At 64.6% G+C, this 57,671-nt stretch carries 49 protein-coding genes (1 of these 49 running past the window's edge); 21 read left to right on the forward strand and 28 right to left on the reverse strand.

Annotated elements, in window-relative coordinates; all coding sequences use genetic code 11:
* The 4 genes from BV95_RS10815 to BV95_RS10830 form a co-directional block, all read left to right on the forward strand.
* Positions 1-987 (forward strand): cisplatin damage response ATP-dependent DNA ligase (locus BV95_RS10815; protein WP_037451302.1); only part of this gene is annotated, 987 nt, incomplete at its 5' end.
* Between the two features lie 160 nt (positions 988-1,147).
* The gene (locus BV95_RS10820) at positions 1,148-2,353 is read left to right on the forward strand and encodes a saccharopine dehydrogenase family protein (RefSeq protein ID WP_037451305.1); all 1,206 of its coding nucleotides are present in this window, start codon (positions 1,148-1,150) and stop codon (positions 2,351-2,353) included.
* A 131-nt stretch (positions 2,354-2,484) separates the two neighbouring features.
* A complete protein-coding gene (locus tag BV95_RS10825; protein WP_037451307.1) occupies positions 2,485-3,657 on the forward strand; it encodes a carboxynorspermidine decarboxylase in 1,173 nt (390 codons plus the stop codon).
* A 148-nt stretch (positions 3,658-3,805) separates the two neighbouring features.
* Positions 3,806-4,999, forward strand: coding sequence for a type III PLP-dependent enzyme (locus tag BV95_RS10830; protein ID WP_037451309.1), 1,194 nt, complete (start codon positions 3,806-3,808; stop codon positions 4,997-4,999).
* Between the two features lie 67 nt (positions 5,000-5,066).
* Here BV95_RS10830 and BV95_RS10835 read toward each other — a convergent pair whose 3' ends face one another.
* The 7 genes from BV95_RS10835 to BV95_RS10865 are packed head-to-tail and all read right to left on the reverse strand — an operon-like array spanning position 5,067 to position 12,929.
* Complete coding sequence (locus tag BV95_RS10835; RefSeq protein ID WP_037451311.1) at positions 5,067-6,275, reverse strand: class I SAM-dependent RNA methyltransferase; 1,209 nt, start codon at positions 6,273-6,275, stop codon at positions 5,067-5,069.
* A complete protein-coding gene (locus BV95_RS10840; RefSeq protein ID WP_081873349.1) occupies positions 6,272-7,666 on the reverse strand; it encodes an NAD(P)H-hydrate dehydratase in 1,395 nt (464 codons plus the stop codon). Before BV95_RS10840 ends, BV95_RS10835 begins: the two co-directional genes overlap by 4 nt.
* Positions 7,666-8,013, reverse strand: a complete 348-nt coding sequence (locus BV95_RS10845) for a hypothetical protein (RefSeq protein WP_081873350.1) — start codon at positions 8,011-8,013, stop codon at positions 7,666-7,668. Before BV95_RS10845 ends, BV95_RS10840 begins: the two co-directional genes overlap by 1 nt.
* Positions 8,014-8,041: 28 nt before the next feature.
* Positions 8,042-8,758, reverse strand: coding sequence for an N-formylglutamate amidohydrolase (locus BV95_RS10850; RefSeq protein ID WP_037451451.1), 717 nt, complete (start codon positions 8,756-8,758; stop codon positions 8,042-8,044).
* The gene (locus tag BV95_RS10855) at positions 8,755-9,654 is read right to left on the reverse strand and encodes a 4-(cytidine 5'-diphospho)-2-C-methyl-D-erythritol kinase (RefSeq protein WP_037451316.1); all 900 of its coding nucleotides are present in this window, start codon (positions 9,652-9,654) and stop codon (positions 8,755-8,757) included. The genes BV95_RS10850 and BV95_RS10855 overlap by 4 nt, the downstream gene beginning before the upstream one ends.
* Positions 9,641-11,251, reverse strand: coding sequence for a tetratricopeptide repeat protein (locus BV95_RS10860; protein ID WP_174544424.1), 1,611 nt, complete (start codon positions 11,249-11,251; stop codon positions 9,641-9,643). Before BV95_RS10860 ends, BV95_RS10855 begins: the two co-directional genes overlap by 14 nt.
* Positions 11,252-11,276: 25 nt before the next feature.
* Complete coding sequence (locus tag BV95_RS10865; protein ID WP_037451319.1) at positions 11,277-12,929, reverse strand: electron transfer flavoprotein-ubiquinone oxidoreductase; 1,653 nt, start codon at positions 12,927-12,929, stop codon at positions 11,277-11,279.
* A 128-nt stretch (positions 12,930-13,057) separates the two neighbouring features.
* Between BV95_RS10865 and BV95_RS10870 the strand changes: the two genes are divergently transcribed.
* From BV95_RS10870 to BV95_RS10885, 4 genes are all read left to right on the forward strand, one after another.
* Positions 13,058-13,780: a uracil-DNA glycosylase family protein gene (locus tag BV95_RS10870; RefSeq protein ID WP_051749717.1), complete on the forward strand. Its 723-nt coding sequence runs from the start codon at positions 13,058-13,060 to the stop codon at positions 13,778-13,780.
* The gene (locus tag BV95_RS10875; RefSeq protein ID WP_037451325.1) at positions 13,777-15,576 is read left to right on the forward strand and encodes a lytic transglycosylase domain-containing protein; all 1,800 of its coding nucleotides are present in this window, start codon (positions 13,777-13,779) and stop codon (positions 15,574-15,576) included. Before BV95_RS10870 ends, BV95_RS10875 begins: the two co-directional genes overlap by 4 nt.
* Complete coding sequence (moaB, locus tag BV95_RS10880) at positions 15,576-16,103, forward strand: molybdenum cofactor biosynthesis protein B (protein ID WP_037451327.1); 528 nt, start codon at positions 15,576-15,578, stop codon at positions 16,101-16,103. The genes BV95_RS10875 and moaB overlap by 1 nt, the downstream gene beginning before the upstream one ends.
* 61 nt (positions 16,104-16,164) lie before the next feature.
* A complete protein-coding gene (locus tag BV95_RS10885; protein WP_037451329.1) occupies positions 16,165-17,232 on the forward strand; it encodes a PA0069 family radical SAM protein in 1,068 nt (355 codons plus the stop codon).
* A gap of 33 nt (positions 17,233-17,265) precedes the next feature.
* Here the strand turns inward: BV95_RS10885 and dnaE are convergent, their stop codons facing one another.
* Positions 17,266-20,802 carry a DNA polymerase III subunit alpha gene (gene dnaE, locus BV95_RS10890; protein WP_037451332.1) on the reverse strand — a complete coding sequence of 1,179 codons (3,537 nt, stop codon included), beginning with the start codon at positions 20,800-20,802 and terminating at the stop codon, positions 17,266-17,268.
* A gap of 129 nt (positions 20,803-20,931) precedes the next feature.
* Here dnaE and BV95_RS10895 point away from each other — a divergent pair, with 129 nt between their 5' ends.
* Entirely contained in the window at positions 20,932-22,740 is a 1,809-nt protein-coding gene (locus tag BV95_RS10895; protein WP_037451335.1) for a sensor domain-containing diguanylate cyclase, read from the forward strand.
* On the opposite strand, the gene BV95_RS10900 is transcribed toward BV95_RS10895, so the two are convergent.
* Both BV95_RS10900 and BV95_RS10905 read right to left on the reverse strand, forming a co-directional pair.
* Positions 22,726-23,415, reverse strand: coding sequence for an ABC transporter ATP-binding protein (locus BV95_RS10900; protein WP_037451337.1), 690 nt, complete (start codon positions 23,413-23,415; stop codon positions 22,726-22,728). The genes BV95_RS10895 and BV95_RS10900 overlap by 15 nt on opposite strands.
* Positions 23,408-24,658 (reverse strand): lipoprotein-releasing ABC transporter permease subunit, encoded by a 1,251-nt coding sequence (locus tag BV95_RS10905; protein ID WP_037451339.1) that lies wholly within the window; start codon positions 24,656-24,658, stop codon positions 23,408-23,410. The genes BV95_RS10900 and BV95_RS10905 overlap by 8 nt, the downstream gene beginning before the upstream one ends.
* A gap of 468 nt (positions 24,659-25,126) precedes the next feature.
* On the opposite strand from BV95_RS10905, the gene BV95_RS10910 reads away from it, so the two are divergent.
* On the forward strand, positions 25,127-25,591 hold the full coding sequence (locus tag BV95_RS10910; protein ID WP_037451342.1) for an Hsp20 family protein: 465 nt from the start codon (positions 25,127-25,129) through the stop codon (positions 25,589-25,591).
* Positions 25,592-25,643: 52 nt separating this feature from the next.
* Here the strand turns inward: BV95_RS10910 and BV95_RS10915 are convergent, their stop codons facing one another.
* From BV95_RS10915 to ccmC, 8 genes are all read right to left on the reverse strand, one after another.
* On the reverse strand, positions 25,644-27,572 hold the full coding sequence (locus tag BV95_RS10915) for a potassium transporter Kup (protein ID WP_037451345.1): 1,929 nt from the start codon (positions 27,570-27,572) through the stop codon (positions 25,644-25,646).
* Between the two features lie 142 nt (positions 27,573-27,714).
* On the reverse strand, positions 27,715-28,350 hold the full coding sequence (locus BV95_RS10920; protein ID WP_037451347.1) for a tetratricopeptide repeat protein: 636 nt from the start codon (positions 28,348-28,350) through the stop codon (positions 27,715-27,717).
* Complete coding sequence (locus tag BV95_RS10925) at positions 28,347-28,772, reverse strand: cytochrome c-type biogenesis protein (protein WP_037451352.1); 426 nt, start codon at positions 28,770-28,772, stop codon at positions 28,347-28,349. Before BV95_RS10925 ends, BV95_RS10920 begins: the two co-directional genes overlap by 4 nt.
* Positions 28,769-29,296: a DsbE family thiol:disulfide interchange protein gene (locus BV95_RS10930; RefSeq protein WP_174544423.1), complete on the reverse strand. Its 528-nt coding sequence runs from the start codon at positions 29,294-29,296 to the stop codon at positions 28,769-28,771. The genes BV95_RS10925 and BV95_RS10930 overlap by 4 nt, the downstream gene beginning before the upstream one ends.
* Complete coding sequence (locus tag BV95_RS10935; RefSeq protein WP_037451357.1) at positions 29,293-31,233, reverse strand: heme lyase CcmF/NrfE family subunit; 1,941 nt, start codon at positions 31,231-31,233, stop codon at positions 29,293-29,295. Before BV95_RS10935 ends, BV95_RS10930 begins: the two co-directional genes overlap by 4 nt.
* Before the next feature lie 13 nt (positions 31,234-31,246).
* On the reverse strand, positions 31,247-31,693 hold the full coding sequence (ccmE, locus tag BV95_RS10940; RefSeq protein ID WP_037451362.1) for a cytochrome c maturation protein CcmE: 447 nt from the start codon (positions 31,691-31,693) through the stop codon (positions 31,247-31,249).
* Positions 31,690-31,815, reverse strand: a complete 126-nt coding sequence (locus tag BV95_RS24745; RefSeq protein WP_013846764.1) for a hypothetical protein — start codon at positions 31,813-31,815, stop codon at positions 31,690-31,692. Before BV95_RS24745 ends, ccmE begins: the two co-directional genes overlap by 4 nt.
* Before the next feature lie 4 nt (positions 31,816-31,819).
* On the reverse strand, positions 31,820-32,545 hold the full coding sequence (gene ccmC / locus BV95_RS10945; protein WP_037451363.1) for a heme ABC transporter permease CcmC: 726 nt from the start codon (positions 32,543-32,545) through the stop codon (positions 31,820-31,822).
* A gap of 200 nt (positions 32,546-32,745) precedes the next feature.
* On the opposite strand from ccmC, the gene purF reads away from it, so the two are divergent.
* Both purF and BV95_RS10955 read left to right on the forward strand, forming a co-directional pair.
* On the forward strand, positions 32,746-34,206 hold the full coding sequence (gene purF / locus BV95_RS10950; protein ID WP_234703152.1) for an amidophosphoribosyltransferase: 1,461 nt from the start codon (positions 32,746-32,748) through the stop codon (positions 34,204-34,206).
* A gap of 84 nt (positions 34,207-34,290) precedes the next feature.
* Complete coding sequence (locus BV95_RS10955; RefSeq protein WP_037451367.1) at positions 34,291-35,001, forward strand: SDR family NAD(P)-dependent oxidoreductase; 711 nt, start codon at positions 34,291-34,293, stop codon at positions 34,999-35,001.
* Positions 35,002-35,186: 185 nt separating this feature from the next.
* Here BV95_RS10955 and BV95_RS10960 read toward each other — a convergent pair whose 3' ends face one another.
* Positions 35,187-36,452: an SAM-dependent methyltransferase gene (locus BV95_RS10960; protein ID WP_037451370.1), complete on the reverse strand. Its 1,266-nt coding sequence runs from the start codon at positions 36,450-36,452 to the stop codon at positions 35,187-35,189.
* Positions 36,453-36,487: 35 nt separating this feature from the next.
* Complete coding sequence (locus BV95_RS10965) at positions 36,488-37,864, reverse strand: cryptochrome/photolyase family protein (RefSeq protein ID WP_037451373.1); 1,377 nt, start codon at positions 37,862-37,864, stop codon at positions 36,488-36,490.
* 182 nt (positions 37,865-38,046) lie between these two features.
* Here BV95_RS10965 and BV95_RS10970 point away from each other — a divergent pair, with 182 nt between their 5' ends.
* The 9 genes from BV95_RS10970 to BV95_RS11010 all read left to right on the forward strand — a co-directional run bounded on the left by BV95_RS10970 (position 38,047) and on the right by BV95_RS11010 (position 48,048).
* Positions 38,047-38,532, forward strand: coding sequence for an RNA pyrophosphohydrolase (locus tag BV95_RS10970; RefSeq protein WP_037451456.1), 486 nt, complete (start codon positions 38,047-38,049; stop codon positions 38,530-38,532).
* A gap of 37 nt (positions 38,533-38,569) precedes the next feature.
* Complete coding sequence (locus BV95_RS10975; protein ID WP_037451376.1) at positions 38,570-39,469, forward strand: DUF481 domain-containing protein; 900 nt, start codon at positions 38,570-38,572, stop codon at positions 39,467-39,469.
* A 44-nt stretch (positions 39,470-39,513) separates the two neighbouring features.
* Positions 39,514-40,737: a hydrolase gene (locus BV95_RS10980; protein WP_037451378.1), complete on the forward strand. Its 1,224-nt coding sequence runs from the start codon at positions 39,514-39,516 to the stop codon at positions 40,735-40,737.
* Positions 40,734-41,753 (forward strand): arginine N-succinyltransferase, encoded by a 1,020-nt coding sequence (locus tag BV95_RS10985; RefSeq protein WP_037451381.1) that lies wholly within the window; start codon positions 40,734-40,736, stop codon positions 41,751-41,753. The genes BV95_RS10980 and BV95_RS10985 overlap by 4 nt, the downstream gene beginning before the upstream one ends.
* Complete coding sequence (locus tag BV95_RS10990; protein ID WP_037451383.1) at positions 41,750-43,009, forward strand: N-succinylarginine dihydrolase; 1,260 nt, start codon at positions 41,750-41,752, stop codon at positions 43,007-43,009. Before BV95_RS10985 ends, BV95_RS10990 begins: the two co-directional genes overlap by 4 nt.
* 25 nt (positions 43,010-43,034) lie before the next feature.
* A complete protein-coding gene (locus BV95_RS10995) occupies positions 43,035-43,259 on the forward strand; it encodes a hypothetical protein (protein WP_037451386.1) in 225 nt (74 codons plus the stop codon).
* A gap of 47 nt (positions 43,260-43,306) precedes the next feature.
* Entirely contained in the window at positions 43,307-44,758 is a 1,452-nt protein-coding gene (locus BV95_RS11000) for a cobyric acid synthase (RefSeq protein WP_037451459.1), read from the forward strand.
* Between the two features lie 187 nt (positions 44,759-44,945).
* Complete coding sequence (locus BV95_RS11005; protein WP_081873352.1) at positions 44,946-46,658, forward strand: type I secretion system permease/ATPase; 1,713 nt, start codon at positions 44,946-44,948, stop codon at positions 46,656-46,658.
* A 7-nt stretch (positions 46,659-46,665) separates the two neighbouring features.
* The gene (locus BV95_RS11010; protein ID WP_037451388.1) at positions 46,666-48,048 is read left to right on the forward strand and encodes an HlyD family type I secretion periplasmic adaptor subunit; all 1,383 of its coding nucleotides are present in this window, start codon (positions 46,666-46,668) and stop codon (positions 48,046-48,048) included.
* 10 nt (positions 48,049-48,058) lie between these two features.
* Here the strand turns inward: BV95_RS11010 and pelF are convergent, their stop codons facing one another.
* The 8 genes in view from pelF to BV95_RS11050 are tightly spaced (at most 15 nt apart) and all read right to left on the reverse strand, a layout consistent with a single transcriptional unit that may run on beyond the window.
* Positions 48,059-49,549, reverse strand: a complete 1,491-nt coding sequence (gene pelF, locus BV95_RS11015; protein WP_234703154.1) for a GT4 family glycosyltransferase PelF — start codon at positions 49,547-49,549, stop codon at positions 48,059-48,061.
* On the reverse strand, positions 49,549-50,412 hold the full coding sequence (locus BV95_RS11020; RefSeq protein WP_037451393.1) for a hypothetical protein: 864 nt from the start codon (positions 50,410-50,412) through the stop codon (positions 49,549-49,551). The genes pelF and BV95_RS11020 overlap by 1 nt, the downstream gene beginning before the upstream one ends.
* Positions 50,409-51,356: a hypothetical protein gene (locus BV95_RS11025; protein WP_037451396.1), complete on the reverse strand. Its 948-nt coding sequence runs from the start codon at positions 51,354-51,356 to the stop codon at positions 50,409-50,411. Before BV95_RS11025 ends, BV95_RS11020 begins: the two co-directional genes overlap by 4 nt.
* Positions 51,356-52,876: a hypothetical protein gene (locus BV95_RS11030; RefSeq protein ID WP_037451400.1), complete on the reverse strand. Its 1,521-nt coding sequence runs from the start codon at positions 52,874-52,876 to the stop codon at positions 51,356-51,358. Before BV95_RS11030 ends, BV95_RS11025 begins: the two co-directional genes overlap by 1 nt.
* Positions 52,873-54,603, reverse strand: a complete 1,731-nt coding sequence (locus BV95_RS11035) for a tetratricopeptide repeat protein (protein WP_037451403.1) — start codon at positions 54,601-54,603, stop codon at positions 52,873-52,875. The genes BV95_RS11030 and BV95_RS11035 overlap by 4 nt, the downstream gene beginning before the upstream one ends.
* A complete protein-coding gene (locus tag BV95_RS11040; RefSeq protein ID WP_174544425.1) occupies positions 54,600-55,463 on the reverse strand; it encodes a glycoside hydrolase family 191 protein in 864 nt (287 codons plus the stop codon). The genes BV95_RS11035 and BV95_RS11040 overlap by 4 nt, the downstream gene beginning before the upstream one ends.
* Positions 55,460-56,869: an exopolysaccharide Pel transporter PelG gene (pelG, locus tag BV95_RS11045; RefSeq protein WP_037451408.1), complete on the reverse strand. Its 1,410-nt coding sequence runs from the start codon at positions 56,867-56,869 to the stop codon at positions 55,460-55,462. Before pelG ends, BV95_RS11040 begins: the two co-directional genes overlap by 4 nt.
* Positions 56,870-56,884: 15 nt before the next feature.
* Positions 56,885-57,671, reverse strand: partial view of a cadherin domain-containing protein gene (locus tag BV95_RS11050; RefSeq protein WP_037451411.1) — the final stretch only. The gene runs 3,509 nt beyond the window's last position; 787 of the gene's 4,296 nt are visible here — the last part of the coding sequence; the start codon falls outside the window, past its right edge; its stop codon occupies positions 56,885-56,887.

Below are 57,671 nucleotides of genomic sequence, written 5' to 3' on the forward strand. Positions count from 1 at the left end.
GGCACCCCCTTCTTCCGCCCCTTCATGCTCGCCCACCCGCTGGAGGCGGAAAGCGTCGATCTCACCGACTATGCCGCCGAATGGAAATGGGACGGCATCCGCGTCCAGATCGTCGGCACGCCCAGCGAAACCCGCCTTTACAGCCGCGCCGGAGACGACATCACCGGCAGCTTCCCCGACATAGCGCAGGCCCTGCGCCACCATGCCGTCCTCGACGGCGAACTGCTGGTGAAGGGCGAATTTCAGGGGGGCGAAGCCGCCAGCTTCAACGCGCTCCAGCAACGGCTGGGCCGCAAGGCGGTGACAGCGAAGATGATGGAAGACTATCCCGCCTTCGTCCGCCTCTACGACATATTGCTGGACGCCGACGAAGACCTCCGCCCGCTGGCATGGGAGGAACGCCGCGCCCGGCTGGAAACCATCGTCCCGCACCTCGACCCGCACCGCTTCGACCTGTCCGCCCTGATCGAAGCGCCCGATTTCGAAACGCTGGCCGACATCCGCGCAGGTGCCCGCGACGCCGCGATAGAAGGGGTGATGCTCAAACGCCGCGACAGCCCCTATGTCGCGGGGCGAAGGGCCGCGCTCTGGTATAAATGGAAACGCGACCCGCTGACCGCCGACTGCGTGATGATGTACGCGCAGCGCGGCCATGGCAAACGCTCATCCTTCTATTCGGACTACACCTTCGGCTGCTGGACGGAGGAGGGCGAACTGCTGCCCGTGGGAAAGGCCTATAGCGGCTTCACCGATGAGGAACTGAAATGGCTGGACCGCTTCGTGCGGACCAATACGGTGAACCGCTTCGGCCCGGTGCGGGAAGTCGAAAAGTCGCTGGTGCTGGAGGTCGCCTTCGACAGCATCCACGACAGCAAACGCCACAAATCCGGCCTTGCCATGCGCTTCCCCCGCATATCCCGCATCCGCCGCGACAAACCCGCGCAGGAGGCGGACACGGTAGCGGGATTGCGCCGACTGATAAGCTGAAAAACCAAAATCCTCCCTACGCAAAGCGTGGGGAGGAATAGGAGAGGTCCGCTTTCCACCCAAATCCCACGCTTCCAACCTCTGACTTTGCGCTGTCACGCACAGTCCCTATATGGGCGCTTTCGCGTCATCGGCGCGGCACAGCTATGGAGCAGTTGAATTGAGCAAGGTTCTGGTCATTGGCGCGGGCGGCGTGGGTTCTGTCGCGGTTCACAAGATGGCCCAAAACCCTGATATTTTCAGCCATATCACCCTCGCCAGCCGCCGCATCGTCTCCTGCGAGAAGGTGGCCGAATCAGTGAAGGCCCGCACCGGCGTCACCATCGACGTGGCGCAGGTGGATGCCGACAATGTCGCCGAAACCGTCGCCCTCATCGAACGGGTGCAGCCCAAACTGGTCGTCAACCTCGCCCTGCCCTATCAGGATCTGGCGATCATGGACGCCTGCCTGGCCACCAGGACCGACTATCTCGACACCGCCAATTACGAACCCCGCGACACGGCGAAGTTCGAATATAGCTGGCAATGGGCGTATCAGGAGCGGTTCAAGGAAGCAGGCATCATGGCCCTGCTGGGTTCGGGCTTCGACCCCGGCGTCACCAGCGTGTTCGCCAGCTATATCAAGAAGCATCTGCTGGACCGGATCGACACGCTCGACATTCTGGACTGCAACGGCGGCGACCATGGCCAGCATTTCGCCACCAACTTCAACCCGGAAATCAACATCCGCGAAGTCACCGCCCCCTCGCGCCACTGGGAAGGCGGCAAATGGGTCGAAGGCCCGGCGCTCAAGCACAAGCAGCCGTTCGACTTCGACCAGGTGGGCGAAAAGAACATGTACCTCATGTATCATGAGGAACTGGAGTCGCTCGCGAAATTCTATCCGGAAATCAAGCGCATCCGCTTCTGGATGACCTTCGGCGACGCCTATCTGAAGCATCTGGAGGTGCTCCAGAATGTCGGCATGACCCGCATCGATCCGGTCATCTATAACGGCCAGGAAATCATCCCGCTCCAGTTCCTGAAGGCCGTCCTGCCCGAACCGTCCAGCCTGGGTTCGACTACCAAGGGCAAGACCAACATCGGCGACATCGCGACCGGCCAGAAGGACGGACAGCAGAAGACGATCTATGTCTATAATATCTGCGACCATGAGGACGCCTATGCCGAAACCGGCAACCAGGCGGTCAGCTACACGACCGGCGTCCCGGCGATGATCGGTGCTGCCATGATGCTGACCGGTGCCTGGAAGGGGGAAGGCGTGTTCAACATCGAACAGTTCGATCCCGATCCGTTCATGGACATGCTGAACAAGCATGGCCTGCCATGGCAGGTCAAGGAACTGGACGCGCCGCTAGATTTCTGAACCGCAGCTCACGCCAACACCACCCCCGTTCGGGCTGAGCGAAGTCGAAGCCCTTGCCTGAGCGCCAGCGAAGGCATCTCACTTGCGTTCGATGAAGGGCTTCGACTTCGCTCAGCCCGAACGGAGGATTTATGGAAACCAAAGCCGGCGACCCTGCCGCCTTCGCGCATTTCGACCTCAACCGCGTCCCCTCGCCCGCCTTCGTCGTGGACGAGGCGGCGGTGCGCCGCAACCTGTCGGTCCTGCGCGACATAGGCGACCGCGCGGGCATCAAGGTGCTGGGCGCGCTCAAGGCCTTCTCCATGTGGTCCCTTGGCCCCGTCATCGCGGAATATCTCGACGGCGTCTGCGCCTCCGGCATCTACGAAGCGCGCCTTGCCCATGAGGAATATCGCGGCGAAATCGCCACCTATTGCGCCGCCTACAAGCCTGAAGATCTGGCCGAAATCCTCAAGATTTCCGACCATGTGATCTTCAACAGCCCCGGCCAGATCGCCCGCCTGCGCCCGGTCATCGAAAATGCTCGCAAGAACGGTGTGAACTTCGACATCGGCCTGCGCATAAATCCCCTCCATGCGGAGGGCGAAGTCCCCAAATACGACCCCTCCCAACCGCACAGCCGCCTGGGTTTCCCCATCGACCAGCTACGCCCAGAACATCTCGACGGCGTCGACGGCCTGCACGTCCACAATCTCTGCGAGCAGGATTTCCTGCCGCTGGAACGCACCTGGGCCGCAATCGAAGCCCGCGTCATGCCCCATGTCGGCGGCCTCAAATGGCTCAATTTCGGCGGCGGCCACCATGTCACCCGCGCCGATTACCAGACCGACCTGCTGATCGCCTTCCTCCAGCGGATCAAGGCGCAGACCGGCCTGGAACTCTATATCGAACCCGGCGAAGCCATGGCGCTCGACGCCGGAATCCTAATCGGCGAGATACTGGATGTCATCGACAACGGCATGCCTGTCGCGATCACCGACATATCCGCCACCTGCCACATGCCCGACGTGATCGAGGCACCCTATCGCCCCGCCATGCTGCATGAGGAAATGGAAGGCCAGCCCACTCGACTCGGTGGCCCCTCATGCCTGGCGGGCGACATCATCGGCGACTATCGAGTCCCCGGCGGCGCGACTCCGGGACGGCGGATCGCCTTCCTCGACCAGGCCCACTACTCGATGGTAAAGACCAATACATTCAACGGCGTGCCCCTGCCGTCCATCTGGCTGTGGCATTCGGAAACCGACGAACTCAAGCAAATCCGCCAGTTTTCATATGAGGATTTCAAGTCCCGCCTTTCCTGACGCACATTTCATAGCGGCAAGCGCAACAAAATTTACGGACGCGCTTTACAGGGGGGACCCCTCAGCATATATCGCCCTTCCGCTGCCCCATGGGACTTCCACCGCAAGGCAGCTTCTTTGCCAACGACTACACTGGAGGTCCCTTGAGTTGCACAAGCATCATAGCGCGCTGGGGGTAGCAACCGCCCTCACACCGGCAGCACCGGTAACGCTTGTTCGTCCCCAGGCCGCGGCCCGGGCCGCCCGCTTCTTTTCGGAGAAGTTTCCGGGGCGCTCGCTCTATGCGGTCAAGGCGAATCCGTCTCCTGATCTGATCCGCACGCTGTTCGCATCGGGCATCACGCATTTCGACGTGGCGTCTATCGCGGAAGTGCGCCTTGTCGCAGAGACGCTGGGGGATCAGGCGAAGCTCTGCTTCATGCACCCGGTCAAGGCCGAGGAAGCCGTCGCGGAAGCCTATCACGTCCACGGCGTGCGCACTTTCTCGCTTGATTCGATGGACGAGCTGGCCAAGATCATGCGCGCCACCAATGACGCGACGGACCTGGAACTGTGCGTCCGTCTGCGGGTGTCGTCGGAACATTCGGAACTCAGCCTCGCCTCCAAATTCGGCGCCGAACTGGGCGAAACCTGCGAACTGCTGATGGCCACCCGCCAGGCGGCCGACGCGCTGGGCATCTGCTTCCATGTCGGCAGCCAGGCCATGTCGCCGCAGGCCTATAGCGACGCCATCGAACGCGTCCGCGCCGCGATCGTCGATGCGGCCGTCACGGTCGACATCATCGATGTCGGCGGCGGCTTTCCGTCCGTCTATCCCGGCATGGAACCGCCCGCGCTGGAGGCTTATTTCGACGCGATCCATCGCGGCTTCGAAAGCCTGCCAGTCAGCTATTCGTCGGAACTGTGGTGCGAACCCGGTCGTGCGCTGTCGGCGGAATATAGCTCCGTCATCGTGCGCGTGGAGCGTCGTCGCGGCACGGAACTCTACATCAACGACGGCGCCTATGGTGCGCTGTTCGACGCGGCGCATATCGGCTGGCGCTTCCCCGTGGCCCTGCTGCGGGAGGAAGAGAGCGAGGCGGAACTGACCGGCTTCTCTTTCTACGGCCCGACCTGCGACGACATGGACCATATGGTCGGCCCCTTCATGCTGCCAGAGGACGTACAGGCGGGCGATTATATCGAAATCGGCATGCTGGGCGCCTATGGCGCGGCGATGCGCACCGGGTTCAACGGCTTCACATCGGAAGCGATCATCGAGGTGGAGGACGAGCCGATGGCCAGCCTCTATGTCGACACCGCGCCGGTCCGCCGTCGCGCAACTGTCATCAAACTGGGGTAAAGGCGAAGGCCTTCCCTTGGGAGAGGGTGCATGATCCCTCGCCGCATCCCCCGCGGCGAGGGATTTTTTATCCGCGCCGGAAAATCCCGACCAACTCCACATGGGTCGACCAACGAAACTGCCCCACCGGCCGCACACTCTCCAGCCGATAGCCTCCATCGGTCAGATGCGCGGCGTCCCGCGCAAAACTGGCGGGATTGCAGGAAATATAGGCGATGACCGGCACATGCGACGCCGCCAGTTGCAAAACCTGTTCCCTGGCGCCCGCACGGGGCGGATCGATGACGATACCGCCGAAACGATCGATCTCCGCAGGCGTCAGCGGCCGCCTGAACAGATCCCGATGATCCGCAACCATCCGCCGCCCCGCGCGGTTCGCCGCCGATTTCAGCGAAAGAACAAGGTCGCGCGCCGCTTCCGCCGCATAGACCGGCTGCTTCGATCCCAGAACCAGCGCAAAAGTGCCAAGCCCGCAGAACAGATCGGCAATAGCGCCCTCCGCGGGCATGGCCTGTCGCGTCTCGCGGACCAGCGCTGCTTCGCCGTCCGAAGTCGCCTGAAGAAAGGCGAAGGGCGGAAAAGCGACCGGCACGCCGCCGAAGCTGACGGTGACGGGTTCCGGCTCCCAGCGGGTCTGCGGCCCGTCGCCTTCATCGATGGTCAGCCGGGCCAATCCCTGCTCCCGCGCAAAGGCCAGCAAGGCTTCATCGGCGGCAAGTCCCTCGATCCGCACCCCTTCCAACAGCAGGTCCACGCCCTGATCGGTCAGCGACATCCGGACATGCGCGGCGCGCTTGTCGGGCAGGATGACGCCGCACAACGACCTGAGCGGCGTCAGCAGAGCAAACAGCGCCGGGTCGAGTATCTCGCACATCGTCAGGTCGACCAGCATATGACTGCCCGATTCCGCGAAACCGATGACGATCTTCCGCCCCTGCCTGCTGGCCCTCAAGGAAGCGCGGCGACGCGCCTTGGGCGGCGAGATATGCGGCGGCAGGACCATGCCCGGTTCCACCCCCTGCCCCGCCAAGGCCCCAGCGACACGCGCCGTCACGAAATCCGCATAGCTGGCATCATCGATATGCTGAAGTTCGCATCCGCCGCAGGTCGGAAAATGGACGCATGGCGGATCGACATGGTGCGGTCCCCGCACTATGTCGCCGTCCGCCCCGATCCGGTCCCCCGGCGCGGCGAGCGGTACATGGCGGCCATTGGCGGTCACGCCATCGCCCTTGGCGGCGATGCGGACGATGATATCGGTATCGAATTCGGTCACAGGCGGGAGGCGATAGCCGCTGGCAGCTCCGCAAGCAAATCGTCCGCGATAAAAGCCGCGCCAGCCCGCCGCGCAGCCTCTCCATGCAGCCATAGCGCTTCGCAAGCCGCCTGAAACCCATCGCCGGTGACCGCCAGCCGCCCGGCGACCAACCCCGCCAGGACATCGCCCGTCCCCGCCGTGGAAAGCCAGGAGGAACTGGCCGGAGATAGGACCGCTCGCCCGTCAGGCGCGGCAACGATGCTGTCGCTTCCCTTGTAGATCAGGATCGAGCGGGTCCGCTTCGCCGCCGCCAGCGCCCGGTCGATCTTGCTCCCCGGCAAATCCCCGAACAGGCGGGTGAATTCGCCCTCATGAGGCGTCAGGACCGCGCCCGGAGGAATGGCGTCCGCCCCCTCCCCGGCCAGCAAGGACAATGCATCGGCATCCAGGACGAGCGGGTGCCCGGCGCCCATCGCCGCCTTCAATCGATCCGAAGCGCGCCCCTCGCGCCCCAGCCCCGGTCCGACGAGAACCGCCCTGATCCGGGAATCCTTCAACGATACCGCGACATCGGCGGCATCGGCGGCATGTTGCGCGATGATGGCCCCCGGCCCCTGATGAACCGCGTCCTGAACGATATGCCGGACCATGCCCGCCCCGGCGCGCGCCGCCGCCTGGCTGGCGAGCAGGCCCGCTCCCGCCATTTCCCCGCCGACGATGGCGACCAGCCCCCGGCTATATTTGTGCGCGAAGGGGCCGGGGGGATGCAATTGCGGCGCCGACAGCCGATGAATTGTCGCGCCGGAAACATCGATGCCGATATCGGCGCAGACCAGCCTCCGCCAGCGGCCTGCGGCCGGTTGCAGCATATGGGCAGGCTTGAAGGCGCCCAGGGCGATGCAGACCCCCATTGTCGGCACGTCGGAAAGCAATTCGCCCGTATCCGTCCGCACTCCGCTCGGCAAATCCACAGCATAGCTGAAACTGGCCCGTTCCGTGAATTGCCGCAATCGTCCGGCCAGTTCCGCGTCCAGCCCCCGCGTCAATCCCGTACCGAACAACGCATCGACGATCTGCGTCGCATGCGCGGCGTCCGCCAGCGTCTCCACCGGCCCGCCCCAGGCGGCACGCGCCTTCAGGCTGGAGTCCGTGCGGCTATCGCCCGGAGCCGCCACCCGAACCGGCACGCCCCGCTCCCGCAGCAGCCGCGCCATCACAAAACCGTCCCCGCCATTATTGCCGGGCCCGCACAGGACCAGCAGATCGCGCTTCCCGCCCGATCGCCAGACGATCTCCGCAGCGGCTGCGCCCGCCCGTTCCATCAGGGCATATTCGGGGACGCCTCCGGCAATAACCGCCTGTTCCGCATCCCGCATCTGCGCCGCCGTCAGGATTGCGTGGTCCCGCATCATTTCCCACCCTCGGCGAAGCGCACAGGCACGCGGTATCGATCCTGTCCGATGCTCAATTCGATCGCATCCTTGCCCGCAATGCGGATATCGGCGCGCTCCGCCCCATCGGCCGGGACGACGCCGCGTCCGTCATGCACGATCCGGAAGCGGCGAAAGCCTCCGTCGGCATGGCGGACAGTCAGAAGGTCGCGTGCCCGTTCGACGGGACAATCGTCGCGCCATGCGGCACCGACGCCAATCGCGCAGGATATGGTTTCCTGCCCGGCTAGATTCGATGAACGCCCACATGCGGCCAAGGCCAGGCATAACAGCAGGCTCCCCTTCAAGGCGCGGTTGGGACGCATGATGCCCATCATCCGATACCGCCGCCCGTCAGGCAAGCCGGTTGCGGCATTCCAGGGCGATGGGCGCCAGTATGGCGGCAAATCGCCTCTGCCCATCGGCATCGCCCACCAGATCCTGCCGCATCTCTATGCCAAGATAAGGGATGCCATTGCCCTCCGCATGGCGGTTCATCGTGGCGTTCAGCACCTTGCCCGAATAGGGCAACTGGTCCCCCACCCTAAGCCCCGCAGCCTCCAGCAGGGGAATGGCGATGCGGGCGGCCCTGTCGTCCTCATTATAGAGGACGCCGATCTCCCAGGGGCGCTGCTGACCGGGATCGCTGGCCAGCCGGGGCGTGAAACTGTGGACGGACAGGATGAACGGAGAGGACATGCCGTCCAGAAGTCTGGCGACATGATGATGATAGGGGTGATGGAAGCGGAGCATCCGCTCGTTCAGGTCGGCATGGCGGTTGCCCGGAATGGCATGGCCGTCGCTCATCACCGGCAGCAGGCCCGGCGCGTCGTCCTCCCGGTTGAGATCGATCACCAGGCGGGAAACGCCGCCCATCACGGCCTTGCAACCCAATTGCCGGACCAGCAGGTCGCTGACCTCCGCCACGCCGATGTCGACGGCGATATGATCTTTTAGCAAGGCGACGTCGATTCCTAGATCGACATCGTCCGGAACATGGGCGGAGGCATGGTCCGCGATGATCAATATGTCGAGATCGCCACCATCGACCTGCCTGAACGCCTCGCTCATTCCGTCCTGATCCTTGTTTCCGCGATCCACCATCCGCCATGACCGGCGCGCAGCCTTTCCGCCGCCTGGGCGCTGTGGCGATCCGTCTCGAACAATGCGAAGCAGGTCGCGCCCGATCCCGACATGCGGGCGAGGCGCACACCCTCGCATGCCCGCAACGCCGCCAGCACATCCGCGATGACCGGCGCCGCCGCCATGGCCGGAGCCTCCAGATCATTGCGTCCGGCCGTAATCACCTGCTCCAGTTCGCTCGCCGCCAGTGGGCCGCGATCCCCCCCATCCCAGCCGCCGAAAACCCTGGCAGTGGACAGGGCGACACCCGGATTGACGAGCAGGATAGGCGTGCCGGACAGCCCAGCGATCGCCCGCTGCTCAAGCACTTCGCCCCGCCCCCGCACCATCCGCGAAACGCTGCTGACGCAGGCTGGAACGTCGGAGCCGAGGGACAGGGCAATCCGTTCAAGCGTCTCGTCGGACAAAGGCGCATGCCAGAGCCGGGCGAGCAACCGAAGCGTGGCGGCGGCGTCGGCGGAACCGCCGCCAATGCCCGATGCGACGGGCAGCATCTTGCTCAGCCTCAGGTCAGCGCCATGGCCTTCCCCCAAATGAGATTGTAAGGCGAGGGCCGCCTTCATCACCAGATTGCCGAGGCCTGCGTCCAGTTCCGAACCGAAGGGGCCGTCAATGTCCAGGCTGATCGCCCCATCCGGCCGGGTGCGGCCCGACAGCCTGTCGCCCAATTCGGTGAAGACGAACAAGCTTTCCAGCGCATGATAGCCATCCGCACGCTTGTGCCGGACGTGCAGCGCCAGATTGATCTTGGCAAAGGCGGTTTCCACCAGTTCGCCCGCATCCGCCGAGCAGGTGGCGGCCCCTTCCGCGTCAACGTGCGGCATATTCGGGCTTCATCCCCTCTTTGGTCTTGGCCGCCAGACGCTGCGCCGTCTCCCCCTCGGCAAAGACGGCGGCGGCGCGCCAGGCATAACGCGCCTCGTAACGCCGCCCCGCCGCCCAGAGCGCATCGCCCAGATGTTCGTTGATGGTCGCGTCGGAGGGGGCTCCTGCCGCGGCCCGCTCCAGCACCGGCACGGCGGCGTCGATGTCTCCGGTCACGAACTGCGCCCAGCCCAGCGAATCCGTGATCGACGCATCCTCAGGTTTCAGGGCGCTCGCCTTTTTCAGCAATTCCAGCGCCGAATCCATATTCTGCCGCCGCTCTATCTGCGCATAGCCCAGATAATTGAGTATGGTCGGCTCGTCCGGAGCCAGCCTGGCCGCCCGCTCCAGCACCGCCCGCGCTTCGTTCCAATGCGCGCCCTGTTCAAGTGCGCTACCCTCGAACAGAAGCAGCGCCCAGGGAACGGCATCGGCCGGATAGCCCGCCTGTGCGGCGCGGAAGGCGGAGGCTGCGCCATCGAAATCCTTCTCCTGCGCCAGCAACTGGCCCAGCCGCACATGGCGTTCCGGTTCAGCATGCGGCACGGCCGCCAGAGCGCGGGCGAGAGCGATCGCCTCCGTCCGCTTGTCCGCCACCGCCAGCGCCTCGACCAGTTCGGCCTGCGCCAGCGCCCCGTACCAGCCATTGGCGGGAACCGCCCGCGCCTCGTCCACCGCATAGGCGGCGTGACCGGCGCGGCTCAGCAGGTCCGCGGCGACGATATGGGCGGCAGGGCCGTCGGGATCGGCGAAGGCGGCGATGCGCGCAAGGCGGATGCCCAGCGTTCCCGTGCTCCCGTCCGACGAAATGTCCGACGCCAGACGGAGCAGCAGAAGGGCGAAACCCTGCCCGGCCGTCAGGGCCTTGCCATGGATCGCGGACGCCTTGCCGCTGGCGATGTCCTTCCGGGCCTGCGCGAAATTCGCCTGATCTTCGGGCAGGAGCGCCAACGCCTCCGCCTTAGCGCCACGTGCGGCCAACTGCCCCGCGAAGAGCAGCCGCGACAGGTCCACCCCACTCGTCCGCAAGGACAGGGCGCGGTTAATCATGGGCTGCGCGCTTTCGCCGTTCCGCAAGGCCTGAAGAGCCAGATGCTCGTCCAGATAACGTCTCGCCAGTGATGCGAAACGGTCGGCGGAATCGATGACCGGCGGCGCATATCGCCCCTCTCCCACCGAAATCCAGCTTCGCATGATCGGCGCGAGAAAAGCGAAATTCCCTTCTGCAACCATCCGGTCCACGAGCAGGCGGGCGCCCGGCCAATCCTTCCGGTTCAGCGCCCCGGCGATCTGGAGCAAGGTGCCGTCGCGGGGCAGCAGGCCGTCGCGTTCCAGCACCGCGGTGGAACGCAGCGCCAGCGGCATGTCGCCGCTGATCACCGCCTGGAAATAGGAACGCCGGGCCACCTCCAGACTGGCTGGATCGCCCGCCAGCGCCGCTCGATAGTTGTCGAGGGCAAGGCCGGGAGCGCCATCGCCATCGGCCAGACGCCCCCGCATATAGGCATGCAATGCGTTGCCGGGATCCACCGATGCGCCCGCCGCGACGGGCAGCATCAGCAGCATTGCGGCAAATAGGCGCCTACATGTTCGGATAGTTCGGTCCTCCACCGCCTTCCGGCACGACCCAGTTGATGTTCTGGGTCGGATCCTTGATATCGCACGTCTTGCAGTGGACGCAATTCTGCGCGTTGATCTGGAACCGGGGATTGCCCTCGTCCAGACCGACCACCTCATAGACGCCCGCCGGACAATAGCGTTGCGCCGGCTCGTCATAAAGGGGCAGGTTGTAGGAAATCGGGATTGCCGGATCCTTCAGTTGCAGATGGACCGGCTGGTCTTCCTCATGATTGGTGTTGCTCAGGAACACCGAAGACAGACGGTCGAAGCTGATCACGCCGTCTGGCTTGGGATAGTCGATCTTGCGGGCGTGATCCTTGGTCCACAGCTTCTCGGCATCGGGCTTGTGCTTCATCGTGAAGGGCAGGCCGATCTTCAGCGTGCGCATCCACATGTCGATGCCCGCCAGCACCGTGCCGATGGTATTGCCGAACTTGCTGAGGAGCGGCTCGGCATTCTTCACGAGCTGCAATTCGGTCGCGATCCAGCTTGACCGCAGCGTCGGCTCGTAATCGTCCAGCACGTCGCCCGACCGTTCGGCGCGGATCGCCGCGAAGGCGGATTCCGCCGCCAGCATGCCCGACTTCATCGCCGTATGCGTGCCCTTGATGCGGGGCACGTTGACGAAGCCCGCCGAACAGCCGATCAGCGCGCCGCCGGGGAAGGCCAGCGTCGGGATCGACTGCCAGCCGCCCTCGTTGATCGCACGTGCGCCGTAGGAGACGCGACGGCCGCCCTCCAGAAACTTGCGGATTTCCGGATGCTGCTTCCAGCGCTGGAATTCCTCGAACGGATAGAGGTGCGGGTTGCGATAACCAAGGCCCACGACGAAGCCCAGCGCGACCTGTCCATTGGCCTGATGATAGAGGAAACCGCCCCCATAGGCGTCCGTCAGCGGCCAGCCCTGGCTGTGGATGACCAGGCCCGGCTTGTGCTTGGCGGGATCGATATCCCACAATTCCTTCATGCCCAGGCCATAGACCTGCGGCTCGCTATCGGCATCGAGCGCGAACTGGCGCTTCAATATCTTGGTCAGATGACCACGCGCGCCCTCCGCGAAGAAGGTGTATTTCGCGTGCAGTTCCAGCCCCGGCTGATAATCGCCCTTGCGATTGCCTTCACGGTCGATGCCCATGTCGCCGGTAGCGACGCCCTTCACCGATCCGTCCTCATGATAGAGGATTTCCGCCGCCGCGAAGCCGGGGAATATCTCCACGCCCAGGCCCTCGGCCTGTTCGGCCAGCCAGCGGCAGAGATTGCCCAGCGATCCGGTATAGGTGCCCTTATTGTGCATCCAGCCCGGCGTCATGATGTGCGGCATGTTCATCTTGCCGGTCTTGGTCAGGAACCAGTGCTGGTTGTCCGTCACCGGCACTTCCGCCATCGGGCAGCCCATGTCCCGCCATTCGGGGAAGAGTTCGTCCAGCGCCTTCGGATCGATCACCGCGCCCGACAAGATGTGCGCGCCGATTTCCGACCCTTTTTCCAGCACGCAAACCGACAGTTCCTGCCCCGCATCGTTCGCCAACTGCTTCAATCGGATCGCCGATGACAGCCCCGCCGGGCCGCCGCCGACAATGACGATGTCATAGGGCATCGAATCCCGTTCGCTCATAATTCCTCCAAATTGCTGGCGCCGTCGGTTTTCCTCCCCAATCCGGTCGCCGCGCTACCCAAACGTTTTGACATTGTGGGCGATGAAGAAACTTGACCACGGCGTCAACCTCTGGCCCAAGACAATCGATGCGGGGATTATTGCGGGAAAATGCGGCGGACGCCGCCAATGCCTTTATGGCATGGTGGAATCTGGCCGGCGTGGATTGCGCGGTCGGCGAGGAGCCGGTCGATTGGCTGCGCCCCGCCCAGACGCCTGCCCGGCCCGCGATTTCGGTCGGCGACGACGGTCCCGTGCCCGCCCACGCTCCCGCAAAACCGGCTTCCTTCGCCACCTTCCTGACCTGGCTTTCGGAGGATGCGGTGCAACCGGAACAGCGGTGGCCGGGCGCCATGATCCTGCCGGAAGGACCGGCCGAAGCGCCGCTCATGGTGATCACCGACATGCCGGACCCTGCCGACGTGGCGGCCGGAACGCTGCTCAGCGATCGCGCAGGGCAGTTATTCGACGGGATGTTGCGGGCGATCGGACTGAAGCGCGCCGACATTCACCTGGCGTCCCTTTTCCTGTCCCGGCCGCCGGGCGCCATGGTCGAGGCGTCCGATCTGGCGGCCGCAGCGGCGCGAATGCGCACGCATGTGATGCTTGCCGCGCCGCGACGGTTATTGCTGCTGGGCGACCGGACCATCCGCAGCCTGTTGCCTGATGCTGGTTCACGGATATTTAACCATGATAGCGGCACCTTACCCGCCTTCGCCACATTTCACCCGCGTTTGCTGCTTGGCCAACCCGCGGCAAAGGCAGAATGTTGGCGTGTGCTGCAAGGTTTGATTGAGGAAATGTCCGAGTGATTCGCGCCCTGACCCGTTCGTCCTGCCTGGCTGCCATCGCCTGCGCCGCGCTGGCCGCCATGCCCGCGAAGGCCGAAACCGCCCTGTCGGCCCCGGCCGTTTCCAGGGATATTTCTTCCTCCCCGCTCCAGTTGAGCGATGCCGACAAGAGCCGCTACGGCGCCATTTACGCCGCCCTGCGCGACCAGAAATGGACGGATGCCAGGGCGATGATCGCCGCCCTAGACGCGCAGGACAGCTTCCGACCCGTTGCATTGGCCGACCTTTATCTCAGCAAGAATTCGCCCAAGGTCGAATTGTTCGAGCTGCTCGACCTGATCGGCAAGGCGCCTTGGTTGGACAAAGCGGATCAGCTTTCCCGGCTGGCGCAGAAGCGGGGCGCGACGATCCTGCCCACTCTGCCGCAGGTGCAGAAGATGGTCTGGCTGGGCAGCGCGCCGCGCCGCGAATATGTGCCCGCGGTCAAGACCGATGTCCTGGCGCAGGCACTGGTCGGCCAGATCCAGCCCTTCATCAAGAATGACGATCCGGCCGGCGCCGAAGCCCTGCTGCTCACCGGCGAAGCAGGCCTGACCCCCGACGGCCTGACCGAAGTGCGGCAGCGCATCGCTTGGGCCTATTATATCGAAAGCGACGATGCCAATGCCCGACGCATGGCGGCAAGGGCACTGGAAAGCCGCAGCGGCGGCGATTGGGCGGTTCAGGCCTATTGGACGACCGGTCTGGCGGCCTGGCGCCAGAATGACTGCCGCGCCGCGGCGCCTGCCTTCGGCAATGTCGCGGCGCTTGCGGGCAATAGCGACATGCGGGCTGCGGGCGCCTATTGGGCCTCGCGCGCCTATATGCTGTGCGGAGAGCCGGAGAGGGTCGAGGCTCTGCTGAAGACAGCCGCCCGTTCGGACGAGAGCTTTTACGGCCTGCTGGCGCGTGAAACGCTGGCGGTGCCGCTGGGCGCGCCGGTCGCCCCCCGTTTCAGCGCGGTGGAATGGCAGCAGATCAAGGACAGCCCCAATGTCCGTGCCGCCATCGCCCTGAACGCGATTGGCGAAAATGCGCGGGCCGACCAGATGCTTCGCTATCAGGCGAAGATTGGCGGGACCGGGCAATATGACGCCCTGCTTCGCCTGGCCGGAGCGCTCAGCCTGCCGGAAACGCAGCTTTGGCTCGCCCATAACGGCCCGGCGGGCAAGCAGCCGGGCAGCTTCGCCCGCTTCCCTGCCCCCGATTGGCGGCCGGACGGCGGTTGGCGTGTCGATCCTGCACTAATCTATGCCCATATGCTTCAGGAATCCGGTTTCCGCCGCGATGTCGTCAGCAGCGCGGGCGCGCGCGGCCTGATGCAGGTGCTGCCCAGCACGGGCAATCTGATGGGGCTCGCCGCGTCAGACCAGTTGTTCGTGCCCTCGACCAATATGGAATATGGCCAGCGCTATCTAGAAAATCTGCGCGACATGAGCGCGACCGGCGGGCTGCTGCCCAAGGTGATGGCCGCCTATAATGCCGGTCCGGTGCCGGTCGAGCGATGGAACAGCGAAGTGAAGGACAATGGCGATCCGCTGCTGTTCATCGAATCGCTGCCCTATTATGAAACCCGCGCCTATGTGAACATCGTGATGCGCAACTACTGGATGTACCAGATCCAGGCGAAGGGCAGCGCGGTTTCGCTGGCGGGCATGGCTCAGGGCCTGTGGCCGACCTTTCCGGGAACCAAGGGGTCGCGCCTGGTGCGCGTGAAGCCCCGAATGCCGATCGCCAGCGCCAATGTCAGCGCCAGCATCGCGGGCGGTTCCGACTGATGCCGATCGATGAGAGCCGGCCTTTCCTGCCGGTGCGCATCGCACTGCTGACCGTGTCGGACAGCCGCACCGCCGCAGACGACCGCTCTGGCGACATTCTGGCCGAACGCATCGCGACGGCGGGTCATGTGCTGGCGGCTCGCTATATCGAGCGGGACGAACGCTCCGCCATCGTCGCGCGCCTCCATAGCTGGATCGACGATCCGCAGATCGACTGCATCATCACCACCGGCGGCACGGGAGTGACCGGGCGGGACGTCACGCCCGAAGCGCTGGCGCAGGTGCAGGACAAGGAAATCCCCGGCTTCGGCGAACTGTTCCGCTGGCTGAGCTACCAGACCATCGGCACTTCCACCATCCAGTCGCGGGCCACAGCCTGCGTGTCGCGGGGCACTTATATATTCGCGCTGCCCGGATCGACCGGCGCGGTCAAGGATGCATGGGACGGCATATTGGTCAGCCAGTTGGACAGCCGTTTCCGGCCCTGCAATTTCGTGGAATTGATGCCCCGCCTGACCGAACGCTGATCGGGCCGCCGATTATCCGGCGATGACTTGCCAGAATGTTCCCTTTATGTTCTAATGCGTCATGGCTGCGGAAAAGGGCAGAGGCGCGACATTGAACGGCGAAAGCCGCCGCTTCAACCTGCCGGAAAGAATAGCGGATGGCGACTGGCTGGATGCCTTGGCGGACGTGGACGGCGTAGCGCCCAGGCGACGCACGGAAGTCGCCGTAGAGCGGCCCCGCACGATCATCAGCCGCAACAACTCTCCCGATATCGCGTTCAGCCAGTCGATCAACGCCTATCGGGGCTGCGAGCATGGTTGCATCTACTGCTTTGCGCGCCCCACCCATGCCTATCACGATCTGTCGCCGGGGCTGGATTTCGAAACCAAGCTGTTCGCCAAGCCCAATGCCGCCGAACTGCTGCGCAAGGAACTCTCCGGCAAGGCCCATAAAGTGTCTCCCATTGCGATGGGAACCAATACCGATCCCTATCAACCCATCGAGCGGGACTGGAGGATCACCCGGCAATGCCTTGAAATATTATGGGACTGTCGGCATCCGGTCTATATCACGACCAAATCCGACCGCATATTGCACGATATCGATCTCCTGGCCTCCATGGCGCGGGAGAGGCTGGTCGCGGTGATGATTTCGGTCACCTCGCTCGATCCGCTGACGGCCAGAACATTGGAGCCGCGCGCCCCACATCCACTTCGCCGGGTGGAGGCGATACGCCTGTTGTCGCAGGCCGGGGTGCCGGTGGTCGCCAGCATATCGCCGGTCATCCCGGCCATCACCGATCATGAGATAGAGAGCATCGTCGCCCGCGTCGCAGCGGCCGGAGCGCGGGACGCAAGCTATATTCCCGTCCGCCTGCCGCACGAAGTCGCTCCCCTGTTCCGTGCCTGGCTGGCGGAACATTATCCGGATCGAGCGTCCAAAGTGATGGCCATCATCCGCGACATTCGGGGCGGCCGCGACAACGACCCGAATTTCAGCAGCCGGATGCGTGGTCAGGGCGTGTGGGCGGACCTGATCCGCGCCCGTTTCCAAAAGGCGCGAAAACGGGCAGGCTTCACCGGCCAACGCGTGACCCTTCGCACGGACCTGTTCCGCAGGCCGGACGGCCCCCAGATGAGCCTCTTTTAGCCGCGACGATAGGGGGGCCATTGCCTCTGAAATTCAGCCAGCCACCAGCCGCAGCCCCGACCGCCGGTTGCGAGCGCGATAGCCGTCCGCCTTGGCCTCCATCCGTTCGAAGGAGCCGATGCGCAGGCCGGGGATCGTGGCGATGCTGTCCACCTGATCCGCGCCGATCAGATAATCGTCGCCCAGGAACAGGCGCGCCGCCTTCCCGTCGCCCACCGGCGCCCGCAGGAACACCTCGCTGCGTCCTCCCCTTGCCCGCGCCAATAATTGCGCCAGGGCATCGATGGCCACCGCATCGCTGACATCCACGACCAATTCCATGCGGGAGCTATTGGCCAGTTGCCGGAAAGGCTCGATGCCCCTGATGGTCACGCGCGGCGTTTCCTCGCCCGGCAGGCGATCCAGTTCCACCATCAGCAGGGCGCAATCGCCCTCCCGCGCCATATCCTCTATCGCCCGGCAGGCATCTTCGTCGAAGCAGCTTGCCTGAAACTGCCCGCTGCTGTCGGAGAAGGTGGCGGCGGCATATCGCGCACCCCGCTTCGTCTCGCGCCAGCGCACATCCTCCACCATGGCTGCCATCACGCCGTTGGCCCGGCCACCCTCGGCCACCGGCTCGGCACAGATGGCGCCATAGCTTTTCGCGCCCCGCGCCTCGGCCAGATGGCGGTAGCGGTCGACCGGATGGGCGGAGAAATAGAAGCCGAACGCATCCTTCTCCTGCGCCATGCGGTCCGCCGTCGACCAAGTCTGATGGGGTGGGATGCGGACATCAGCATGCGGCGTTTCGACATCCCCGAACAGGCCGCCCTGCCCGCTTTCCCGCGCCTCCGCCGCGCTGGAGGCCACGCTGAGGATCGTTTCCGCCGCCGCATGCACGCCCGCGCGGTCAGCATGCACGCCATCGAACGCGCCCGCCGCCGCCAGACTTTCCAACTGCCGCCGGTTGAGCAGGCGCGGCTCGATGCGGTCGGCAAAATCGTCCAGCGACTTGAACGGACCGCCCGCCTCCCGCTCGGCCACCAATTGCTCCATCGCCTTTTCGCCCACGCCTTTCAGGCCGCCCAAGGCATAGCGCACGGCAAAGCCCAGACGCGGATCGTCGCCTTCCTGCTCGATCGCCTCGACAGAGAAATCCGCCTGACTGCGGTTGATGTCGGGGGCGAGGCAGGCCAGCCCCATCCGCCGCATATCGTCCACGAACACTGTCAGCTTATCCGTCAGGTGGATATCGAACGCCATGGACGCGGCATAGAATTCCGCCGGATAATGCGCCTTCAACCAGGCGGTCTGATAGGCGAGCAGGGCATAGGCGGCCGCGTGCGACTTGTTGAAACCATAGCCCGCGAACTTGTCGATCAAATCGAACAGTTCATTCGCCTTGCCCGTCGCGATGTCGCTCCTCGCGCAGCCCTCCACGAAGCGGGCACGCTGGGCGTCCATTTCCGCCTTGATCTTCTTGCCCATGGCGCGGCGCAGCAGGTCGGCATCGCCCAGCGAATAGCCCGCCAATATCTGCGCGGCCTGCATCACCTGTTCCTGATAGACGAAGATGCCGTAAGTTTCTTCGAGGATCGGCTTCAGGAGAATATGTGGATATTCAATCTCCTCCTGCCCGTTCTTGCGACGGCCGAACATTGGGATATTGTCCATCGGGCCGGGGCGGTAGAGCGACACTAGCGCGATAATGTCCCCGAAATTGGTCGGACGCACGGCGGCCAGCGTCTTGCGCATGCCTTCCGATTCCAACTGGAAAACGCCCACCGTGTCGCCGCGCTGAAGTAGTTCGTACACCGCCGGATCGTCCCAGCCCAGCGAATTGAGGTCGATTTCCACACCCCGCCCGGCCAGCAATTGCACCGCCTTCTGCAAGACCGACAGCGTCTTGAGGCCAAGGAAGTCGAACTTCACCAGCCCCGCGCCCTCGACATATTTCATGTCGAACTGGGTCACCGGCATGTCCGAACGGGGATCGCGATAGAGCGGCACCAGTTGCGACAGCGGCCTGTCCCCGATCACCACGCCCGCCGCATGGGTGGAACTGTGGCGCGGAAAACCCTCCAGCTTCATCGCATAGTCGATCAGGCGCCTGACCTGATTGTCATTGTCATATTCCGCCCGGAATTCGGCCACGCCGTTCAGGGAACGCTCCAGCGTCCAGGGATCGGTCGGATGGTTGGGCACCAGTTTCGCCAGACGGTCGACCTGCCCATAGCTCATCTGCAACACGCGGCCAGTGTCCTTGAGCACGGCCCGCGCCTTCAGCTTTCCGAAGGTGATGATCTGCGCCACATGGTCCGCGCCATATTTCTGCTGGACGTAGCGGATGACTTCCCCGCGCCGGGTTTCGCAGAAATCGATGTCGAAGTCCGGCATGGAAACGCGTTCCGGATTCAGGAAGCGCTCGAACAGCAGTCCTAATTGCAGCGGATCGAGATCGGTGATGGTCAGCGCCCAGGCGACTACCGATCCCGCGCCCGAACCGCGGCCCGGACCCACCGGAATATCCTGATCCTTCGCCCATTTGATGAAGTCGGCGACGATCAGGAAATAGCCCGGAAAACCCATCTGGATGATGATGTCCGTTTCGAACTTCAACCGGTCGAAATAGGGCTTGCGCGCTTCCTCATCGATGATGCCCGCCTTGGCCAGCCGCGCTTCCAGCCCCTCCGCCGCCTGCTCGCGCAGCATCTTCGCCTCGCCCTCTATATCGCCGGCCAGGCTGGGGAGGATGGGTTTGCGCTTGGGCGCCGCCACGGCGCAGCGTTGCGCGACGACCAGCGTATTGGCCAGCGCTTCGGGCAAATCCTCGAACAGCCGTTTCATTTCCGCCGCCGGCTTCATCCAGGCGTCGGGCGAACTGGTCCGGCGGTCAGGCGTCTCGACATAGGCGCTGTCGGCGATGCACAGCATCACGTCATGCGCCTCATGGAAATGCGGCTCGGCAAAGCAGGTGGGGTTGGTGGCCACCAAAGGCAGGTTGCGGGCATAGGCGAGGTCGAGCAGTTCCGGCTCCGCCTTCCCCTCCACCGGGTCGAGACGACGGCAGATTTCGATATAGAGCCGGTCGGGGAAAAGCGCTTCCAGCCGCTTCGCATAGGCAAGCGCGGGGGCGGGCTGGTCCTCCGCGAACAGGCGGGCCAGCGCGCCTTCTCCCCCGGCGGTCAGGGCGATCAGGCCATCGGTTCGCCCCTCCAGCATAGACAGGCTGATATGCGGCACTTCCTCGACCGGGCGTTCCAGATGCGCCATCGAAACCAGCGCGCACAGATTGTCGTAACCTGCCGCATCCTGGGCATAGAGGGCGAGCCAGTCGTGCACCGGCGGCGCATTGGCCGGGCGATCGGGCCGGGCCACGCCGATCATCGCGCCAATGACCGGCTGCACCCCCTCCCCCTTGCAGGCGTCGGAAAAGGCCATGGAACCGTAAAGGCCGTTCCGGTCGGTAATGGCCGCCGCCGGGAAACCCAGCGCTTTGGCCTGCTTCGCGATCTTCTTGGGGTCGATCGCCCCTTCCAGCATGGTGAAGGATGAAAAGACGCGAAGGGGGACGAAACCGGCATGAGGCATGACCGCAATCTAGGCACTAGCGCCGATTCGACGCCAGCCCCCGGATCAAGAAAGTCGTGGGTAAAATGGGGCAGCCCGCAGCCGCCGGTTAACGTCTCTCCAACAATTTGGGTCTAGCTTGGCAGGATTATGCGCTTATCCACCATCACCAATTACGCCTATGGCGCCACCGTGGCCCTGACGCTGCTGTCGGGGGCCGTCATGCTGATGGCCTCCAGCACCGAAGAGAAAGAACGGGCAGCCGTCGAACAGCGGGCCCTATTCGACCAGATGACCGCCACGCTGGAAGAGGACAGCTATCGCCTGACGGAACAGGCGCGCGCCTTTGCGATCACGGGCGACCCCTCTCACATCATCGCCTATCGCCGGGAAAAGGCGGCATTGCGCTCGGTCGAACAGAGGATCACCCATCTGCGCGATCAGGGAGCCGGCATTGCCGAACTCGCGGCGCTGCGGGACGGTCTGCACTGGGCCGACGCCCTGATCGACGAGCAGGAAGCCGCCATCAAGGCCGCCCAAAGCGGCGACCAGGCAACAGCGCGCCAGATATTGTTCGGCGACGAATATGGCCGGGAACTCGATCGCGTCGCCGCCCAGATCGGCAAATTTCAATATATGCTGGACCAGCGCACGGAAAATACCGTGCGGCAGGCGACCGATGCGGCGCGGCAATGGCGCTTCATGTCGGAAATCATGCTGGGCGCGACCGCCCTGCTGTTCCTGTGCGTCCTTTATTTCATCCTGAAACAGCGCATCCTGCGCCCGGTGGTGCGGCTGAGCGATGTCGTGTCCCGTCTGGCGGCGCAGGATTTTGCCGCCGTCCCGCCCGACTTCCCGCAAGTCGACGAAATTGGCGACATGGCGCAGGCCATCCGCATCTTCCGGGAAAACGGGCTGGAAAGGCAAAGGCTGGAGCAGGAAAGGGATGCGGACCGCATCACGCGGGACCAGCTTTCGCGCATGACGCAGCGTTTGCAGGGATGCGACAATATCGGCGATCTGGTGGAGGTTGTCCGGCGTTTCGCGCCGGAAATCGCCCCCGGCTTTGCTGGACGCCTTTATATTCACGATTCCCGCCGCAATGTGATGGCGCAGGCCTGCGACTGGCTGTCGCCCCGCCAGTCGGGCGAGGAATTCGCGCCGACCGCCTGCTGGGCGCTGCGGCGGGGCCAGATTCACAAGCCGACCGGGGAACTGGTCGACATTCCGTGCGAACATCTGGCCGGAAACATCGTGGCCTCCACCATCTGCATTCCGCTGACGGCGCAGGGCGAAAGCATCGGCCTGCTCTATGTCGAACAGCCTGATGACACGACTGCCGACCAAATCGGCCGCACGGAAAGATATCTGGAGATGCTGGCGGAGAATATCAGCCTGGCGCTCGCCAATCTGCGCCTGCGCGATGCGCTGCGGCAGATGGCTATGGCCGATCCGCTGACCGGCCTTGCCAATCGTCGCCGCTTCGACGCGGTGTTCAGGGAGCAGGTGCTCCATGCTGAAGCCACCATGGCGCCGCTCGCCTGCCTGATCGCGGATATCGACCATTTCAAGCGGTTCAACGATACCCATGGCCATGATGCGGGCGATGCCGTGCTGCGCGCCGTGGGCGGGGTGCTGAACGAGGCGTTGCGCGAAAAGGATTGCGCTTTCCGCCTGGGCGGCGAGGAATTCCTGCTGCTCATGCCCGGCTTCGCGCAGGATCAGGCGATCGACCGCGCCATCCAGGTGCAGCAGAAATTGCAGGAACTGCGCGTCGAGCATCGCGGCGAGGAATTGGGGCCGGTCACCGCATCCTTCGGCCTTGCCGTCTTCCCAGACCACGGGCGGGCGGAGACGCTGGTGCGAACGGCCGACGCCGCGCTGCTCCGGGCGAAGAACCAGGGCCGCAACCAGATCGTCATCGCGACGGTCCGGGATACGGCGTCACACCTGGCCTGAAACATCCTCCAGCAGTCCTTCGTGAAGGCGGACCACCCGGTCCATCTTCTCGGCCAGCCGTTCATTATGGGTCGCCACCAGCGCGGCGGAGCCTTCCTCCCGCACCAGGCGCAGGAATTCGGCCAGCACGACATCGGCGGTCCGCTCGTCCAGATTGCCGGTGGGCTCGTCCGCCAGCACCAGCGCGGGCCGGTTGGCGAGCGCCCGCGCCACGGCCACGCGCTGCTGCTCGCCGCCCGAAAGCTGGCTCGGCCGATGCTCCAGCCGATGGCCAAGGCCCAATGATCCCAACAGGGATTCGGCGCGGGCACGGGCAGTCGTCATGTCGGTGTCTCGTATCACCTGCGGCAATATGACATTCTCCACCGCGTTGAAGTCCGGCAGCAGATGGTGGAATTGATAGACGAAACCCAGCGCGTCCCGGCGCAACCGCGTCCGCCCGTCATTGTCCAGCTTCGCCGCTTCCTCGCCCGCGATGCGGATCGATCCGTCGAAGCCGCCCTCCAGCAATCCCACCGCCTGGAGCAGCGTCGATTTCCCCGATCCCGACGGGCCGAGCAACGCCACGATCTCCCCCGGCGCAACCGACAGGTCGACGCCGCGCAGCACCTCTATGGTGACGCCGCCTTGGGTGAAGCTGCGCTTGAGGCCCCCGACCTTCAATATGTCATTCATAACGCAGCACCTGCACGGGATCGGTATTGGCGGCCTTGAACGCGGGATAAAGCGTCGCCAGAAAGCTGAAGATCAGCGCCATCAGGCAGATGATGGCGATCTCCACGGGATCAGGCTTGGCAGGCAATTCGGTAAGGAAACGGATCGAGGGATCCCACAGATTCTGCCCTGTCAGGAACTGGATCGCATTCACCACGCTCTGGCGAAAGAACAGGAAAGTGAAGCCCAGCACCATGCCCGCCGCCATGCCCAGCGTGCCGATCGTGACTCCCACCGTCATGAATATCTTGACCAATCCCACACGGCTCGCCCCCATGGTCCGCAGGATCGCGATGTCCCGCGTCTTCGCGCGCACCAGCATGATCAGCGACGAAAGGATGTTGAACACCGCCACCAGCACGATGATCGAAAGCACCACGAACATCGCGACCCGTTCCACCGCCAGCGCTTCGAACAGGGATGCGTTCATCTGCCGCCAGTCCGTCACCATCGCCCTTCCCGCAACTTTCCCGGCCAAAGGTTCTAATATGGCGGCGACCTTGTCGGCGTTCACCGTCTCGACCTCGATCATGCCGACTACATCGCCCAGCAGCAGCAGGGTCTGGGCATCCTCCATCGGCATGACGACGAACGCCTTGTCATAATCGTAGATGCCGACTTCGAAGATCGCGGCCACCTGATAGGAAACCTGCCGCGGCACCGTACCAAAGGGGGTCGAACGGCCCGCCGGATTGATGATGGTGATGCTGTCGCCCAGTTGGATGCCCAGATTTTCCGCCAGCCGCGAACCGATCGCTACTTTGTCTCCATTGGCCGTCAGCGCGCTCAGGCTGCCCGCGACCACTTTCGCCTTTAGGGTGGCGTTGTTGCGAATGTCGTTCACGGTCATGCCGCGCACCAGCACCGCTTCCACCCGGCCCTGAAAACTGCCCAGCAGCGGCTGCTCGATCAGCGGCGTGGCGCTGGTGACGCCGGGCGTCGCCTTCGCCTCCTTCAACACCGCCTTCCAGTCCGGCAACCGCCCGCCATAGCCCTGAACAACGGCATGGCCGTTGAGCCCGACGATCTTGTCGAACAGTTCGGCGCGAAAGCCGTTCATCACGCTCATCACGATGATGAGCGCCGCCACGCCCAGCATCACCGCCACCAGGCTGATGCCCGCAACCAGGAAGATGAACCCCTCCCCCTTGCCGGGCAGCAGGTAACGCTTGGCGATCATGCGTTCGTATCGGGATAGAATCATGACGGCGCGGACGGCCTCTTATTGGGATAGGACAGACCGTCTAGCACGCTCTCGACCGACGGCAAGCATCAGCGGATTGTTGCACGGGAGCCACAGCCCCATCGGTAAAATCACAGGCGCCGGAAATAGCCCGTGACAGCGGCCTCCTCTGCCCATAGCAAGGCCTCGAAGCACAGGTAAATGGCCGTGGTTCAGGGATACTGCATCCCGTTTCGAGCTTAGGGGGCTAAGAAACGGTTGAGGCAGGCCAAGGGGGAGACGAGCAATCGTCCATTAGTACCCGGGTCGTGAACGCACGGCCCGGGTACTTTTCTTTCGGACGCATTTCCCGTTTCAAAATCCTCTTGAAACGCTCTTCCATCGAACCATATCGAATGCGTCCGGCCGCCATATGGGGTCGGACATGGTTCGCCGGATGCCTTGTTTCGGGTCCGGCAGGTTCATTTTGCTCTTTGGGAGATTATGACAATGCGTGGTTTTGACCTGACCCCCTATCGCCGCTCCACCGTGGGTTTCGACCGTCTGTTCGACCTGATCGAAAATAACGCGCGGTTGCAGCAAGGCGACAATTACCCCCCCTTCAACATCGAGCGTCTCTCCGAGGATCGCTATCGCGTCACACTGGCCGTGGCGGGCTTCCGCACGGATGAGATCGACATCACGGCCCAGCAAAACCTGCTCCAGGTGACCGGGCGGAAGGAAGAGGCGCAAGGCGGCGAGCGCGCGCGCTTCCTGCATGTCGGCATCGCCAACCGCAGCTTCGAACGCCGCTTCGAACTCGCCGATTTCGTGCGGGTGGAGAAGGCCGATCTGGCTGACGGCCTGCTGACCATCGAACTGGTGCGCGAAGTTCCGGAGGCAATGAAGCCGAAGAAGATCGCCATCAACGGCGGCCAGCTTGTCGAGATCAACGGCGACCGCGACGCCGCCTGAGATCGTTCGAATGAGAAATGGGGCGCGGCTGGATGGCCGCGCCCTTTTTTCGTCAGATTTCGACCTGACTGCCCAATTCGACGACACGATTGGTAGGCAGGCGGAAGAATTCCATCGCGCTTTCCGCGTTGCGCAGCATCCAGGCGAATATCTTCTCACGCCACAGCGGCATGCCCGGCTTGGCGGACGGCAGCAGCGTCTGCCGGGCCAGGAAGAAGCTCGTATCCATCATCCTGAACGCCTCACCACAACCGGTCACATTTTTGAGCGCGGCGGGAACATCCGGTTCCTGCATGAAGCCATATTGCAGGACCAGACGGAAAAAGCCCCGGCCCAAATCCTCCAGCCTGCACCGCCCGTCATCCTCGACCACGGGCACATCCTTGATCTTGACGGTCAGCAGGATGACCCGCTCGTGCAGCACTTTATTGTGCTTGAGGTTGTGCAGCAGTGCATGGGGCACGCCGTCGGGCGTCGAGGTCATGAAGACCGCCGTTCCGGGCACCCGAACGGCGCTGTTCGCCGCCGATGCGACGAAGACGGGGATCGGCATGGCCGCTTCGCGCAGCCGGTCCTGCACCAGCCGCCGTCCCCGCGACCAGGTGGTGAGCAGCGTGAAGATCACGAAGCCGATCAGCAGCGGGAACCAGCCGCCCGCAGGCACTTTCGTCAGGTTGGCCGCCAGATAGGCGCCATCCACCAGGAACAGCACCGCCAGCAGCGGCACGGAATAATACCAGCGCCATTTCCAAAGCCGATAGAGCAGGACGGTCAACAGCACATTGTCGATGAACATCGCGCCGGTGACAGCGATGCCATAGGCGGCGGTCAGGTTCGAAGAGGTCTGGAACACCAGCACCAGCAGTATCACCATGACCATCAACCCCCAGTTGATGAGGGGGATATATATCTGCCCGGCGGTCGACGCGCTGGTATGCGCGATCCGCAGGCGAGGCATGAAACCAAGCTGGATCGCCTGCTGCGTGACGGAGAAAGCGCCGGAAATCACCGCCTGGCTGGCGATGATCGCGGCCAGCGTGGCCAGGCCCACCAGCGGCAATTGCGCCCATTGCGGCGCCAGATAATAGAAGGGGCTGTGCAGCGCCGCCGCCCCCTCCCGAAACAGCAGCGCGCCCTGCCCCATATAGTTCATCATGAGGGCAGGCAGGACGAAGGTCAGCCATGACACGCGGATCGGGCTGCGTCCGAAATGGCCCATATCCGCATAGAGCGCTTCGGCCCCCGTCACCGCCAGCACGACCGCGCCCAGGGCCAGGAAGGCGGGCAGCGGGTCGGTCACGAAGAACATGACGGCCCAATAGGGGTTGAACGCGTAGAGGATGCCCGGCGTCTTGACGATGCTCAGGATGCCCAGCACCGCGATCGTCAGGAAATAGAAGAGCATGATCGGGCCGAACAGCGAAGCGACGCGATTGGTCCCCAATCCCTGTATCCAGAACAGGCCCAGCAATATCAGGACGGCCGCAGGCAGGATCAGCGGCGCAAGGTCGGAATTATAGACCGCCAGCCCCTCCACCGCCGACAGCACGGAAACCGCGGGCGTGATCATCGAATCGCCGTAGAAGAGCGATGTCGCGAACACCCCCAACAGGACGATTCCCCGCGACCATCGCTGCGTCTTGGTCTGGCCGTTGATCAACGCCAGCAGGGCCAGGCTGCCGCCCTCTCCCTTATTGTCGGCGCGCATGATGACGGTGACATATTTCAGCGTCACGACCAGCATCATCGACCAGAACATCAGGCTGATGACGCCCAATATATGGTCCGGGTCCAGGTCCAGATGATGATGCCCGGCGAAGGTTTCCCGGAATGCGTAGAGCGGGCTGGTGCCGATGTCCCCGAACACGATCCCGATCGCGCCGACCACCAGCTTCAGCGTGGCCTTCTGTCCCGCATGACCGTGATCATGGGCGCTTTCGTCATCGGCGCGCAAGTCGCTGCCGGTGATCTCGTCAGCCATGAAGAAAATGCCGAATTGTCATGATCTTTGGACACCCGAACGGGGAAGAGGCCCGTCTTGTCATTCCATAAGCCCCCGCAAACCGCCGCGCCCTATCATGGCTCCAGGGTGGAGGCAATGATGGCGCTGCGGCTTTGATCGCTTATCGGTTGGCGGACCCAAGCATGGCGTCGATACGCGCAATGTTGCTTTCCAGTTCCTTCCTGACCTCGCTATCTTCCGGCGCGCTGGCGGCGAGCGGCGCCCAGAGAGCGCGGGCCTCCCTGAGCTGCCCGGCACGGGCCAGCGCCAATCCGTAGAAATAGCGGGGCGCCGGACCTTCCGGATCAATCGCCATGGCGCGGCGATAGGCGAAATCGGCAGAGGGAGACAGCACCCCGCCCGCATGCGCGACCAGCGCATTGCCGAATCCCAGCCACAGATTGGGATCGTCAGGCGTGGCGCGAAGACCCGACAGCAGGACGTTCGCGGCGTCCTTCGTCTTCCCCTGACGTCCAAGGGCGTCGGACAGCATCAACCACTGGCCCGCCTCGCCATAGCGTTCGGCAAGGCCACGGCGCTGTTCGGCAAGCTTTTCGTCAAAGGCCGCCCCGCCCTTGTCAGCCGCCTGCCGGGGCGAACCCGCCAGTCCCGGACGCCCCTGCCAGGCATAGCCGGCAAGGCCGAATAGCAGCGCAGCAGCGGCGATTTCCCACGTCGAACGCGGAATCCGGCCAATCGCGACCAGTCCCACGCTGACGACGATAACCAATAGCGCGGCGATGATCCAACCGGTCATGACCGCCTCCCCCGCTTGATCCGACCGCGCAGCAGCAGCAGCCCCAGCCCCAGCAGAACCAGCGGCGCGGCCCAAAGCGGCCACAGGATGGGTTCGGCGGTCGGCTCGTAACTCACCCAGTCACCATAACGCTCGATCAGCCAGGCGCGAATATGTTCAGGCTCCTCGCCCTTCATGATCCTTTCGCGAACCTGCGAACGCAGATCGCCCGCCATGCTGGCATTGCTGTCGGCAATGGACTGGCTCTGGCAGGTCAGGCAGCGGATCGTTTCCATCAGCGTCCGCGCCTTCTTCTCCAACGCCGGGTCGTCGATCTGGCGGTCGGCATAGGGTGCGGGCGGCAGCGCGGACTGGGCGAAGGCGGGCTGGGCGAAGGCGGGCGCGCCCAGCATCAGCGCCAGCAGGGCGATCAGCATCCTCATTGCGCGTTCCTCAGCCGGTCGAGGATCATCGGCACGTCATCCTCCCGGATGTCGCCGACATGCTGATAGGCGATGCGGCCCTTGCCATCGATGATGAAGCTTTCGGGAACGCCGGACGATCCCAGCGCGATCTGCACCTCGCTCCGCGCATCCAGGCCGACGCGGGAATAGGGATTGCCATAGCGTTTGAGGAAGGCGTCCACATCGGGCCGCGCGTCCCGGATGGCGATGGCGTCGATCTCCACGCCCGCCTGTTTGAGCGCCAGCAATTGCGGCGCTTCGGCGGCGCAGGGCACGCACCAGCTTGCGAAGATATTGAGCAGGCGCGGCTTCCCAGTGGCGAGTTCCGCGCTCGCCAGCGGCGGCCGGTCGCTCGAGGCGGCAGGCAGGACGAAGGCGGGTAGCGCCTTGCCCACCAGTTTAGAACTGATGATCCGGTCGTCCGGACGCAGCAGTCCGCTCGCGAAAAGCCCGAAAAAGCCAAGGAACAACGCCAGCGGCAACCAGATGAGCAGCTTCCTCATGCGGCAGCCTCCACGGCCTTCCGCGCCCGCCATTTAAGCAGCCAGCCGCGCCGCTCCCGCCCGACCAGCGCCAGCGCGCCGCCCAATGCGATCAGGAAGCCGCCGAACCAGATCAGCGTCACGAATGGCTTCCACCAGATGCGAAGCTGCCAACGCCCCTCATCCGCCTCCTGTCCCAGCACGACATAGAGCTGCCCATTCCAGCGCGTCAGCAAGGCCGCCTCCGTCGTGGTCGTCGGCGGAGAGGCGAAAAAGCGCGACTGCGGATGGATCAGGACAGGCTCTCCACCGCCCCGGCTCGCTTCCATGTCAGCCTGAAGCGCGGTCCAATTATCGCCCGCAATCGGCAATATCTGCTTGAAACGAAGCGTCCAGCCAGCCGTCTCGACCGTGTCGCCGGGACGGGCGGCGACCAGCTTCTCCACCGTAAGGGCAGAATCGCAGGCCATGCCAGCCAGACTGACCGCACAGCCCAAATGGGCGATCACCATGCCCCAGGTAAAGAGCGGCGTCCGGCGCAGATTGCGCTTCCAGAGCGGTGCAATGCTCCCCACGCCAACCGCCAGCGCAATCACCAGACCCAGGAAAGGTAAAATACCGATCCGGCCCCAGGCCAATGCCGCCAGCGTCAGGAAAACCAGTCCCCCCACCACCAGCGGAACCGCCAAGCGCCGGGTCACTTCCCGCATCCGGTCGCGCCGCCAGCGGGTCAGCGGGCCGACGATCATCGCGATCATCAGAGCCAGAGCGATGGGGCCCGCGATACGGTCGAAATAGGGCGCGCCCACCGACACCTTATGGCCGAAGGCTTCGGTCAGCAGCGGATAGAGCGTGCCGATCAGCACCAGCCCCAATATCACCGAAAGCAGCAAATTGTTGACGACCAGCATCGTTTCCCGGCTGACCAGTTCGAACGGAGCGCCCTCCCGAACCGCGCCCACGCGCCAGCCGAACAGCGCCAGCGCCCCGCCGATATAGATGCCAAGCAGCGCCAGAATGAAGGTGCCGCGCTCCGGATCGACCGCAAAAGCATGGACGCTGGTCAATATGCCCGACCGGACCAGGAAAGTGCCGACCATCGACATGGAGAAAGCCACCACCGCCAACATCACCGTCCACGCCCGCAGGGCGTCGCGGGTCGCCAGCACCGTCACGCTATGCAGCAACGCCGTGGCCGCCAGCCAGGGCATGAGCGAGGCGTTTTCCACCGGGTCCCAGAACCACCAGCCGCCCCAGCCCAATTCATAATAGGCCCAATAGCTGCCCGCGGTGATCCCCAGCGTCAGCAAAATCCACGCGCCCAGCACCCATGGCCGCATGGCGCGGGCGAAGGCCGCGTCCACCTGCCGGGTCAGCAGCGCCCCTACCGCAAAGGAAAAGGCCACGGACAAGCCCACATAGCCAAGGTAAAGCGTCGGCGGATGGAAGGCGAGGCCGGGGTCCTGCAACAGCGGGTTAAGCCCCTGCCCGTCCGCCGCCGGAGGATCGATCCGCGCAAAGGGATTGGAGGCAAACAGCAGGAAGGCATAAAAGCCCAGACTGATCGCCGCCTGCCCGCCCAAAGTCGCCATATGGGTTTCGCGCCGCAAGGCCCGCTCGAACAGGGCGACGGCCGCGCCCGCGACGCCCATCACCGTGACCCAGAGCAGCATCGACCCTTCATGATTGCCCCAGGTTCCCGCGAATTTGTAAAGCCAGGGCTTCATCGAATGGCTGTTCGTGACGACCAGCAGGACCGACATGTCAGAACGCAGGAACAAGGTGATCAGCAAGGCAAAGGCCACCGCCGTCAGCCCCCCCTGCGCCACCGCCACAGGCCGCACGGCGCCGAGCAGTTCGCTCTTGCCCCCCGCCAGCCCAATCGCCGCCAGCGCCAATTGAAGCAGCGCCAACGACGCGGCGAGCCACAATGCGGCCAAACCCGCTTCAGCGATCATGAACGCCCCCGCTTCACCGGTCCACCTTCATCTTGTGGCTCTTCTCGTCATATTGCATGCCTTCCAACTCGCGCGGCATGTAACGCTCGTCATGCTTGGCCAGCAGATTGGTGGCCTGGAACGTGCCCCCAACATCAAACGCCCCCTCCGCGACCACGCCCGAACCTTCGCGGAACAGGTCGGGGGTTATACCCTTGAAGCTCGCCGGAACGGTCGCCTTGCCGTCAGTGACGTCGAAATGAACCGTGACGCCATCGCTGGCCCGTTTGAGGCTGCCCTTCACCACCATGCCGCCCAGCCGGATCGCTTTGCCCGGCTCAACGCCCTTGGTCTTCACGTCGTGGGGAGCGTAGAAATAAGCCGCCTCATCCTTGAGCGCGGAAGCCGCCAGCAGGCCCGCGCCGATCAGCGCGACCAGAGCGACCAGCGCCAGGATCAGCCTTTGATGCTTCGCCTTCATGCCCGGTCCGCCGACGCCCTGCTTTCAGCGCCGCGCATGGCGCGCCAACTCAGCAGGCTGATCAGCCCGGTCCCCGACAAGGTCAGCGCATAGGCGCCGATGACGAAAGCCCACTGGTTCATAGCATCACCCTCGCGCCAGACGCTGCATCCGCGCCTCGACCTTGTTCTGCGCCAATATGGCGCGCATGCGCATCAGCACGATTGCAGCGAAAAGCAAGGTGAATCCAAGCAAGGTTAACCCCAGCGGCCAGAGCAGCGCCGTATCGATGCTCGACCCGCGCAGGGTGATGCTCGGCCCCTGATGCAGGCTGTTCCACCACACCACCGACCGGTTGATGATCGGGATGTTGATCGCCCCAACCAGCCCGAAAATCGCGGTCACGGGGCTGACCCCTCCACCGTTCCCCTGCCGCGCGCTGGCATTGCCGAGCGCGATATAACCGAGGTAAAGGAAGAACAACACCAGCATGGACGTCATGCGCCCGTCCCATTCCCACCATGTGCCCCAGGTCGGCCGCCCCCAGATCGAACCGGTGATCAGGCAGATCGCGGTGAAGAAGGCCCCCGGCACGGCGATGGCCCGTCCGGCAATGGCCGCCAGTGGATGGCGCCACACGAGTTGCATCAGCGCGGCTACGGCGATGCCGGTCCATCCCCCCATGCCCAGCCAGGCGGCGGGCACATGAATATAGAGAATGCGCACCGTATCGCCCTGAAGATAGTCGGCCGGCGTCACGAACAGGCCGCAGCCCGCCCCGATCAGCAGCAGGATAAGCCCCGGCCAGAACAGCCAGACCGTCAGCGGCCGGGCAATTTTGAGGAAGCGTGCAGGATTGGCGAAACGATGCATGAGAAGAGGCTATTAGCTTTCCCGATGCCTCAAGGCCAGTGGGCCTTTTGCCCTATTTAAATCGCCGGGAAATCGCGTTCGGTCCTTTGCCGCGCCTTTTTTGTGACAGACAGGCGACAAATCGTCCCCGACGCACTATATGCGCGCGAAAGCCGCCCCGATGGGAGCGGACAGGATTGGCAATGGACCATCAAAAACCCATGTTTACGACGAACCCGTTCGACGACGACAAGCTGCGTGAGGAATGCGGCATTTTCGGCGTTTTCAACGCTGAAACCGCTTCCGCCATGGTGGCTCTTGGCCTTCACGCACTCCAGCATCGGGGTCAGGAAGCAGCCGGCATCACCAGTTGGGACGGCCATGATTTCCACACCCACCGGGCGATGGGACATGTGGCCGGGAATTTCGACCGCGATGAAGTGATTCGCGGCCTGCCGGGCGGCGCGGCCTGCGGCCATGTCCGCTACTCCACCACGGGCGAAACCTCGCTGCGCAACGTCCAGCCGCTTTATGCGGAACTGAGTTCCGGCGGTTTCGCGGTCGCGCATAACGGCAATATCTCCAATGCCATGAAGCTGCGTCGGGAACTGATCCGCCGCGGTTCCATCTTCCAGTCGACCTCCGACACCGAAGTCATCATCCATCTGGTCGCCACCTCCACCTACCGCACCCTGCTCGACAAGTTCATCGACGCGCTCAAGCAGGTGGAGGGCGCCTATTCGCTGATCGTCATGACGCCCGAAGGCATGGTCGCCTGCCGCGATCCGCTGGGCATCCGGCCGCTGGTGATGGGCAAGCTGGGGGATTCGATCATCTTCGCTTCGGAAACCGTCGCCTTCGACGTGGTCGGCGCGGAACATGTCCGTTCCATCGATCCGGGCGAACTGGTCATCGTCACCCATGACGGCGAAGTGCGCAGCCACCGCCCGTTCGGCGAAACGCACGCGCGCCCCTGCATCTTCGAACATGTCTATTTCAGCCGCCCCGATTCGGTGGTCGACGGCTCCAGCGTCTATTCGGTGCGCAAGGCCATCGGCGCGCAGCTCGCCATCGAAAATCCGGTCGAGGCGGATTATGTCATTCCCGTGCCCGACAGCGGCGTCCCGGCGGCGATCGGCTATGCCCAGCAGTCGGGCATTCCCTTCGAACTGGGCATCATCCGCTCGCACTATATCGGGCGCACCTTCATCCAGCCCGGCGACAAGGTCCGCCATCTGGGCGTGAAGCTGAAGCATAACGCCAACCGCGCCCTGATAGAGGGCAAGCGCATCGTCCTGATCGACGATTCGATCGTGCGCGGCACCACCAGCCTGAAAATCGTGCAGATGATGCGCGAAGCGGGCGCCAAGGAAGTGCATATGCGCATCGCCAGCCCGCCGACTAGGCATAGCTGCTTCTATGGCGTCGACACGCCGGAACGGACCAAGCTGCTGGCGCATCGGCTGGACATTGGCGGAATGCAGGACTTCATCCATGCCGACAGCCTGTCCTTCATCTCCATCGACGGCCTGTACAAGGCGCTGGGAGAGGCGAAGCGGGCCGACATTCGGCCGCAATATTGCGACGCCTGCTTCACCGGCGATTATCCCACCACGCTGACCGACCAGGACGAAGCCGTGGTGCAGAACCAGCTCGAACTGCTGGCCGAACGGGTGGTCTGACCGCTTTCTTTTCCGCTATTCGACAGGCCCGAAGCGCTTCGCCTTCGGGCCTGTTCCTTTACCGACCCTGATGAGGGAATTTCCATGTCGACACAGCCTCTTTCCGGCAAGCTAGCCCTCGTCACCGGAGCCAGTCGCGGCATCGGCGCCGCCACGGCGGAAGCATTGGCCGCCGCCGGGGCGCATGTCATCCTGACCGCGCGCACCAATGGCGGGCTGGAAGAGGTGGAGGACCGCATCCACCAGGCGGGCGGCAGCGCGACCATCGCGCCGCTGGACCTGATCGACGGGGAAAGCATCGGGCGGCTGGCCCACGCCATTTCGGGGCGGTGGCAGGCACTGGACATATTGGTCCTGAATGCGGCGACGCTGGGCAGTCTGGCGTCGGTCCCGGCCGTCGACGCGAAGGAATTCTCGCGCGTCCTGACGCTGAACGTCGCCGCGCCTCAGGCATTGATCGCGGCTTTCGACGGCATGCTCCGGGCCAGCGGCAATGCGCGGGTGGTGGCCCTCACCTCCTCCGTCGGTACGCAGCCGCGGGCCTACTGGGGCGCTTATGGGGCTTCGAAGGCGGCACTGGAAACGCTGGTCAGCGCCTATGGCGAAGAGGTGAAGAATATCTCAGCCATCCGCACCCATATCGTGGATCCGGGCGCGACCAGCACGGCCATGCGCGCGCGGGCATTTCCGGGTGAAGACCCGGCGACCCTCAAAGAACCGGCCGTCGTGGGACAGGCGATCCTGGACCTGGTGATCGCGGATAGACCGGATGGCTACCGGACGCGCATCGACTAGCACAGCCGGGTAAATCCTCCCTACGCGAAGCGTGGGGAGGGGGACCGCTCGCATAGCGAGTGGTGGAGGGGAAGATTCGGAGGTCGTGCCCTATTCCCCTCCACCAGCCTTCGGCCGGTCCCCCTCCCCATCTCCCGATGGGGAGGAACAGGATAGGTCCGCCTTTCCAAACCGAACTCCTCATTCTAAACCGGCTTCACCAGCGTGACCTGCGCGACATCGATCCCGCCGCCACGAAACCCGCCTTCGCAATAGATCAGATAATAGCGCCACAGATCGACAAAATGCTGGTCGAAACTGGCCGGCAGCAATCCCTTGTCGATCACCCGGTCGAAACGTTCGCGCCACCGCCGCAGCGTTTCGGCATAATGCAGTCCAAAGCGGCGCACATCCCGCCATTCCAGACCCTGCGCCTCCGCCAGAGCGCGAAAACGGCTTTCCGAAATCAACATGCCGCCCGGAAAAATATAGGTCTGGATAAAATCCGCCCCACGGGCATAGCCTTCAAATATCGCGTCATCGATCAAGATATATTGAACCGCGGCCCGACCTCCGGGTTTCAGCAGACGGGCAATCGCTTCCAGATAGGCGGGCCAGTAACGTTCCCCCACCGCCTCCACCATCTCCACGCTGGCGATGGCGTCATATTGCCCCTGGGCGTCGCGATAATCCTGCAAGATGACGTTCGCCCCCGATCCCAGCCGGTCACGGGCATAATGCGCCTGCTCCACCGACAAGGTCAGCCCGTCATAGCGTATCGGACAACGCGCCATCGCCTGCTCGGCCAGACCGCCCCAGCCGCAACCGATCTCCAGCAGCGAATCGCCCTCGCTCAGGTCGAGCCGGTCGAGAATGGCGTCGACCTTACGCTCCTGCGCCCGCTCCAGACTCTCGATCCGATCGTCCGGATCGCGGAACAGGCCGCTGGAATAATGCATCCCCCGGTCGAGCCACAATTGGTAGAAATCATTCCCCAGATCATAATGATAGGCGATGTTCCGGCGGCTGCCCTTGCGGCTGTTGCGGCGCGCCCAGTGCACCGCCCGGCCGATCCAGCGCGCAGGGCCGTGCGGCCGGGCGACATTGCCCAGACTGACGGCATTGGCCATGAACAGCGCGAACAGCGGAACCGGGTCGGGACTGCTCCACTCCCCCCGCGCCCAGGCCCGGTACCAGCCCGCCGATCCCCCAGCGATCAGCCGAAGCAGCGCCCGCCAGCGCAGCAGATGCACCTCGCATTCCGGCCCCGCTGCGCGACCGCCCAACAGGCGCTGGCTGCCGTCCGGCAGAAAGGCGTGCAGCGCCCCCTTCTCCAGCCCCAGATCAATGCGGTCGAGCAGCTTGTGGAACAAATGGGCCGCGATTTGCTCCGGCCAGCCATGGCGGCGACGGTCCAGCGGTCTCCTCACCGGCACTGCCGCCCTGCCGCGACGGGGATCAATGGCGTTCATATTGCCACTCTGCCCCATGGTTTACGGCATCGCAATCATCGCTTGCCATGGCCCCAGGCGGCCAGGGCCCTTTCCCGCCCCTCCCGATGGCCGATGCGCTTGGCCGGGTAATCTGGCGGGCAGACGCCATGGGCGTCGGGGTCATGGATATGTTCATCGTCCAGATGCGCCAATTCGGGCACCCACGTCCTGATATAGCCGGCGGCATCGAACTTCTCCGACTGGGTCAGGGGCGCCATGATGCGGGAAAAGATATTGGCATCGACGCCGCTGCCCGCAACCCATTGCCAGTTGACGCTGTTGTTGGCGTAGCTGGCGTCGACCAGCGTATCCCAGAACCAGCGCGCGCCATGCCGCCAGTCGATCAGCAGATGCTTGATCAGGAAACTCGCCGCGATCATCCGGACGCGATTGTGCATCCATCCGGTCGTCCAAAGCTGGCGCATGCCCGCATCCACGATCGGATAGCCCGTCCGCCCCGTCTTCCACGCCTTGAAGTCGCTTCCGGCCGCTCGAAGGTCGCGCCACGGCATGGCGTCGAAAGCCGGGCGGGCATTTTCCGAACCATAAGTGGGCATGGCCCAGATTTGCGTATGGGCATAGTCGCGCCAGACCAGTTCCTTGAGGAAGGTCGTCGCGTCATCCCCCGTTCCGACGATCCGGTGCCAGACATAGGCGGGCGAAACCTCCCCGAAATGAAGATGAGGCGAAAGACGCGACGTCCCTTCCTGAGACGGCAGGTTCCGCGCCACGTCATAATCCGCCGCTTCGTCCAGAAATGCCGCCACATTGGCCCGCGCCCCGGCCTCTCCGGGGGTCCAGTCGCTGGAAAAGGCGACCGCCCAATCCGGTTTCGCAGGCAGAAGGTCCCAGTCGGCCAGCGAATCGCTTGTCGGCCAATCCGAAGGCGCATCGATGCGGGAAGGCGCGCGCACCGGCGTCGCGGGCGGCATCTGCTCCATCACGGCGCGGGCGAAGGGGGTATATATCCGGTAACTGCTTCCCCCGCCCGTCCGCACCGCGCCCGGCGGCAGCAGCAAGCCGCCGTCATGCAGGCAAAGGTCCAGTCTCTTGGCGACCGCCTTCTCCGCATTGCGCCACCATGGCTCATAATGGTGCAACGCATGGACGCGCCGCGCTCCAACTTCCTCCGCGATGGCCACTAGCTGCTCGACGCTATCGCCTTGCCTCAGGATCAGGCGGGAACCCCTTTCCCGCAGACTCGCGTCCAGGCTCGCCAGGCTATGATGCAGCCACCAGCGGGAAGCCCCGCCCATCTTCCACTGACGGGGCGCCTGATCGTCCAGCACATAGACGGGAATCACCGGCCCCTCCCGCACGGCGGCGGCCAGCGCAGCCTGATCGGCAAGGCGCAGGTCCTGACGAAGCCATAGCAGAACGGGGGTCGACATGAACGGGGCATGCCATGGGCGGTGCGCGCTTCCAAGCCTTTGCAACCATTTGATGCGAAGCGCTGCACAAATCGCCGCTTCGGGGATTTTCCTCCATGGACGCGGCGCGTACCGCCGCTTATTCTCGCACTGCACAAAGTGACATGCCCGACGACATGCCGGGATAACGATCAGGGACTATGATGGCGTCGATGCCGAATGATTCAGAACACGCTTACCGGCCTTGCGTCGGTATCATGCTCGTCAACATGGATGGTCAGGTTTTCGTCGGCCAGAGGATCGATAATGTGGTCGAGGCCTGGCAGATGCCGCAGGGCGGCATCGACGACGGCGAAGACATGAAGACCGCTGCCCTGCGCGAACTGCATGAGGAAACCGGCATCGTCCGCGACCATGTGGAGATCATCGCCAAGGCCCGCGAGGAGCATTTCTACGACCTGCCCCCGGAACTGATCGGCAAGCTGTGGGGCGGCAAATATCGCGGCCAGCGGCAATATTGGTTCCTCGCCCGTTTCCTGGGCACTGACGGGGATATCGACATCCAGACGGAACATCCCGAATTCCGCGAATGGAAATGGGCCGATCCGGAAAGCCTGCCGGACCTGATCGTGCCCTTCAAGCGCAAGCTCTATCGCGACATATTGCAGGAATTCAGGGACTTGATCTGAAGGAGTGCTGAAATCCGTCACCCTGCCGTGCAGGCGCATGCGTCATTGCCTGGCCGTCATTCCCCTGCTGCTGTCGACCCCGGCCTGGGCCGACTACCCCCTATTCCTGCCGCCCGCCGTCAGGGAGATGCTGGAAGCGGCGATCGCCAACGGCAATGAGACCGAGATCGCGACGGTGGCGAAGATCGCCAAGCAGACCAACCCCGGTTCCGCCGACGAAATCCAGCGCATGGTCAACAGTTGGAAGGACCGGACCAGGGCCACGCAGGAAAAGGTGATCCGGGAAGCCCGCTTCACCGAGCTATGGACAGGAAAGATCGAGGCCGGCGGGTTCCGCTCCACCGGTTCCACCAGCGAAATCGGCATCAGCGCCAGCGCGGCGATCAGGCGGACGGGCATCCAATGGTCGCACAAGCTGGCCGCCAGCATCGATTACCGCCGCGCCAACGGCGTGACGTCACGCGAACGCTACACGGCCAACTATGAACCGCGCTACGAATTCGACCCCAGGGGCTTTGCCTATGGCCTCGTCCAGTTCGAACGGGACACGTCCATCGGCTATGACGAGCGTTACACCGCCTCGGCCGGCATCGGTTACAAGCTGATCGTCAGCGAACCGATCGACCTTTCGGTGGATGCCGGTCCCTCCATCCGTCATGCCAAATATATCATCGGCGAACGCGAGACCAAATTGGGCGCGCGCGCGTCGATGGACTTCGCCTGGCGGCTGGCGCCCACCCTGACCTTCAAGCAGGTCGCGTCCGGCTATGCGGAAAGCGACGTCTACACGCTCAATTCCCTGACATCGCTGGTGACGAAAGTTGGGACGCGCTGGTCGGCGGCCTTTTCCTATAACGTCCTGTATGAATCGGAAACGCTGCTGTCGGCGCGGGATTTCGATACTTTGAGCCGCCTGACCCTCACTTATGACTTTTAGGTCGGGGGTGGAGGCGCCGCCTCCGCTCTGATAGGATCGACGGGATGAGAGGCATTTCGTCGTTCGAACGGAGCGTCATGGAAAGCGCGGCAGACGCGCCCATGCTCGCCCGGACTGAAAAATGGGCGGGGGTGAACAGCGGGTCGCGCAATCTGCCGGGCCTCGCCACGATGGCGGCCATGCTCGCGGATGCCTTTGCCGGATTGCCGGGCGCGATTTCTCTGGTCGATCCCGACCCTGTAGAGGCGGTTCGTCCCGACGGCCGGTTGGACCTGATCGCCCATGGCGACCATCTGCGCCTCTCCGTCCGGCCGGAAGCGCCCGTGCAGATCCTGCTCACCGGGCATATGGACACGGTCTTTCCGGCGGATCACGCCTTTCAGGCGCTGCGATGGGTCGATCCGGCCACATTGAACGGACCGGGCGTAGCGGACATGAAGGGCGGACTTGCCGTCATGCTTGCGGCCCTGAGCGCCTTCGAGACAGCGCCGGGCGCGGAGCGGCTGGGCTATGACGTCATCATCAACAGCGATGAGGAAGTGGGCAGCCCCTCCTCGGCCGCCCTGTTGCGGCAGGTCGCGGCGGGTAAGCTGGCCGCCTTCACCTATGAACCCGCCCTGCCCGACGGGACTTTGGCGGGTGCGCGGGCGGGCAGCGGCAATTTCGCCATCATCGTCACCGGCCGAAGCGCGCATGCGGGCCGCAATCCGCAGGACGGGCGAAACGCGCTGCTGGCCGCCGCCGATCTGGCGCTGCGGCTGAAGGCGGGCAGCAACACCGGCTTGTCCTGCAATCCGGCACGGATAGAGGGCGGCAGTCCCAATAATGTCGTGCCCGACCATGCCGTGCTGCACGTCAATTTCCGACCAAGGACGCCCGCCGACGAACAGGCCGCCGACATATTGCTGAAGGATGCGATGGCGCAGGTCGCGCGGGATCATGACGTGACGCTGCACGGCCATGGCGGCTTCGGCCGCCCGCCCAAGCCGATGGATGCGCAGGCGGAGGCGCTGTTCAGGCTGGTCCAGCAATGCGGGGCAGACCTCAGCCTTCCCATCGCCTGGCGGGACACGGGTGGCGTGTGCGACGGCAATAATATCGCGGCCTGCGGCGTGCCCGTGGTCGACACGATGGGCGTGCGCGGCGGCGATATTCACAGCGATTGCGAATATCTGATCGTCGACAGCCTCGCCGAACGGGCACAACTGTCGGCCCTGGCGCTGCTCCGGATTGCCGAAGGACGTTTCACGAAGGGGATGAAGGCGTGAGTTTTTTCATGCGCACCGCACGCGCCGACGATCTACAGACCCTTTACGAGATGGCCAAGCTGACCGGCGGCGGCTTCACCAACCTGCCGCCCGACCGCAAATCGCTTGCCGCCAAGCTGGAACGGACCGAACAGGCCCTGTCGCGCCAAACCGAAAGCGTCGACGATGAACTGATCGTCATGGTGCTGGAAAATGGCCAGACCGGTCAGGTTCGCGGCACCTGCCAGATTTTCAGCAAGGTCGGGCAAAGCTGGCCCTTCTATTCCTACCGGCTGGGCGTACTGACCCAGCATAGCCGCGAACTTTCCCGGACCTTCCGGGCGGAGATGCTCTCGCTCGTCACCGATCTGGAGGGGTCGACGGAAGTGGGTGGCCTGTTCCTGCACCCTCGCGAGCGGGCCGAGGGTCTGGGCCTGCTGCTGGCGCGCAGCCGCTATCTCTACATCCGCAATCATCGCGCCCGTTTCGGGGAGAGGATCATCGCGGAACTGCGCGGCGTGATCGACGAGGCGGGCGGATCGCCCTTCTGGGATGGCCTCGCCGGACGCTTCTTCGGCATGAGCTTTCAGGAGGCGGACGAATTCAACGCCGTCAACGGCAACCAGTTCATCGCCGACCTGATGCCCAAGACGCCGATCTACACCGCCATGCTGACCGACAGCGCGCGCGGCGTCATCGGCATGCCGCACCCCAATGGCCGGGCAGCGATGCGGATGCTGGAGACCGAAGGCTTCACCAATCCCGGCTATGTCGATATTTTCGACGGCGGCCCGACCATGGTGGGACAGATCAACGCCCTGCGCACCATTGCCCATGCCGCCGATGTCACCTTGGCCGCCGTCCATGAAAAGGGTGGGGACAAGGTGCTGATCGCCACCGGGATTCTGGCGGATTATCGCTGCGCCTATGGCTTCGCGCTCGAACGGGAGGATGGCGGCGTATCGCTCGACCAAGCGTCGGCGCAATTGCTGGGGCTGGAGCCGGGGCAGAATTTCACCATGGCGGAACGGGCATGACGGCAAGGGAGATCAATTTCGACGGCCTGATCGGCCCCAGCCATAATTATGCGGGCCTGAGCCTCGGCAATCTGGCGTCGGCGCGCAATGCGGGCGCGGTGTCGCACCCCAGGGCGGCCGCCTTGCAGGGGATAGAGAAGATGCGCTCCAATCTTCGCCTGGGCCTGACGCAGGGGCTGTTCCTGCCCCAGTGGCGGCCCGACGGAGCGTGGCTGGCGGCGCTCGGCACCGATATCGGCGATGCGGAGCCGCATATCCGCGCAGCCGCCATGTCGGCTTCCTCCATGTGGGCGGCCAATGCCGCCACCGTTTCGCCCGCAGCCGACACGGCGGACGGGCGAACCCACCTGACGGTCGCCAATCTCGTCACCATGCCGCATCGCAGCCATGAATGGCCGCAGACGCTGGCGCAGTTACGGATCGCCTTTTCCGACCGGAACGCCTTTGCGGTCCACGACCCCATCCCCGCCCCCTTCGGTGACGAGGGCGCGGCCAACCATATGCGCCTGTGCGATCATCATGGCGCGGCGGGCGTGGAGATATTCGTCTACGGCCAGTCTGGAGGCCCCTTCCCCGCCCGCCAGCATGTCGAGGCGAGCAAGGCCGTCGCCCGGCTGCACCAACTCGATCCGGATCGCACCCTGTTCGTCATGCAGTCGGAAGAGGCCATCGCGGCGGGCGCCTTTCACAATGACGTGGTGGCCGTCGCCAATGAGCGCGTCCTCTTCACCCATGAACAGGCCTTTACCGACAAGGAGCGCTTCTACGCCGATCTGCGGGCAAAGCTGCCGTCGGTGGAGATCATAGAGGTTCCCGCCAGCGCCATCAGCCTGTCCGACGCGATCCGCAGCTATATCTTCAACGCGCAACTCGTGACATTGCCGGATGGCATCATGGCGCTGGTCCTCCCGACAGAGGCGCGGGACATGCCGAACATATGGGGCTGGCTGGAGCAGATGGTCGCCGGCAACGGTCCCATCCGGAAGCTGGCGCCGGTCGACGTACGCCAGTCCATGGCCAATGGCGGCGGCCCCGCCTGCCTGCGGCTGCGCGTGGTGGCCGATCCAGCCCATATCGATCCGCGCTTCCTGGTGGACGAGGCGAAGCTGGACGGCATCGCCGCCATCGTGCGGGACTATTGGCCCGAAGCCATCGCGCCGGACGACCTGGCCGACACCCGTCTGATCGCCCGGATCGAACAATCATGGTTAACCCTTGTTGACCATTTGCAGCTTTCGGGCGATTTAATTCCCTGACGGCGGGCAAGCCGGATGGGACTCGATGGAACGGATCAAACGCCTTTTCACTATCAAGACGAAGTTCGAGGCGTTTCTGGTGATCTACGCCCTGGCCCTTGGCGCGACCGAGCGCGGCATCGTCTATATGCACCAATATCCTGGCACGGGCGGCCATTTGCTGGCGCTGGTCTGCACGGGCAGCGTCTTCATGGCGGGCGGCATGATCCTGGATACCGTGGAAATGCGGCGCAGCGCGTTTTTCTTCTAGGCCGATAAACACTTGTATCGGCCCGGCGCGCCATGCAGGAGCGCGTCATGGCTGCCATCATGCTTCAGGGAACGGGATCGGACGTCGGCAAATCCTTGCTGGTCGCCGGGATTTGCCGCGCGTTGGTCCGTCGGGGATATAGCGTCCGGCCGTTCAAGCCGCAGAATATGTCCAACAATGCCGCCGTCACCGCCGACGGCGGAGAGATCGGACGGGCGCAGGCGCTGCAAGCCATCGCGGCTGGCGTCGAACCGCATACGGACATGAACCCAGTCCTGCTGAAGCCGCAGGCCGACCGCACGTCGCAGCTTGTCGTCCATGGGCAAGTGCGCGGCAAGCTGGGAAGCAGCAACTTCCGCTCGGCGCGGGGCGAATTGCTGGAGGCGGTGCTGGCCAGCTATCGCCGGTTGCAGGCGCAATGCGACATCGTCGTGGTGGAAGGCGCCGGATCGCCCGCCGAGGTCAATTTGCGGGCGGGCGACATCGCCAATATGGGCTTTGCGCGGGCCGTCGACGTGCCGGTGATATTGGTGGGCGACATCGACCGGGGCGGCGTGATCGCGGCCGTCGCCGGGACGAAGGCGGTGATCGATCCGGCCGACGCGGCGATGATCCGTGGCTTCCTGATCAACAAGTTTCGGGGCGATCCCGCCCTGTTCGAGGATGGTTATCGCCATATCGAGCATCTGACCGGCTGGAAGGGCTTTGGCGTCGTCCCCTGGCTCGGTCAGGCCGTGCGTTTGCCGAGCGAGGACGCCGTGGTGCTGGAACGCAGGCAGGGCGGCGCGGGCGAAAGGCTGATGATCGCCTGCCCCATCCTTCCCCGGATCGCCAATTTCGACGATCTCGACCCGCTGAAGCTGGAGCCGGGCGTCGATGTCGTCATGGTGCCGCCGGGCCAGCCCATTCCGGCCGAGGCGGCGCTCATCATCCTGCCGGGATCGAAGGCGACCATCGCCGATTTGCAGGCGGTGCGGGATCAGGGATGGGACATCGATATCCGCGCTCATCACCGGCGCGGACGGCCGATATTGGGCATTTGTGGCGGCTATCAGATGCTGGGCCGCAGGATAGACGATCCGGACGGCATCGAAGGACCGCCGGGCGGCGTCGATGGTCTGGGCCTGCTGGACGTCGAAACGCGGCTGACCCCGGTCAAGACATTGGAACGAACCAACGGGACGGCGCTGGGCCAGGCATTTTCAGGCTATGAAATGCATGTCGGCGTAACCCATGGGCCGGACTGCGCCCGCCCCTTCGCCATCATGGAAGCGGGTCGACCGGATGGCGGGTCCAGCAAGGACGGCACGGTCATGGGCACCTACATCCATGGCCTGTTCGCCAGCACCGGGCTGCGCGCCGCCTTTCTGGCGCGGCTCGGCCATGAATCGGCGTCGGGCGACTATCAGGCCTCCGTCAATGATGCGCTGGATCAAATTGCCTCTCAGTTGGAAGAGCATGTGGATATGGACGGATTAATCCAAATTGCCATGGCGTGAAGCGGCAATGGCGCAAAAGAGGTAGTCGTGCCATCGCGGCACCATTCCGCATCTATGCTGTTGGTTATATTTACGAAAAATCGCCAACCTATTATGCTGAAACTTCGGATATAGCGCTCATAACATAGCTGATCCGGAGGAAGAGGCGGAACTTATGTTGCGTGACCTTCGCAAACCCGCCGGTCCGATGAAGGCTGCCCTGTCATCATGCAGGCGCCATTTCCTTTTTTCCTTGATATTCAGCGCATTGATGAACGTCCTTTACATCGGACCCGTTCTCTACATGCTGCAGGTATATGACCGAGTCATTGGGGGACAAGGCAAACTCACCCTCTTTTTCCTGACCCTCATCATCATCTTCGTCATCGGCACTTTGGCGCTGCTCGAACAGGTGCGCTCCCGCCTGCTGGTGCGGGCGAGCATCCGGTTCGACCGGCAGCTTTCCGGCCTGTTGCTCGACACCACGCTGAGCGGACGCGGCTCGACCGGCGAGACGATGAACAAGCAGGCCCTGCGGGAATTCGACACGCTGCGGCAGGCTCTGACCGGGCCGACGATCCTGTCCTTCTTCGATTTCCCCTGGAGTCCCGTCTACGTCATCGTCTGCTTCCTGATCCACCCGGCCATCGCGGCATTGGCGGTGGTGGGGGGCGGTATTCTCCTCTTCATCGCCTTCTGCAATGAGCGGCAGACCAACGCGCCTTTGAAACAGGCCAATGAGGCCGCGAACAAGGCCTATGTCAGCCAGGAGCAGACGCTTGCCGGGGCAGAGGTGATCCGCGCGCTCGGCATGCGGAGCGCGCTGGTGCGGCGGCATCTGATCGAACGCCGCGCCATGCTCAATCTTCAGGCCAGCGCAAGCTTCGCGGGCGGCCATTATGTCGCGATCAGCAAATTCGTTCGCCTGATCCTGCAATCGCTTGCCCTGGGCCTCGGCGCCTGGCTGGCCATCGACAATCAGATTTCGGCGGGCGCGATCTTCGCCTCCTCCTTCCTTGTGGGACGCGCGCTGACGCCCATCGACCAGTTGCTGGGGGCATGGCGCAACGTCGTCCATGCCCGCGCAAGCTACGAGACATTGAACGATTTGCTGGCAGCAAAGGAGGCGGACATCGCGCTCACCCGCCTACCCGCGCCGGTCGGCCATATCGCGGTCGAGCATCTGTCTTACTTCACGCCCGGCCAGGAAAAGCCGATATTGGCCGACATCAGCTTCACGGTCGAACCCGGCGAAGTCATCGCCGTCGTCGGGCCGAGCGGCGCGGGCAAGTCGACCCTGCTGCGCATGCTGTCCGGTGCGGCGCAGCCTCTGCGTGGATCGATCCGCTATGATGGCGCAAACATTCAGGATTGGGAATCGGAACGGCTTGCTGGCTTCGTCGGCTATCTGCCGCAGGACACGTCGCTGTTCGCCGGGACCATCAAGGAGAATATCGCCCGCTTCGGCAATTTCCTGTCGGACGATGGGGAAGCAATCGACAACAATGTGATCGAGGCGGCCCGGCTGAGCGGCGCGCACGACATGATCCAGGCTTTGCCGGGAGGGTATAATCTGACGCTGGGCTGGGGAGGACGCGGACTTTCCGCCGGGCAGGCGCAGCGCGTGGGACTGGCGCGGGCTCTTTATGGCGCGCCGCCGCTCGTCTTTCTGGACGAACCTAATGCGCATCTGGACGCCGAGGGAGAAGTGCGGCTGGTGGCGACGCTGGCCGATCTCAAGAAGAAGAACGCGTCGGTCATCATCGTCGCGCACCGCATGGGCATATTGGGCGTGGTCGACAAGATCATGGTGATGCGCGACGGGCGGGTGGAGGCCTTTGGCGGACGCGATGAAGTGCTGGGGCGGCTAAAGGCGATCCGGTCCGAAGAACATCCTGCGTCGCAGACCGCGGAGGGGTAAGGCCGCCATGGGGGACATTCAGATCAGGGATGCAAGCGGTGCCATCGAGCTTCACTATCCCGCCGGGAGCAGCGCCGACATGATCGACGACCGGCCGGATCGCGACATGCGGTCGGGCATCGTCATCGCCGTCCTGTTCTTCGTTATCTTCCTGGGCTGGGCCGCCTTTGCGCGGCTCGACGCGGCGGCCTATGCACCCGGCCGGCTCACTGTATCGGGACAGCGGCAATCGGTGCAGCATCGCGACGGCGGCGTGGTGGGCGCGATCTTCGTGAAGGAAGGGCAGCATGTCCGGCAGGGACAGCCGCTCATGGAACTGGCCTCCGCCGAAGTCCGTGCCCAGGCGCGCATGTACGGCGCGCAATATATCGAACTCAAGGCGCAACGGGCCAGGCTGATCGCCGAACAACTGGGCGCGAGCCATGTCGAATGGCCCGCCGAATTCGCCGCCTTGAAGGGGCAGGAGAAGGAGGATGCGGAGGAAGCAATCCGCCTGCAACTGACCCAGTTCAATGCAAGATCCTCCGTGCTGGCGGCGCAGACCGGCGTGCTGCGCCAACAAGCGGATCAGGTTCGGCAGACCGAGCGCGGCTATCGTTCCCAACTGGCGGCATCGTCCGAACAGGCGCGGCTGATCGGGGAAGAGTTGAACAGCCTGCGCGACGTGGCGGAAAAGGGCTTCGTCTCCAAGTCGCGGATCAGGGCGCTGGAACGGGCGCGGGCCGATCTTCAGGGACAGGAAGGGCAGTTTTCCGCCAGCATCGCCCGCTCCGGCGCGGAGGCGGGGGAAAACCGGCTGAAGGCGCTGGAGGCTGAAAAGGCCTATAAGGAACGAGCCGCGTCGGAATTGCGCGACGTGGAATTCTCGCTGAACGAAGTGCTGCCCAAATATCGCGCGGCGAAGGACCAACTTGCTCGGCTCCAGATCAGGGCACCCGCGACGGGCACGACCGTCGGCCTCAGTATCTTCACCGTCGGCGGGGTGATTTCGCCTGGACAGAAGCTGATGGACATCGTCCCCGATCGGGCGGGCCTGGTCATAGAGGCGCGCATCTCGCCGGACGATATCGACGATCTGAAAATCGGCCAGAAGGCCCAGATTCGGTTCAACAGCCTGCATGAGCGAGATCTGCCGATCATGGACGGCCAGATCAGCCGCCTGTCGGCCGACAGCTTCCAGGACGAAAAGACGGGCGCGTCCTTCTACACGGCGGAGGTGATGGTACCGCCCGCCGAACTGGAAACCATCAGGAGCGTGCGAGGCGGCGATTTTAGCCTGAAGGCAGGGATGCCCGCGCAGGTTCTGGTGCCCCTGCGGCGGCGGACGGCGCTGCAATATGCGTTGGAGCCGCTCACCCAATCGCTATGGCTGTCCTTCCGGGAGCATTGATCCATCAAGGTCATTGCAGTTCCGAAAAGCGGGCCTGGGCGCCGAGCGCGCTGTAGATATGCCGATATTCCGCGATGATGGCGCTGCGGTCATAATCCCTGACGACGCGTTCGCGCAGCGCTTCGCCCATGGCCCGGCGCAGAGACGGGGCGCGCAGCAGGTCGAGGATGGCTGCCGCCGTGCATTCCGGATTGACCAATTGGGTGACGATGCCGCCGGGCCGGTCGATGGCGGGCGACCGCCCTTCGATCATTTCCCTGCAACTGCCGACATCGGGCGCGACCACGGGCACGCCGCAAGCGCCCCCTTCCAATATGACGAGCGGCTGCGCTTCCGACAGGCTGGTGAGCACGATCAGGTCGATGCGCGGCAGCCATTCCGCGACATTGACGCGCCCGGCGAATTGCACGGCATTGCCGACGCCCAATTCCGTGACGAGCGCCTCGCAATCGGCGGCATAATCAGGATCTTCGTCCAGAGGCCCCAATATGGCGAAGCGCACTTCCGGCATTTCCGCCACGACCAGCGCGGCGGCCCTGATGAAGGTCTTGATATCCTTGATCGGCACGACCCGGCCGATCAGCGCCACCAACGGACGCGCCGGATCGCAGGCGCGCTCCATCAGCGCGAAACGATCCGCGTCGATGCCGTTGGGGATGACGCGCAGCCTTTCCTGCCGAGCCCCCAGATGGCGCTGGGTCCGGTTGTTGGCGCCGTAAAGCGCGATGATGGGGTCGCAGGCGTCATAGCAGGCCCGCGTATAGGTCTGGAAAACCGCCAGCCACAGGTCGCGCAGGTCATGCCCCTCCCGGTCGAGGGTCAGCCCGGTTTCGATCTGGTCGCCGATCCAGTCGGCCATCATGATCTCGATCTGCCGCTCCAGCATATAGATGCCATGTTCGGTGATGAAGGCGGGATGGCCGGTCTCATAGGCCGCCCGCGCCGCCAGCAGGCCCGCAAAGCCGGTGGAGATGGTGTGATAGACCCGCGCTCTGGGCAAGGGCGCGAGCAGCATCTTGAGCAGGCCGCCCAGAAGCACCCGCATCGCCCAGAAGAAATGATGGAAGGATGCCGAGCGGAAGGCAGTGTCGTAATAATGGGTGAAGAGGTCGAATATCTCCGGATTGGAAAGAAGGTCGCCGGCAGCGGGCGCGGGCTTCAGCGCCTCCAGCGCCTGACGCAGACGGATCAGTTCCTCCTTTCCCCCAGTGGACAGGAAAGCGAGTAGCATCCGCCCGATCCGTTTCATCTGCGGCGCAGGATAGCGGCGCGGCAGGCAGGGTTCGATCAGCAGCGGGATTTCCACGACCTCAACGACATTGGCCGGCGGCACCATGCGCCAGGGCTGGACGTCGGCCCCCGCCTTGATCGCCACCAGCGAAAAGCGCAGGTCCGGCATGCTGAGGATCAGATCCTGAAGCCAGCTTGAAACGCCGCCGACGACGAAAGGGTAAGCCCCTTCGACAATCAGACATATGTCGCTTTCCTGCGTTTCCGACATCAGGACGCGGGCCCCACACCCGACAGGCGGACGAGCCGCGATTTGCCGGTTGCGTCGATGGCGCGCCGCACCTGCGCGCGCGCCGCCTGCAACGCCCTGCGCCGGATGTCCCCGCCGGTCAGCAGGCCCGCCACCTCATCCAGTTTCCGGCTGGCCTCCTGGCACAGGCGCAGCCGCTGGCCCTGGGGCAGCAGTTGGTTGAAGCAGCCATGATCCGCCAGCAGCATGGCCAGGGCATAGCGATCCTCCAGATGCTGGGCTGGCGCGATCCTCGCTTGCAACTCGCTGCGTTGCTGCGCCAGATTATAGCTGACCTGCGCAGCGGCGGCGGCGGCCAGTGCGCGGATTGTCTGGTCTTCATCCGAAAGGGCCATGACGATCAGCGGAGACAGCCTCGGCTCGAACGAGATCACGGCGGTTTCCAGCGCCCGGTAGCGGGCCTGCAGATTGCCGTGGCGGAGCATGGTCGCCAGTGACCCGATCTCGTCGCTTTCGGGATAGCGCACCCTCTCGTCCAATATCCGGCCCAGCCGTTCCATCGGCGACAGGCCGTTCGCGAAACGCTGCTTGCGGATGCGGACATTGCGATAGACGATCTGCCGCTTCCTTCTCGATCCCGCCGTCAGCGGCGCCAGCAACAGGCAGAACAGCATAGCGACAGGGCCGATGGCGGCGCCGACCGGCAGGGCGAATCGTTGCGGCGCGCTCAAGCGGCCGAGATGGCCCATCATGACCACCAAGGCGGCGCAACTCAGCAGCAAATGGGCGGGGGCGAACCACCATATGCCCCCTTCCCCCGCCAGCAAGGCCCGCAAGAGCAGGAGCAGGTCGACGATGGAATAAAGCGCGAGCAGGAGGATCAAGCCACTTTTCCTTCCGGCACCAGCCATTTCGCCGCAAAGGACTGGTCGCGTCCGAACAGCGCGGGGCACTTGCCCAGAAGGTCAGCGACCTGAAGGAGTTGCGCCACATAGGCCTCGGTCATCCTGACCCCGGCGGCGCTGTGGATCAGGATGATGGCCGCCAACGCCTCTTCCCCGTCCGGGACCGGCACGGCCAGCAATCCGAAGGGTGCGACAAGCGCCTGATCGGCCGCGCGGTCGCTCCGCAGCGGCCGGGGAGCGGCCATCATCGTCTGCGCCATGGGAGAGCGCGTCAGGTCGGGCGGCTGGCCGGGCGCCGCCTTGCCACCGAAGCGGGCGATGACCTGACTGCCGCGGACATCGTAGAAGGTGAAATCCTCCGTCTGGGCCGCAAGGGCGATCATGCGGGCAACCGCGTCAACCTGGCTTTCCGGATCGGGCTGGGCAAGCCCAAGCCCGGCGGCGATGGTTTGAACCACCGTCCGCTGCTCCGTCGCGATGCGCACCTGGAGCTTGCGGTTGGTTGCGGTGAGCCGGGCGATGACATCCGCCAGCTTCTTCCAGTTGCGGTCCATCGCCTGATGCCGCCGTTCCTGATCCGCGATGCGGTTCCTGCGGCTGGCGGTGACCTCCCCCGCCACAAGGGCGGTCACCATCCACAGCATCGGCTGGATGGACAGGCGCAATTGCTGCTCGATATGGTCGGCGGGGCCGGGCCACAGGTTTGACCAGCGGAACCAGATGGCCGAAGCGATTGCGCCCGCAGCCAGCCCCGCGCCCGTTCCGTATGCCAACGCCATGATGAGGACCGGCAACCAATAGGGATTGGGGTTCAGATCGGAAAATGCGTCTCCCTTCAAAAATCCGTGATCGACCGCCATCAGGGCGGCGAAGAGGATCAGCATTTCCGCGCATTGCAGCAGGATGGGACGCGTCTTCAGCATCAATGCCTCCCCAGATAACGCGTCAGCGCCACGCGCAGATAAAGCTGGCGGCCCGAAATGCCCGGCCGGCTGATCGAACTGACGCCGCCGCTTGCCTGAAGACGCCAACCGGCGCTCAGCCGCCCGGTGGCGCTGATATTGGCGGTCGGGCCGTCCGTCTTGCCCTTGCGGTCGAAGGTCCAGCCCGCCGCCCCGGTCAGTTGCCACCGCGTCCAGGACATGCCCGACACCAGTTGGAAGCTGTGATTTTCCCGGTCGCTGAGCGGAATATAGGCAAGGCCGTTGGGCCGAAGCGTCGTGCGGTCGACATATTCGGCGTCCAGCCTGTAACTGACCGCCAGCGACGGCGAACCGCGGCGCAGCAGATAATCGAAGCCCGCCGCCACAGCGAAGCTGCGCGTGCGGGCGCCTGTCCCCCGCAGGCCATAGCCGTTCCAGCCGCCGTCGGCCTGCACCGCCAGTTCGGGCGTCAGCCGGATCGACCCGCCAATCCCGGCGCGGCTGATGTGGCCGCCAAAGGTCGATTGCTCCGGCGTCGCCAGATCCGGCAGGCGATAGGCGAGCACCAGCCGTACCTGCCTTTCGGGCGGACCGGCGAACAGGCGAAGCCCGGCCCCGGCCACTTTCTCGTCCAATTGGGCGCTGCCCTGAAGCTCGATCCGCGACACCGGCCCCAGATTGACCGTCGCGAGCAGGTCGCCAATGGCCGAACGGGATGTGCGGTTGCTGAGGATGCCGGTCGGGCCGTAGACCGTGTCCGCCTCCGACCGGAACAATCGGAAACCCGCGCCCAGCGAAAAGCGGGGATCGACCGGAACCATGGCGTTCAATCCCGCCTCCGCCTGCCAGAAGAGCTTGCCGCCCCGCGCCGTGACCGCCGCTGCGGCGTTACCCCCGGATTCCGCCAGCGTCTGCCGCGCAAAGGGATCGTCGGCGGCCAGATTGCGATAGCGGCCCGCGCCCAGGGCCAAGGCGCCTTCCGCGACCTCCATGTCGGCCAGCAGGCGCTGGATGCGTTTGTCGCCGGGATGCGATGCCGCCAGAGGGGCCAGCCGCCGCCGGGCCATATCCGGATAGCCGGCCGCCGCATCGGCCTGGGCGCGGGCAATGGCCAGTTCGATATCCATGTCCGCCACCTGCGGTTCCGCGACGGTCGCAGGGGCTGGCGATGGATCGGCGTCGGGCAGGAAACGGACATGCAGGGCGCGCTTGTCGGCCACCGCCTCCAGCTTTCGCCCGACCGCGGCGCGCAGGACAAGGCTGTCGTCGTTCCAGCGCAGATCGGCCAGGTCGGGACCGGCGGCCTTGGCGAAAGCCTTGAGCGCCGCATCCTCTATGGGGCGGTCGAACCGGACGACCAGTTCATAGCCGCTATTGTCGAGTTTCAGATGGACGTCCCCGCTCCAGGGCAGATCAACCGTCCTGATATCAGCCGCCGCCACGCCGGTATCGGGCGGCAGCGCCGCGACTATCAGCGGCGGCGGCCCCATGAGCAGCAAGGCGGTCGCGAACGGGGTCATGGTTGCAACAGCTTCCGGGCGCGACCCGGATCGCCCTTCGCTATGAGCAGGCGCGCCAGCATGATGTCGATCCTTCGATCTTGCGGACTTGCCCGGCGCAGAGCTTCCGCCACGGCCATGGCCTCCGACGTCCGGCCCAGCCGCGTCAGCAGTTCGGCCCGTTCGAGCGAAAGCGGCGGCGTGACGGCAATCAGCCGCTCCAGCCAGGGTTTCGCCGCCGCCTCCCCTTTGAGCTTCGCCTCGGCATCGGCCATCAAGCGGAGCGCGCCCCGGTCGTCCGGGCGGTCGCGCAGATAAAGTTGCAGTTGATCGGCGGTCATCCGCGCATCGCCCCCGTCCCAGCCGTTCCATGCCAGGCGCAAATGGTCGGAGGGTTCCGCCACGCCCGCCGCGATCCGGGCGCGGGCGAGGGCCAAATCATAACGGGCCGCCTCTTCCGATGGCACACGCGCAACGGCCGCCGCCTTGATCTGCGCGGCGGACAGGCTGCGCCCGTCCAGCAGGCGGTCGAGCGCCCTTGCCGCCGCCGCCCTGTCCCTTGCCGCATTGGCGAGGGCTATGCGCTGGATCAGCATGTCGCTGCTGTCGGCAGCAGGTCGAGATTCCAGGAAGGCCAGCGCCTCAGCGGGTTCGGCGCGTTCGATATAGGCCGCAGCCCAGCGCGGATCGGCGGACGCCCGCGCCTTCAGCCAGGCGAGATCCTGCGCGGCCGGGCGGGGGCCCATCAGGTAAAGCATGCGGGCAGCCGACGCCTTGTCGTTCGATCCCGTCCTGAGCAGCGCTATGGCGTCCGGCCGGAAGCCCTTTTCCAGAAGCCGTTGCGCTATGGCCTGCCGGTCGGCGCCCTTCTGGCCTGCGCGTTCCAGCAGCCATCGGCGCATCGCGTCCCGGTTGCCGGACGCCATGATGATCCCTTCCCGCGCATCGTCGCGGCCGGTCGGCAGCAGGGCGGCATAGCGCAGCGCCGATCCGGTATCGCCGGACCGTTGCGCCAGGGTCATGGCGAGCCAAGGATTGCGGTTGCGCCAGCCGGGCGTTCCAGCCCGGTCGATGCGGCCGATAAGGTCATAGCGCCCTGCCCCATTCGCCCATGACGCCAGATCGAGCGACTGGGCCGGGCTGAGCGGAGCTATGGCGCCATGTTCCGCCGCCACGACCAGCATGTCGGGTTGCGCGAGGGCATAGCTTGCCTCGATCAGATCCTTTTCCGGGGCCGTGCCGGGGGTCGTCGCGGCGGAGCGGAGAAGATCCGCCGCGCCCTGCGCGTCGCCGGTCCTGCGATGCAGGTCGAAGCGCAGGCGCCAGGATGCGGGACTTCCCTGATCGGGACGGCTTTCCAGAAAGGCGAGCGCGACGTCCGGCCGCCGCCCGGCCATGATGTCATAGGTGATCCGGCCGGTGGGAACCGGCGCGCCGGCCTTCGTCAGGGCCTCGGCCAGCCGGGACAGAAGCGGCGCATCGGCTGTCGCTACGGACGCGTTCAGCAGGCGCTGGAGATCGGGGACGGAAAGCCGCCTCCCCTCCGAAAAGCGCTGCATCAGCATTGCCGGGCTGGGCGGCGGCAAGGGGACGGCGACCGGCGGCGGCGTGAACGTCGCTCGCCGGATCGCATCGGCGATCTGCCAATGGCTGGGCATCAGCAGCGCCGTGGCGGCGAGCAGAAGCCCGCCCCCGATTATAGGGCCGACGAACGCCATATGGTGGCTGCGCTGCGCTTGGATGTTCATGACAGAGGCTCCGGAATGAGCCGGTCGAGGGCCAGGGTGGACACATAGGGCTGGAACCCGGCGGCGCGTTCCCGCGCATAGAGGCTGGCGACGGTGGCCCTGTCGCGCGGATCCCAATAATCGAGCGTGGCGAGACCCAGGCGGGGATTGATCCGTTTGGCGGCCAGCAGGTGGTCTGCTTGCCACTGCCAGTCCTCGACCGGGGTCATCTCGTAGCGGCCGTCGGTGAAATTCCAGCGGGAGGCCATGGCCTCGGCCAGGACCAGATCGATCTGCGGGGCGACCTGGGGCAGCAGCGCATAGCCCCGGTTCATCATGATCGCCATGGCCGGAAAACGTTTGCGGATGGCCTGCACCAGCCGGGCGGCTCCGGCGACCATGCCCTTGTTACGGTCGGCGTCCTGCCGTTCCAACGCCTCCGCATTGTCGAGCGTGTCCATGAAGATGCCGTCATAGCCCTTGCGCGATATGGCAGGGATCAGGCGGTCGAGCACCAGCGCCGTCCAGGCCGGATCGCGCAGGTCGATCAGGCGCGACTGGGGCCAGTTCGGATTGGGCTGGCGCAGCGCGCCCGCCTTGTCCAGTTCGGTAACGAAGGGGCGGGCGGCGTTGACCTCTCCCAGGCTGATATAGCCGAGCAGGCGGCTGCCGGGGCCGCGAAGGGGTGCGAGGGGGCGGGGGAAATCGGGTTCCAGCACCAGGAGGTCGAAGCCGCGGGCTACGGCGGGATCGGTGGTTTCGCCATAGTCGACGCCCCAGGTGCCGGGGCGGCCGATTTCGGGCAGGGCGCGGGCGGACAGGCCGAAAACCATGAATGACATGGCGAATAGATCGCGGCGGCGGAAGGCGTTGAAGGTCATGGCCAGAACCTTGCCCAAAGTCCGTTGTTGCCGACCACGGCGGGGTTGTTGCCGACGAATAGGAGATAGGTGAGCCTGCCGGTGGCCTGCGCGACCAATCCTATCGCCAGCGAGGCGGCGGTGACCGCGCCCGCGAGATAGCCGAAGCCGAAGCTGGCGAAGCCGCTATCGCGAAGCAGGATCGTTCCTATCGCGCTGGCCAGCAGGAAGCTGCCCCAGACCGCCACGATCCGCCCGGCCAGGTCGTAATAGGACAGGATGATGCTCATCTGGATCGCGACGAGGTGGAAGACGACGCCCACCGCCGTCAGGCGGAAGCCGAACATGCCGCGCGCGTTCATGTCCAGCAGGCGGATGATTTCCGGCGCGAGAACCCAGCAGAAACCGGCCAATATCGCCTGTTCGACCGTCAGCAGCCGCAGGTCGATCCTGATCGTCCTGGCGACATGACGCCGCGCCTTTTCGATGCGGCGGAGGTTGGCGGCGCCGGTGCAGTGGCCCATCAGCGCCGCGAAGGCCCGGTCGAAGCGGGTTTCCGTCGTGACCAGGATCAGCGTCAGGCCCGGTATCATGGTGAGCAGGCCGAGGAAGCTGGCCTGATCGTTGACCGGGTTGACGCGCAGCGCGCCCACGGCCTGGACGCTGCCCGGCGCCCACCAGAGCAGCCATTTGTCGATCCAGATGGCCAGCGCATTGGCCAGCCCCGCTGCGCCCAGCGCCAGCAGGCCGGGCGTCCGGCCGAACCAGTTGGCCCGCCATTCGGGGCTGTTGGGAAAATCGTCCCTGATGGCGGAGATCAGCAGGACCAGCGTCACCAGCAGCCCGGCGGCGATGGCGGCCAGCACCGCCGCGGGCGCGGACGGCCGGATGACCGCCAGCGCAAGTGCCGTCATGGCGATCCCCGCCAGATAGGCGAGGAAGATCGGCCGGTGCCGCCATGTCGCGTGCAGGAAGGGGCTGGCGATCCAGATCTGGGCGAACAGCGTCAGGACCGCGGTCGCCAGCAGGAAGAGGCCGGGCCGCATTCCGCCGACGAAGCCGAACAGCAGGTTGCCCGCGATCAGCGACGCCAGCGTGGCCCAGACCAGCGCCGCCATCAATATGGAGGGGATGGCGTCGCGCCGCTCCAGATAGAAATGGTCGGACGCCACGCGGGTCGCGATCATCGCCAGCGGCGCGGTGATGACCGTCGACACGCCGAAGGCGTAGACCAGGCTGGTCTGGACGACGGCATGGTCGTCGGGCGGCATCGTCGTGCGCGTCCAGCGCTGGAGCAGGAACATGGCGAAGGCCGTCATCAGCCAGGGACCGGAACTGACCACCGCCCCGTGGAAGGCGGCGTTGGCGATCCCGCCCAGCCCGTCCTGACGGGCGATGCGGTCCAGTCTGAAGCCGATTCCAGCCATTGGCCCACTCCGTCGTCAGAGCAGGAAGTCGGCGGCGGTCAGACTATGGACCCCGATCAGCCGGATCGCCAATTCCGCCGTCGCCGGGTTGTTGTCCACATTCGCTTCGACGAAGCTGTCCGTGCCGTCGGTGTAGAAATGGAGCTGCCCCGCCCCGGAGAAGGCCGCATTGCCGATGAAGCTGAACGCCTGGTTCCCCGACAGCGCCGGAAGGGCGTCGATGGCGGACAGGTCGATCCGGTCCAGCCCGTCCTGGAAATCCATGATCCGGTCCATGACGAGCGGCGTGCTGTTACCCGTCGCGGCGTAGATGAACAGGTCGGCGTCCGCACCGCCGGTCAGCATGTCCGCGCCCGCGCCGCCGGTGATGCGGTCCGCCCCCGCCCCGCCGTCGATGCTGTCGTTGCCGCCGTTGCCGGTCAGGATATCCGCGCCGCCATTGCCGATCAGCGTGTCGTTGCCGCCCGCGCCCTTCAGCGTGTCTTCCTCCATGCCGCCGGTCAGGGTGGAACCGCCGCTGGCGGCGGTCAGCGATACGCCCTTCACATTGTTGACGACGATGGTCAGATTCTGGAAATCCTGCGCGCCCAGGCTGTCCGTCGCCAGCACCTGCACCTGATAGCGGTTGTCCAGGTTGGAGTCGGCGGGCGTTTCAAAGTCCGGCGCCGCCTTGAAGGTCAGCACGCCGGTCTGGGCGTCGATGGCGAAGAGCGCGCCGTCGACGGCGGACCCCAGCGAATAGGTGACGGTCTGGCCGAGATTGACGTCCGTCGCCGTGACCTTCGTCACCGCCGCGACGTTT

The sequence above is a fragment of the Sphingobium chlorophenolicum genome, from assembly GCF_000722875.1.
Taxonomy (GTDB): Bacteria; Pseudomonadota; Alphaproteobacteria; order Sphingomonadales; family Sphingomonadaceae; genus Sphingobium; species Sphingobium chlorophenolicum.

Excerpts from the sequence above, each read along its gene's own strand:
- BV95_RS11005 (WP_081873352.1), top strand. The coding sequence starts at position 44,946 with ATGAAGGCTGCCCTGTCATCATGCAGGCGCCATTTCCTTTTTTCCTTG.
- ccmC (WP_037451363.1), bottom strand. The coding sequence starts at position 32,545 with ATGCATCGTTTCGCCAATCCTGCACGCTTCCTCAAAATTGCCCGGCCG.
- BV95_RS10825 (WP_037451307.1), top strand. The coding sequence starts at position 2,485 with ATGGAAACCAAAGCCGGCGACCCTGCCGCCTTCGCGCATTTCGACCTC.
- BV95_RS10960 (WP_037451370.1), bottom strand. The coding sequence starts at position 36,452 with ATGAACGCCATTGATCCCCGTCGCGGCAGGGCGGCAGTGCCGGTGAGG.
- BV95_RS10975 (WP_037451376.1), top strand. The coding sequence starts at position 38,570 with ATGCGTCATTGCCTGGCCGTCATTCCCCTGCTGCTGTCGACCCCGGCC.
- purF (WP_234703152.1), top strand. The coding sequence starts at position 32,746 with ATGTTTACGACGAACCCGTTCGACGACGACAAGCTGCGTGAGGAATGC.
- BV95_RS10865 (WP_037451319.1), bottom strand. The coding sequence starts at position 12,929 with ATGAGCGAACGGGATTCGATGCCCTATGACATCGTCATTGTCGGCGGC.
- BV95_RS10925 (WP_037451352.1), bottom strand. The coding sequence starts at position 28,772 with ATGAGGATGCTGATCGCCCTGCTGGCGCTGATGCTGGGCGCGCCCGCC.
- BV95_RS11025 (WP_037451396.1), bottom strand. The coding sequence starts at position 51,356 with ATGCTGAAGACGCGTCCCATCCTGCTGCAATGCGCGGAAATGCTGATC.
- BV95_RS10855 (WP_037451316.1), bottom strand. The coding sequence starts at position 9,654 with ATGCCGCACGTTGACGCGGAAGGGGCCGCCACCTGCTCGGCGGATGCG.
- BV95_RS10980 (WP_037451378.1), top strand. The coding sequence starts at position 39,514 with ATGAGAGGCATTTCGTCGTTCGAACGGAGCGTCATGGAAAGCGCGGCA.
- BV95_RS10935 (WP_037451357.1), bottom strand. The coding sequence starts at position 31,233 with ATGATCGCTGAAGCGGGTTTGGCCGCATTGTGGCTCGCCGCGTCGTTG.
- BV95_RS10965 (WP_037451373.1), bottom strand. The coding sequence starts at position 37,864 with ATGTCGACCCCCGTTCTGCTATGGCTTCGTCAGGACCTGCGCCTTGCC.
- dnaE (WP_037451332.1), bottom strand. The coding sequence starts at position 20,802 with ATGCCTCATGCCGGTTTCGTCCCCCTTCGCGTCTTTTCATCCTTCACC.
- BV95_RS10915 (WP_037451345.1), bottom strand. The coding sequence starts at position 27,572 with ATGGCTGACGAGATCACCGGCAGCGACTTGCGCGCCGATGACGAAAGC.
- BV95_RS10850 (WP_037451451.1), bottom strand. The coding sequence starts at position 8,758 with ATGAGCGAGGCGTTCAGGCAGGTCGATGGTGGCGATCTCGACATATTG.
- BV95_RS10895 (WP_037451335.1), top strand. The coding sequence starts at position 20,932 with ATGCGCTTATCCACCATCACCAATTACGCCTATGGCGCCACCGTGGCC.
- BV95_RS11000 (WP_037451459.1), top strand. The coding sequence starts at position 43,307 with ATGGCTGCCATCATGCTTCAGGGAACGGGATCGGACGTCGGCAAATCC.
- pelF (WP_234703154.1), bottom strand. The coding sequence starts at position 49,549 with ATGTCGGAAACGCAGGAAAGCGACATATGTCTGATTGTCGAAGGGGCT.
- BV95_RS10885 (WP_037451329.1), top strand. The coding sequence starts at position 16,165 with ATGGCTGCGGAAAAGGGCAGAGGCGCGACATTGAACGGCGAAAGCCGC.
- ccmE (WP_037451362.1), bottom strand. The coding sequence starts at position 31,693 with ATGAAGGCGAAGCATCAAAGGCTGATCCTGGCGCTGGTCGCTCTGGTC.
- BV95_RS11040 (WP_174544425.1), bottom strand. The coding sequence starts at position 55,463 with ATGACCTTCAACGCCTTCCGCCGCCGCGATCTATTCGCCATGTCATTC.
- BV95_RS10930 (WP_174544423.1), bottom strand. The coding sequence starts at position 29,296 with ATGAGGAAGCTGCTCATCTGGTTGCCGCTGGCGTTGTTCCTTGGCTTT.
- BV95_RS24745 (WP_013846764.1), bottom strand. The coding sequence starts at position 31,815 with ATGAACCAGTGGGCTTTCGTCATCGGCGCCTATGCGCTGACCTTGTCG.
- BV95_RS10860 (WP_174544424.1), bottom strand. The coding sequence starts at position 11,251 with ATGCTGCCCGTCGCGGCGGGCGCATCGGTGGATCCCGGCAACGCATTG.
- BV95_RS10990 (WP_037451383.1), top strand. The coding sequence starts at position 41,750 with ATGACGGCAAGGGAGATCAATTTCGACGGCCTGATCGGCCCCAGCCAT.
- BV95_RS11035 (WP_037451403.1), bottom strand. The coding sequence starts at position 54,603 with ATGAACATCCAAGCGCAGCGCAGCCACCATATGGCGTTCGTCGGCCCT.
- BV95_RS10900 (WP_037451337.1), bottom strand. The coding sequence starts at position 23,415 with ATGAATGACATATTGAAGGTCGGGGGCCTCAAGCGCAGCTTCACCCAA.
- BV95_RS10970 (WP_037451456.1), top strand. The coding sequence starts at position 38,047 with ATGGCGTCGATGCCGAATGATTCAGAACACGCTTACCGGCCTTGCGTC.
- BV95_RS10910 (WP_037451342.1), top strand. The coding sequence starts at position 25,127 with ATGCGTGGTTTTGACCTGACCCCCTATCGCCGCTCCACCGTGGGTTTC.
- pelG (WP_037451408.1), bottom strand. The coding sequence starts at position 56,869 with ATGGCTGGAATCGGCTTCAGACTGGACCGCATCGCCCGTCAGGACGGG.
- BV95_RS11030 (WP_037451400.1), bottom strand. The coding sequence starts at position 52,876 with ATGACCCCGTTCGCGACCGCCTTGCTGCTCATGGGGCCGCCGCCGCTG.
- BV95_RS10870 (WP_051749717.1), top strand. The coding sequence starts at position 13,058 with ATGCGGGGATTATTGCGGGAAAATGCGGCGGACGCCGCCAATGCCTTT.
- BV95_RS10905 (WP_037451339.1), bottom strand. The coding sequence starts at position 24,658 with ATGATTCTATCCCGATACGAACGCATGATCGCCAAGCGTTACCTGCTG.
- BV95_RS10845 (WP_081873350.1), bottom strand. The coding sequence starts at position 8,013 with ATGCGTCCCAACCGCGCCTTGAAGGGGAGCCTGCTGTTATGCCTGGCC.
- BV95_RS10920 (WP_037451347.1), bottom strand. The coding sequence starts at position 28,350 with ATGACCGGTTGGATCATCGCCGCGCTATTGGTTATCGTCGTCAGCGTG.
- moaB (WP_037451327.1), top strand. The coding sequence starts at position 15,576 with ATGCCGATCGATGAGAGCCGGCCTTTCCTGCCGGTGCGCATCGCACTG.
- BV95_RS11010 (WP_037451388.1), top strand. The coding sequence starts at position 46,666 with ATGGGGGACATTCAGATCAGGGATGCAAGCGGTGCCATCGAGCTTCAC.
- BV95_RS10840 (WP_081873349.1), bottom strand. The coding sequence starts at position 7,666 with ATGCGGGACCACGCAATCCTGACGGCGGCGCAGATGCGGGATGCGGAA.
- BV95_RS10955 (WP_037451367.1), top strand. The coding sequence starts at position 34,291 with ATGTCGACACAGCCTCTTTCCGGCAAGCTAGCCCTCGTCACCGGAGCC.
- BV95_RS10995 (WP_037451386.1), top strand. The coding sequence starts at position 43,035 with ATGGAACGGATCAAACGCCTTTTCACTATCAAGACGAAGTTCGAGGCG.